We start from the raw sequence: 57,671 nt of genomic DNA on the forward strand, positions 1-57,671 counted from the left end.
CTCGGGTAGGATGCCGCGCATGATTGACCATATCTCTGTCGGCGTTCGTGAACTGGAGAAGAGCAAGGCGTTTTACGCGGCCGCTCTCGCGCCCCTCGGTTATGCGGTGATGATGGAGTTCCCCGGCGTGGTCGGGCTCGGAGAGAAGGGCAAACCCGATTTCTGGCTCGGCGCGGGCGAGGTGGGCTACCGCCAGCACGTCGCGTTCCTCGCCGCGGATCGCAAGACGGTCGACGCGTTTTACGAGGCCGCGATCCGCGCCGGAGGCAAGGACAACGGCCCGCCCGGGCTCCGCCCCATGTACCACCCGAATTATTACGGGGCCTTCGTGCTGGATCCGGACGGGAACAACATCGAGGCCGTCTGTCACACGCCGTGAAAGGCGTCGGACGGCGCTGAGGTGCTCGACGCGTCGCCGTCCTCGTGGAGGGGGGCGCGCGTGGAGCCGCGCTCGGGCGCGCCGCTTCAGGACACGAGGTTAGCGCTCGCGTTCGCTGCAGCAGCGCTTGTACTTCTTCCCGCTCCCGCAAGGGCACGGCGCGCTGCGGGTGGGGCCGGCCTGCCTGGTCTTGGCCGCCTCCGTGAGGATGGCCTTCTGGGTGCTGCGGTCGTCGCGGAGGAGAGCGAGCACCTGGCGCGGGTCGTAGGGGGTGCGGATGGCGGCGATGTAATCGGCGGGCAGGTAGAGATCGTCGGGCGTCGCGTGCGAGAGCCACTGGAGCGCAAGGGTCATCGTCGGGAACACCTCGCGATGGTTCACGAAGTCCGTCGCGTCGAGCAGCAGGGTGCGATACGCGATCTCCGGCGGCACCTCCTCGATTTCCTTGAAATGGTAGGCCGACGTCGGGGGGAGGCGCTTCGAGAAGGCGACCGCGAGCTCCGCGCCGGCCCTGCCGTGCTGATGGAGGGCGCCCGTCGGGCCGTGGGTGTCCTCGGTGTCGAGGACTTGCAGCATGAGCTCGCGGACGGCCACGACGAAGTCCGGTGTCGTCGGCGAGAGGCCGTTCGGCGAGAGCGCCTTCTTGATCTCCGCCCGCAAGCGCGCGTGACGGCAACCCATCACGGTGAGCGTGAACGCGGCGTCGATGAGCTCGTGGAGGGTCACGGCCGCTTCGCATTCCCTCTTGTAGACCGAGAGCAGATCCTTGCCGATGCGCGCCGCGCCCCAGATGCCGCGGAGCGCGTTGCCGACGAGCATCTGCGAGACGCTGAACCACGAGTAGTTGATCGTCGCGACGGGGGCCCGCGCGACCTCCGGCAGGTGCTCAAAGGGCGTCTTGCCGTCCATCGCGGCGAGCACCGACAGGTGCCCGATCGTCCAGGACCGACACCAGAACAGGTGCAAGAGCTCGTCGAACCTCCGATGCAACTTCCCGCTCTTCGGCATCTCGCGGAGGAGGCGCTGGCGCATGTTCTGGACCTCCTGGAACTCCTCGATGAGCCAGCGCAAGAGGTGGATCGCCAGGAACGGTTGCAGCGCGGCGATGGCCTGGAACTGCTCGCGGGGGAGCCAAGGTCCTCGCTCGTAGAGGGCGCGCATGAACTCGCCCGCGTTGCCCTGCACGGAGAGGGCTCGCTCGCTGCGCTCGCGCCACATCGCGACCCGGCTCGTGATCGCGTCGAGCCGCTCGCGGGTGACGACGTGGAGGTTCTTGGCGCTCATCCCCTCGCCGAGGCACGTGACGAACTTGCCGTCGCGCGTGACGACGAGGAAGGGCCCGTTCTCGGGATCCGCGAGCGACACGGCCACACGTTCCATGCCCTCCGGGACACGCGCGGTGTCCAGGATGTGCCGGAGGAGACCATCGTCGCGATACAGCGAGAGGGCGATATCGAGGTGCGGCACCGAGAGCCGGTCGAGCCGGGAGAGGAAGTGATGCGCGTGTCCGGTGAGCGTCATGCGCAGCTCGCGGTCAACCTCGTGACGTGATCAGGGCCCCTCGCGCACGTAGGGCTCGAGGGCGCGGATGATCGCGGCGGTGACGGTGTCGACGTCGCCGTTGCCATCCACGTGCACGAGCCGATCGCCGCCGATGATCTTGTCGGCCTCGAAGTAGGCGCGGGCGAGGCGGGCCTGCAGCTCCGGCTCCTCGAAGAGCTCGCTCGCGCCGCCGCGGGCGCGCCTGCGTTGCGCGGCGACCTCCGGATCGACGTCCACGACGACCGTGATGTCCGGCTTGAGGGCGTGGCGGTTGCAGTGGCGGATCCAGGCGATCATGTCGGCGCGCGCGCCCTCGTCCTCGATCCCGATCGACTGGTAGATGATGCTCGAAAGCTCGTAACGATCCGAGATGACCACGTACCCGTCGCGCAGGTGCGGCGCGACCTCGGTCTCGATGTGATCGAGCCGGTCGGCCGCGAAGAGCAGCGCCATCGTGGAGTCGCGGTGCCTCGACGGCAGGTTCACGCGCTGGGTGAGCACGAGCCGGAGGAGCGAGCCCATCGGCCCGCCGCTCGGCTCGCGCGTCACGTGCGCGAGCCTTCGCCGGCCGCGCAAAAACGAGCCGTAGCGCGCGGCTTGGGTCGTCGTCCCCGCGCCGTCGATGCCCTCGAAGACGACGAACAGGCCGTCGTTTCCGTCCTCGCCTTCACGCATGGCGTTCCTCGTCTCCTTCCTTCGATCCGTCGGGCCTGAGTGGGCTCGGATCCTCGCCGAGCACCAGGTTGTCGATGAGCCGCGCGCCGCCGATGCGGGCCGCGACTGCGAGCAGCACGCGATCCGGCGTGTGCTCCTCGGGGCCGAGCACGGCGAGCGTCTCCGCGTCGGCCACGTCCACGTAGTCGATCGCGCTCGCGACGGGCGTGATGTGCCCGCGCGCGAGCGCGGTGAGCATGCCGGCGCGACGCTCCCCCGCGGCGAACGCGCGCGCCGCGGCCGACAATCCCCGCGGGATGGCGAGCGCCTGCGCGCGGGCCTCGGCCGACAGGTACGCGTTGCGCGACGACATCGCGAGCCCGTCCGGCTCGCGCACGGTCCGCACGCCGAGGACCTCGACGGGCAGGAAGAGGTCGCGCGCAAAACGCTCGATCACTTTGAGCTGCTGGTAGTCCTTGCGGCCGAAGAGCGCGATCGAAGGTCCTACGAGCGCAAACAATTTCGTGACGACCGTGGCCACGCCTTCGAAGTGTCCGGGCCGGTGCACGCCGCAGAGGCCCGCGGCCGTGGCGCCGACGTGCACGCGTGTCTCGTCGCCGGGCGGGTACATGTCGGCGGGCGCGGGCGCGAAGATGCCGTGCGCCCCGGCCTCCGCGCACTTCTTCGCGTCGCCTTCGAGGTCCCGCGGGTAGCGGGAGAAGTCCTCGTTCGGGCCGAACTGCGTGGGGTTCACGAAGATCGAGACGACGACGAAATCGGCGCGCTTGCGGGCCTCTTCGATGAGCGTCTGGTGGCCGCGGTGCAGGGCGCCCATCGTGGGGACGAGGCCGACGCGCGCGCCGCGCTGCCGCGCCTCGTCACACGCACGCCGGAACTCCAGAGGAGCGCGCCAGATCTCCATGGCGCGCCACGCTAGCAGAAAGCGCTGGCCACAAGGAGGCAGGCGACCTCCACGGCCCTCGCTTCTCATCGGCTCGATCAACTGACCCCCAGCGATCGGGTAGGCTAGACTGAGATCATCGTGACGTTCGAGACACCTTCCACGCCCGATGCCGCTGCTCGCCATTCGTCCCTGCTCCCGGCCGCGGGCGACTCGGATCCGACGCAGTATTTGAACCGCGAGCTCTCGTGGCTCGAGTTCAACGCCCGTGTCCTCTCCGAGGCTGCCTCGATGGAGGTGCCGCTCTTCGAACGGCTGAAGTTCCTCGGCATCTTCTTCTCGAACCTCGACGAGTTCTTCATGGTGCGCGTCGCGGGCCTGCAGGCCCAGACGCACCGCACGATCACCGAGGTCCCGCCCGACGGCATGAAGCCGCAGGAGCAACTCCTCGCGATCAGCGCGCGGGCGCACGCGCTCTTCGACAGCGCCTACCGCCTCTGGAACACGGAGATGCTGCCGGCGCTGCACCGGGTCGGCGTGCGGATCGTGCGGCCCGAGGAGCTCGACGCGGCCGAGCTCGCGGTGCTCGACGAGCGCTTCCGCACGGACATCTTCCCGATCCTCACGCCGCTCGCGATCGATCCCGGCCACCCGTTCCCGCACCTGCGCAACAAGAGCATCAACCTCGGCATCATGTTCAGCCGCGAGCACGAGGGCGAGGAGCCCGGCTTCGGCGTGATCCAGGTGCCGCCGATGTTGAGCCGCCTCATGCGCGTGCGCGTCGACGGCTGCGGCCGCGCGTTCGTCCTCCTGGAGGACGTGATCGCGCGCCACGTGAAGGAGTTCTTCCCGGTCTCGCGCCTCCGCGGCACGTACCCGTTCCGCGTCACGCGCAACTGGGATCTCGAGATCGACGAGGAGGAGGGCGAGGATCTCCTGGAGACGATCCAGGCCGAGCTGCGGCGCCGTGATCGTGGCAACGCGGTGCGCGTGGAGATCGGCGTCGGGGGCGGCGTGGGCGCGAGCGTGCAGCGCCTCTGCCGCGCGCTCGGCATCGATCCGAACCTCGACGTCTACCGCGTCTCGGGCCCGCTCAGCATCGTCGATCTCGTCTCCGTGGTGGGCGAGGACGATCGGCGGGATCTGCGCGACGAGAGCTTCACGCCGCAGGTGCCGGTCGCGCTGCGCGACGTGGAGGATCCCTTCGCGGTGATCCGCGAGCGGGACGTCCCGCTCCACCACCCGTACGACTCGTTTGATCCGGTGGTCGAGTTCGTCTCGCGCGCGGCCGACGATCCGAACGTGCTCGCGATCAAGCAGACGCTCTACCGCACCGGCGGCGACTCGCCGATCGTGAAGGCGCTCGCGCGGGCCGCGGAGAACGGCAAGCAGGTGACGGCGATCGTCGAGCTCAAGGCGCGCTTCGACGAGGCCTCGAACATCCAGTGGGCGCGGACCTTGGAGCAGAGCGGCGCGCAGGTGATCTACGGCCTGCTCGGGCTGAAGACGCACGTGAAGGCGCTGCTCGTGGTGCGTCGGGAGAAGGACAAACTCCGGCGGTACGTGCACCTCTCGACGGGCAACTACAACCCGCACACGGCGCGCCTCTACACCGACTTCGGCTTCTTCACGGCGAACCGCGAGATCGGCGAGGACGTCACCTCGCTCTTCAACCTGCTCACGGGCTACAGCGCGCCGCCGAAGTGGAACCGGCTCGTGGTGGCGCCGCTCGGGCTGCACGAGGCGATCCTCGGGCTCATCGCGCGCGAGACGGAGCACGCGCGCGCGGGCCGGAAGGCCGAGATCGTGGCGCAGATGAACGCGCTCGTGGACGTCGACGTGATCGACGCCCTCTACACGGCGAGCCAGCACGGCGTCGACATCCGGCTCTTCGTCCGCGGCATCTGTTGCCTCCGGCCCGGGATCCCGGGGCTCTCGGAGCGGATCCAGGTGCGCGCGCTCATCGACCGGTTCCTCGAGCACAAGCGCGTCTTCCGTTTCGCGAACGGCGGCGCCGAGGAGTTTTACTTCTCCAGCGCGGACTGGATGCCGCGGAACTTTCACCGCCGCGTCGAGCTGCTCGTGCCGCTGCTCGATCCGGCCGCGCGCACCCGCGCCGAGGACATGCTCGCGACGCTCGCGGCCGACACGGCGAAGACGTGGGCCCTCAACGCCGACGGCAGTTACACGCGCGTCGCGACGCCCACGGGCGCGGCCACGGTGCGCTCGCAGCAGCGGTTCATGGAGCTTGCGCGCGAGCGGCCGAAGCCGGCCGACGTGCTCGCGCGGGGCGGCCGGTTCCACATCTTCCAGGTGGGCCACGGCGAAGGCGGCGACGAGCTACGCCGCAAGAACGGCAAGAAGAAGAAGCACCACCCGCAGTAGCGGCAGGGTTGGGGTGGGGGAGGTCAGGGGTTGACGGAGACCTTGTGCACGAGGTCCCCGTCGACGAACGAGCTCCACGGCCCCGTCGCGCGGCCGATCCACGCGTACTGGCCGTCGAGGTGCGGCTGCCTCGCGTGGGTCACGAAGATCTGGCTCGACCCGGTGTCGCGGCCCGCGAGCGCGACGCCGACCGTGAGCGGATCAAACGCGATCGGTGAGGTCTCGCAGCGCAGCGGCGCCTTGCCCGCCGGCCCGCCGTAGCCGTCGCCGAAGGGCGCGCCGAGCTGCGTGACGAAGCCCGGCACCACGCGGTGCACGACCATCCCGTCGTAGTACCCGGCGCGCGCGAGGTCGACGACACGCGTGACGGCCACGGGCGCGACATCGGCGTCGAGCACGAGGGACGCTTCGCCGACGTCGGTCTCCAGCGTGAGCGTCACCTTGCCCGTGGCGCGCGCGTCGAGCTCCGGCGGCTTTGGCCCTCCGCCCGGCGGCGCCTGGCACGACGGCGTCTCCGGCTTGCCCGAGACGAGCCCGATCGCCTTCGCCGCGCGCTTGCGCAGCTCCGGCCACGACGAACGGCAGAGCTCTTCGAGCCGCGGCAACGTCTCCTTCAAGCCGAGCGCGCCTGCGGCCTCGATCATCGAACTGACGTGCTCCGGATCGTTCTCCACGTCGGCGCGCCCGAGCGCCGCCACGAGGGCCTTCACGATCGCGGGCGAAGGCGCGCGCAGGGACGACTCCTCCGCGGCCTGCTCCTCCTCGTCCTTCTTCTTCTTGGGCTTCTTCTTGCGCTTCTCGGGCTCGGCCGCGAGGTTCGGCTTCTGCGCGATCACCCCGGCCGCCGTCGACACGAGCCCCGGCTCCGGGGCGGCGAGCGCGGCTTCGAGCAGCGGCTCGGCCTCCTCGGCGAGCTCTTCGTGCTTCGGGAGGAGCTCGATCGCGGCCTCACGCGCGCGCAGATCCCCGCCCTTCGCGTGCGTGAGGAACACGGTGCGCCGTGAACCCTCGATCGGCGCGCGATCCAGCACCTTCACCATCGCCCGCGCGCCGATCGATCCCGGCTGCCCCGGCGCCTTCGCCCCCGCGTCCGCGCCTTCGCCCGCCGCGAGCGCGGCCGTCACGTCACACCGCGTGAGCAGCGGATCCCGCACGTCGGCGCTCGCGAGCGCTGTCGCCGCGCTGCACCGGATCCAGGACAGGCGCCGCAGCACGGTCACCGGCGCCGAGGGCGGCGGCTCCATCGTGGCCAGATCCTTCAGCCACTTCTTCGCCTTGTTCGTTGGTTCGAGCGCGTCGAGCGTGGCCAGAAGGACGCCGATCTCCTCGCCGAGCGCGGTCAGCGCGACGGCGCCGCCCGGCGGCACGAGCGCGGGCAACGTGGACGCGAGCATCGTTTGTCCCGCCGCGCCGAGCCGACGGAGCGCGCGCGCGGCCTCCGCGCGTTCGGCTGCCGTGAAGAGCGTCGCCCCGGCGAGCACGCGTCCGAGATCCGCCGCGGCCTCCGGGCCTGCACGGCCGAGCGCGCGGACGGCGAAGATCCTGTACGGACCGGGCTCCGCGAGGCGCGCGCCGGCGACCTCCCGCAGGCGCGTCGTCACCGTGTTCGGCACGTTTTCGAGCCGGCCGATGGGGAACAGACCCTCGGGCGCGGGCGGCGACGACGCGCTGCCGGCCGCGAGGTTGAGCAGCGCCGCGAGCGTCTCCTCGCGCAGCCGCTCCTTCCCCATGGCGAGATCCCCCAGCGCGAACGCCGCGGCCGAGGCTTGGGTCTCCGTGCCCGAGAGCCACGCGACCAGCGTCGGCTCGCTCTGCTCCGCCCCGCAGCGGCCGATGGCCCGCGCGATCGTCACGCGTGGATCCAACGTCGCGCTCGCGCGTCCCTCGACGGGCGGGGATCCCTTCGCGGGCGCGGCGCCCATCGCGTCGCCGATCGAGAGCGACCGCGCCACGAGCGCCGCGACCGTCGCCTTGTCGCCCGACGTGCACGACGAACCGAGCCCGTACGCCGCCCACGTGACGACCTCCGGATCCTCATCGGCGAGCGCGCGCAAGAGCCCCGGCTGCGCGCCTTCGCCGCCGATCCGCGCGAGCGCGCGGGCCGCAGCGCGCCGCACGAGGACATCACGGCTCTGCTGATCCGAGCTCGTGATCTCGGCGGCCGCGCGCCGATGCTCCGCGACGAGCAGCGCTTCTTGCCGCTGCTTCGCCTCGTCCACGACGACCGCCGCGTCGCTCCCCGCGTCGGATCCTGCGTCGCTCGACGTCGTGGGCTCTCCGCGGTTGCACGCGCCGAGCGCGGCGACGACGCCGATCACGAGGCCTGCGCGGCTTCGCCTCGCCCCCTGCACCTTCATCGCGTGTTCTCCTCGGCGCTCGGCGCGCCGGAGCCACGGGGATCGGGCCTCGGCACGGCGCGAACGAGCGCGTGCGCGCGCCGGAGCGCGCGTTGATCGAGCCACGTGCAGGCGAGCTCGTGCCCGCGCCGGTACATGCGCCGCAGGGCCCCGACGCGCACGCCCTCGGACGGCAGCGGCCACGCGTCGACGCCCACGCCGCGGAAGTCCCGGATCGCGCGCTCCACGTGCCAGACGCACGTCACGACGAGCACGCGCCGCGCGCCGCGCCGACGCAGGATCTCGGCCGAGAACACAGCGTTTTCGTGCGTCGTGAGCGACCAGAGCTCCGTCGTCACCGCCTGCTCCGGCACCCCCGCACGGACCAGCGCGCGGCGCAAGGCTTCCGCTTCGATCTGCGCGCCCCAGCGACGCCCGCCGCTCGTCACGATGTGGGGCGCGACACCCGCGAGATACGCTTCTGCGGCCTTCGTAGCGCGACGTGAAGCCGCGGTCGTGAGCCGACCCGACGGCAGCACGCGGCATCCGAGGACCACGATGGCATCTGCGCGCTCCGGCATCGGGCCGACGATAGCCGAACCGACGCCGCTCGCCAGAAAGTCACGTAAGGGCCACCTCTCGCTTGACGTTGCGCCCGGAAGGCATTTATCACGGGGAATCGGACCAAGGGCGGGGGCCGGAAGGGCGATCAGGATGCGACTCAAGATGTGGGGTGTCCGCGGAAGCATCCCCACCCCCGGACCCGACACGGTCGAGTTCGGCGGCAACACGAGCTGCTACGAAGTGCGGGCCGGCGAGACGCTGATCATCCTGGACGGGGGTACGGGTCTGCGCCTCCTCGGGCAGAGCCTTCTTCGGGAGATGCCGATCGAGGCGTGGATGTTCTTCAGCCACGTCCACTGGGATCACATCCAGGGCTTCCCGTTCTTCACGCCTGCCTTCGTCCGCAAAAACACGATCCACCTCTTCGGCGGCCTCAACGTCTCGCGCACGCTCGAGGAGACGCTCGCGGGCCAGATGGACTACCCGAGCTTCCCCGTCCACCTCTCGGAGATGGGCGCGAACATGACCTTCCGCGACCTCTACGAGGGCGAGGTCGTGACGATCGGGCGCAAGCAAGACGTGCGCGTCTCGAACGCGCGCGGCAACCACCCGAACGGCGTCTACGCGTACCGCATCGACCACGAGGGCAAGTCGCTCGTCTACGTCACGGACTCGGAGCACTACGCGATCGTGGATCCGAAGCTCCGCAAGCTCGCGCAGGGCGCGGACGTCCTGATCTTCGACGCGATGTACACGCCGGAGGAGTACGCGGGCGAGGTCGGCGGCGGACCCAAGACGGGTTGGGGTCACGCGACGTTCGTCGCAGGCTGCGAGCTCGCGACGGCCGCGGGCGTCAAGCAGCTCATCCTGCACCACCACGACCCGAGCCAGACCGACGCGATGGTTCGCGAGAAGGAACGCCGCGCGCGCGAGCTCTTCCCGAACACGATCGCCGCCAAAGAAGGCATGGTCATCGAGATCTGAGGGCCCGCGGGCGCCGGTACCCGCGGCGTCCGGAGGCGCTCCTCGCCCTGCACGACCTCGACAGGCGATATCGACCCTCGCCCTCGTCTGTCCCGCGCTGCGACACGCCACGTCCACGCCCGAGGGCATCGGGCACGCAGCGGGACGAGGGGCGTCGGCGCGTCAGGGCAGGTGTCCCGCCGCCGGACACGTGGCCATGCATGTTCCGGGGGGAAGGTCGAGCCGACGAACACGGGCCGGCGACGGCGGCTGGTCCTCGTTGGGCTGCCGAACATGGACCGTCGGCCGTGGATGGGTGTTGTCGCGGAGGCGAACGGCCAGCGCCTTGGTCTGACGTCAGGAGGGCGGGCATCGTCCCTCGGGGGGGCGCCTGTCGGAGGCACCTGCGCCGCGGCCGAACAAGCGCCGTCGACGATCGACCGCGCGTGTTCGGCTGCGCGACGCTTCGAGGCTAGTGCAAGAGCTCCGTGAGCCGCGCGCGGACGCGCTTCTTCGCGCGCTCCTCGATCTGCCGCACGCGCTCCTTGCTCACGCCGAAGTCGGCGCCGAGCTCTTCGAGCGTCGCGGGGTCCTCGCTGAGCCAGCGGGCCTTCGCGATCTTCTGCTCGCGCGGCGAGAGCTCCGTGACGATCTGCCGCAGCGCCGTGGCGACCTGCCGCTGCTGCTCGCCTTCGCTGGCTTGATCCTCGGGCGAGGGGAGCGGCGAGGCGAGCCGATCGAGCGGCGCGTCGCCTTCGGGGTTCTTCTTGTCCAGGCTCACGTCGCGCGACATGAGCAGCGGCAGGAGCGCCATCACGCGCTCCCGCGGCAGCCCGCTCTGCTCCGCGAGGACGTCCGGATCCCGCTCGTGCGTGCGGCGGTAGAGACGCAGGACGCGCCGCTCGCTCTTCGACGAGCCGAGCCGCACGATCCGGTAGCCACGCGCCACGTGCTCGCGGATCTCGGCGCGGATCCAGTACGCGGCGTACGTCACGAGCCGACAGCCGCGGGACGGGTCGAAGCGCTCGGCCGCCTTCAAGAGGCCGATGTTGCCTTCCTGGACGAGGTCCTCGATGGGGATGCCCCAGCGCCGGTACTCGAGGGCGATGGTCATCACGAAGGGCAGGCAGGCCTCCACGATGCGGCGGCCCGCGTCGCGGTCCCCGTTCCGGAAGCGCTCGGCGAGGTCACGCTCCGACTCGGGCGTCAAAGGCTCGCGCTTGTCGAGCTCGCGCTGGCGCGGAGCGTGGGCGAAGGCGGCAGGACTTCGGCTCACGGCCATGAGGACTCCTCGCGCCCCCGGGGCGTTCCCGCCGCCTCCTCGACGGCGGGATGGGGAAGGCGCGCGGCTCGCCAATGCAGGGCCGATGCCGTGCGGGAATCAGGCTCTTTCGTGAAATCAGGCGATCTCGTTTCGCGCAAACGTCACGGACCGCCCTGGGGGCGCGAAACGGTTGCGTGAATCGCGGGGGGCGCCCCGGGGTCCTGGGCGCCACGCGCTCGCCTCGTTCTTCGAGATGTTCACACGCCGTTTTTACTCCCGCGCCTCGGGCGTGGTACATCCTCTCCAGACACACGTGGGCAGGCGTCTCGCAACCAGAGCGTGGTACTTCGCGGCCGCCACCGCCATCTTCGCGATCGCAGCGCAGCGGCCGGCCGAGCCTCCAAAGACCGCGGCGCGTGGCATCGCGCTCTGGTCGCTCCGCACGCTCGACGTCGCGGACGAAGAGGACCTCGGCGCGGAGTGCGGCGCGCCTTCGGAGGGCGGCCTCGTCCTTCCGACAGGCGCGCCGGCGGCGCTCTCCTGCGAGGCGGCGCGTACCATCATCGCGCAGGTCCGCACGAACCTCGCGGCGCCGGTCGCCGACCTCGAAGCCGCAAAGTTTGCCGATGGGGTCCTCGACTGGCTCGACCCCCACGGGCTCTGGTCCCTCGCGCCCGACGCGCCCGTCGCGCCGCTCGTCCGTCGCGAAGGCGAGCGGCTCCTGCTGGAGCTCGAATCCGCGCCGTGGCGCCCGTGTGCCGCGGCGGACGTCATCGGCGCGTCGCTCGCGACCTGGATGAAGACGCTGCGCGCATCCTTCGACGAGGGCCTGCGCGAGGGCCGCCCCGAGGGCAGCGCGCCGCATCGCTCGCCCGCCGAGGTCTGGCGCACGGTGACCGCGGCGCCCTTCGAGGATGGGCCGATCACGCGCAACGGTCGTGAGCTCGCGCGGGAGCTCGGGCGCGAGGTCGGCGGGGCGCGGGCCGCGTACGGCGCCGCGCTCGATCCTTTCGTCACGGCGGCGGGCCAGCGGCTCTTCCCGGATCTCACGGCCGAGGCGTGGGGCCGGGTCGTCCTCGCGGCCGCGGTGCGCGCGTACGTGCCCCAGCTCGACGCGCATGGCGCGTGGGCGCCGCTCGACGAGGAGATCTCGATCTACGACCTCGACCTGGAGACGAACCCGCCGCTGCGCCTCTGGTCGGAGATGACGCGGACAGCGCTCGGCATCCGGATCGATCGGGGCGCGCTCGCGCCGCTCCTCGACGGGGACGTCGTGCTCTCCGTGCGGGGCGTGCCGCTCACGGGCATGAGCGTCGAGCAGGCCGAGCAAACCGCGCTCATCGAAGGGGCGCCGCATGGCCCGCCGGCGTCCGTGACGATCCTCCGCCCGCACGTCGGAGAGCCCCTGGAGCTCGTCGTCACGCCTCTGCCCGTGCCCGCGCGCGAAGGCCCCGCGCCTCCGGCCGAACCCCCGACGCTGCCGTTCGACGCCGTTCGGTACGCGGAGGGGCGCGTCGCCATCGTCACGATCGCGGACGTCCCCGACGACCTCGGCGATCGGGTCGGGGCGGCGCTCGCGCGGGTCCGCGCGGAGCACGACATGCGCGCCGTGCTCCTCGACCTGCGCGCGAACGGCGGGGGCTCGACGGACGGCGCGATGGCGGCGCTCGGCCATTTCCTCCCCGGCGCGGCGCTCTTTCCGATGCGCCGGCGGGATGGCGGCGTCGAGGTCGAGCGCGCGCCCGAGGTGTCTGCGGAGGAATCGTATTCGGGTCCGCTCGCGGTGCTCGTGGACGGCGACACGGCGAGCGCGGCGGAGATGATCGCGGGGGCGATCGGCAGTTATCGACGCGGCGTGGTCATTGGAGACCGCACGTATGGCAAAGGATGCGCGCAGGAATACCTCGACGACGAGGCGCGCGCGGGTGTCCTTCGTGTGACGACATTGCTCTTTTCTTTGCCGGATGGCGCGCCGGTCCAGAAGGTCGGCATATCGCCGCAGATCACGTTGTCGCTCCCGGCGACGACGGAGCGGGAGGCGCGGGTCGCGCAGGCGCTCGAACCTTGGCGTGGCCCTGACGTGCGGGATCCTGGGCTCGTGCGCGAGGTCCCGTGGGCGCTGCATGGCGGGCGTGTCGGTCCTTGCCGGGACGAGACGGTGTGCCGCGCGCTGCGGGCGCTCGGGACCTCCGTCGCCGCCGCGCGCTGATCGTTTTGGCGCAGCCTGGGCCAACGTCGCGACACCGCGGCCTGTCTTTGCATTCGCGGTGGGCCTCGAACGAACGTGATACGCTGTGGCATTACGCTTGCTGAAGGGCGTGTCTGGAGGCCGTGATGCGATTGGCTTTGTTTGGTTGGTTGGGCGTTGCTTCGCTGTCCGTTTTCCTGCTCGGCGGTTGCGCCATATCGTTCGTCGATTCGAACAGTGGCTCGGGCGGCGGGGGCGGCGGGGGCGCGGGCGGCTCGGGTGGTATGGGCGGGGGCGGCGGCTGCGGCGCTGGATCCTGTGGGCAGGGGGGCAGCGGCGGATCGGCGTCCAGCGGCGGTGGGATGGGCGGCGGCGGCGGGGCCAGCAGCGGCACGCCGTGTGGAGGGTTCGCCGGGACGGTGTGTGGCCTCGACGAGTGGTGCGACTACCCCAATGATCGGTGTGGCGATACCGACCTCACAGGCATTTGCAAACCACGCCCGCCCGCGTGTCCGGACGTGTATTTCCCGACCTGCGCGTGCAACGGCACGGTGTATGGCAATCCCTGCGACGCTGCCCAGGCGGGCCTCGACGTCTCGGACCTCGGCAATTGCGAGCCGCCGTCGGCCGAGCACTTCTCTTGCGGCCATGGCTTCTGCAACAAGGCCGCGGAGTATTGCCAGCGGACCACGTCGGACATCGGAGGCGAGCCCGACGCCTACCACTGCGAGCCGATCCCCGTTGCGTGCGGCGACACGCCGAAGTGTGAGTGCTTGAGCGACCCGTGCGTGCAGTTCTCCTGCGAGATCGAGTCGAGCGGCGGCGTTCTCGTCACCTGCCCGGGCGGCTGAACGCCCAGCAGGCTGTTGATAAACTTGCTGCGCGCCCTGGATCGTCGGTCGTCGTCCTCGGAATACGCTTGTATTCCTGCGTCCTCCTCCCTAGCTCCAGGGCGCTCGCGGCGTTTCTCAACAGCCTGCTAGGGGCCCCGGACGCTCAACGCTTCTTGGGGAAGAGCTTGCCGAGCAGCCCCCGGCCTGCGGGGTTCGAGCCGGGCCCGTCGTCCTCCGGCGGGTGCCTCATTTCGTAGAGACGCACCTCGCGCGTTGCCTCGATGTTCTTCGGGCTGACCACCGTGACGCGCTTGAAGTCCCGGTAGGCCAGGTGGATACGCCCGGCGAGCTTGAGCAGCCTGGCGCGGTAAAGCAGGGCCTTCTCGTAATCGGGCTCGACCTTGAGCACGCCGTCGAGCTGCGTGATGCAGTCGTCGTACACATTGTTCGTCTTGCCCTCCTCGGGCACCGGCGGGAGCGGCCTGCGGCTCGCCACCACCCACGCGAGGAGCGCCGTATAGGCAGGCTGCTCCGGATCGGCGGAGACGGCGCGCCGGACGCAGGCCTCGCAGGCGGCGAGGTCGTTCTTGCGCAGGAAGACCTCGGCCTTCTCGAATTCGAGCGCCGCATTCACCACGCGCTCGACCTTGGCCTGCTCGTCGACCGTGCCGGCGTCGAGCGAGGCGAGGTACTGGGCGCGCACCGTGTCGTCCTTCAGCGCCTCGTAGGCCGCGTTGATGGCCGCGAAGAGGCGCGCCACCCGAGGCTTGAGGTCGTGCAGGTCCTTGGGGAGCTTGTCCGGGTGGTAGAGGAGCGCGAGCTTGAAGTAGGCGTTCCGGACGTCGATCGACGTCGTCTCGCGCGGGACGCCGAGCATCTGGAAGTGGTCCTCGTTCGGCGCGGCGGCGAGCTTGGCCTCGACCTCGGCGCGGCGCTTCTCGTTGTTCGGGGGCGCGGCCTGCGGCGGGACCTGGGGCATGGGCCCGGTCATGTCGGGCGCACGTTGCACGGCCTGGAGGGGCCCGGTGCCCTCGCGCCGGACGGCCTGGAGGGGCCCGGTGCCCTCGCGCCGGACGGCCTGGAGCGGCGCGGTCGAGGTGTCCCCCGCGCGCGCGACCGCGTCCCGCGGCCGCATCCCGGTCTGGTCCATGAGCAGGCCCGTCGTGCCCGTCGTCGGCCGCCACCCTTGGGGGTCGGAGACCATCGCGGCGCGCGCGGCGGCGACACGCTCGAGCCCGACGGGCGGGCGCGTGGAGCCGCCGAAATCGAGGTGCCGCGTGATCGTCATTCCGTACACGACGCCGCGCACGATGCGCGGGGGCACGCCGCTCGTCCTGGCGAGGTCGGCGAGCGTCGTGCGTTGCTTGCGCAGCCGCTCGACGAGCGCGCGCTCCTCGGGGGTCAGGCGGAACCGCTCCGGCGCAGCCCCGGTCGCGATCCCCATCGGGACGTCTTCGATCCTGCCGAGCGTCGCCTCGGCCTGCGGCGCCCCGACGAACGCGCGGGCGCCGGCCATGATCACCGCGAGCGGCTCGACGCGCGGCACCTCGGCGCCCCGCTCCGCGAGCAGGTCTTGCCCCGCGTAAAACGCGTACCGTGTCTCGGGCTCGAGCTCGCACAGCTTGATCATCGCCCGCTCGAGCGGCATCCGTTCGGCGTAGCGGGTGCCCGCGACGTCCATCACGCGCGTCGGCGTCCCGTCGTCGAACGACACCGCGGCGCGCGCGCCCGTCTTCGTGGTCAGCACGAGCGTCCCCGAGAGGACCTTGTCGAGCAGGTACACGTAGAGGTGCAGGAGCGGCGTCTGCACCAGGTGGGCTTCCGCCGTCGGTACGAGCCCCGGAGGGACGACGAAGGGCATTCCGGTCGTGGGGGCAGGGGGCGAAGCAGCCATGAGCGGCGACTCGGCCGAAGCGTGCCAGGGTGCGCACGAGGGCGCAACGGGGCACTCCGGTGACCATGTGGATTTCGCGGGCGTCTGGAAACCGACGGCGCGGCCGCAAAGGGCTTCGTCAGGGCCCGCGGGCGACGAGCGAGCGGCAGCGTGCATCGTCTGCGTAGACACGTACGCCGCGGTTCGAGGGCACGAGCGCGTTCAAGCGGATCGTCGCGGCGGGATCACCGGTGAAGACGTCGATCTGACGCCCCACGACCTTCATGCCGCGATCCTCGGCGACGAAGCATCCGTCGTGTCGCCCGCCTTCGGGCAGGCTCACGCCCTTGAACTCGGGGATGAAGAGCACGGTCCCGAGCGGGATCACCGACGAGTCCACGGCCACCGAGCGCAGCGGCGTGATGGCCTTGCCGAGGGCGCCGCGGCCCGTGGGGAAACGCGCGGGGTCGAGCCGTTCGAAGCAGATCTTCTGGCTTGTGCGCGGGCAGACCGAGGCGCAATCGCAGTCGCGTTTGGCGAAGCTCACGGTCTCGCCGGTCGAGAGGCGGCCGCTGCCCTGCACGCAGACGCGGTCGTGGAAGTCTTGCGTGACGTTCGTGAGCGGCTTGCAGCTCGCGTCGTAGATCGTCGTGTTCTTCGGGCCCGCGTCTTCCTTCGGGAAGTCGTAGTACGTGTTGCGGAAGCGCTCGCCGTTGCGGAACGACGCTGCCGGCCCCGTGGCCGAGCCTTGCGCCGTGATGGTCACGACCTCCTCGGCGCTCGACGCGGGCGAGGGCGCGGGCGCGGGCGTGGTGTCGGGCGGCGCGAGCGTCGTTCGAACGGGCGCGCTCTCCTGACCGAGAAACCCAGCCCGCGCGCTGCGTGTCTCCGACCAACCCCGGTGCTCGGCGTCTCGCGCGGGCTCGCCTTCCCCTTGCACCCAGGCTTGCCCGGCTGCGGTCGCGCATGCGGCGCCCGAGAGGCAGGCGACGAGCGCCATGGTCAAAGGTCGCATGGGACGAGGATACCCTCGCCCGCCCGCCGATGGCCAAGAGGATGCCTGCTCGTCAGGCGTCTCGGTTGGGCTGCTTCGGGGTCTTCAGCGCGTAGACGCCGCGGGCCGTGGCCACGAGCTCGGACGCGGCGCTCGGGTGGTAGAGGCGGACATCGGCCCAGCCGAGCTTCGCGCCGACCCGCACCGTGGTGGCGTCGCCGACCAGCATCTCGCGGCGCCCGGGCCGGAGGTAATCGACGCGCAGATCCACGGTGGAGACACGGCTGAGCGACGGATTTTCGATCTCGGTCCAGACGCAGAGCCCGCCCGCCGTGTCGGCGAGCGTGCTGATCAAGCCCCCGTGCAGCGCTTGCCGGATGGGGTCCCCGATGAGCTCCTCGCGCCACGGGATCGACAGCGTCACGTGGCCGCGCGCGAGGTGCTCTACCTTGACCCCGAGCCACTTGTTGAAGGGGATGAGCTCCTCGGCGAGCTGCCGAAAGATGGTCAGATCCAACATTTTTTCGGCGCGCACGATGCCGGAAAAGCTCGCGTTCTGCCAGGTCGCCGCGCGGGCGTGGCCCGCCGGGTTCGCTCGCCTCGTCACGAAGCGCGTGCTAGGAGCGGCCCCGAAAAATGGCCCGCAAGGATCTCCGCAACATCGCCATCGTGGCCCACGTCGACCACGGTAAGACAACGCTCGTCGATCACATGCTCCGCCAGGCGGGCGCTTTCCGCGACAACGAGGTGGTTGCCGAGCGCGTGATGGACTCGAACGACCTCGAGCGCGAGCGAGGAATCACCATCCTTGCGAAGAACACGAGCGTCCGCTGGAAGGGCGTCAAGATCAACATCGTCGACACCCCGGGACACTCCGACTTCGGCGGCGAGGTCGAGCGCACCCTCATGATGGCCGACGGCGCGCTGCTGCTCGTCGACGCGGCCGAGGGGCCGCTGCCGCAGACGCGCTTCGTGCTCTCGAAGTGCCTGGAGCGCGGCTTCCCGCTCATCGTCGTCATCAACAAGATCGACCGCCAGGACGCGCGGCCGCACGAGGTCCTCTCCGAGGTCTTTGATCTCTTCTGTGATCTCGGCGCGAGCGACGCGCAGACCGATTTCCCCATGGTCTACGCGATCGGCAAGCTCGGCCAGTGCAAGCGCGAGCTCGAGGACGAGCTGACGAACCTCGTGCCGCTCTTCGAGACGGTGCTCGCGCGTGTCCCCGCGCCCGAGGGCGACCCCGAGGAGCCGCTCCAGGTCATCGTCTGCAACACGACGCACGACGACTACGTCGGCAGGCTCGCGGTCGGGCGCATCGTGCGCGGCAGCATCCGGCAGACCGCTGACGTCGTGGTCCTCGGCGAGAACGGCAAGGTCACGAAGGGCTCGGTGAAGGCGCTCTTCACGTTCGAGGGCCTGAAGCGCGTCAACGCGGACAGCGCGCAGGTGGGCGAGGTCGTGGCCATCGCGGGTCTCGACGTGAACATCGGCGACACGATCGCCGACCCCCAGCGCCCCGAGGCCCTCGAGCGGATCGTCGTCGAGGAGCCGACGATCAAGATGAAGATCGGCGTCAACACCTCGCCGTTCGCGGGCAAGAGCAAGCAGTCGAAGTTCTTGACGAGCCGCCAGCTCAAGGATCGGCTGGAGCGCGAGGCGCGGAAGAACCTGGCGATCCGCGTCGAGCCGACCGACTCGCCCGACACGTTCCTCGTGCTCGGCCGCGGCGAGCTCCAGCTCGCGATCCTCGTCGAGACGATGCGGCGCGAGGGCTACGAGATGCAGCTCTCGAACCCCGAGGTCGTGACGCGCGAGATCGACGGTCAGGCCATGGAGCCCGTCGAGCTCGTCGTGATCGACGTCCCGGAGACGTACGTCGGCATCGTGACCGAGCGTCTCTCGACGCGGCGCGGGCGCATGGTGAAGATGACGAACCCCGGGTTTGGCCGGGCGCGCCTGGAGTTCCAGGTCCCCTCGCGCGGGCTCATCGGCTTCCGCGGCGAGTTCCTCACGTCGACGCGCGGCACGGGCTTGCTCAACACCATGTTCGACGGCTGGACGCCGTGGGGCGGGCCCATGATGCGCAGGCCCACGGGCGCCATCGTGGCGGATCGCATGGGCGTCGCGACGCCCTACGCGCTCCACCACCTGCAGCCGCGCGGCACGTTTTTCCTCGTGCCCGGCGTCGAGGTGTACGAGGGCATGATCTGCGGCGAGCACAACCGCCCGAACGATACGGACTGCAACGTCATCAAGGAGAAGAAGCTCTCCAACATCCGCAACCACGGCAAGGACGAGAACGTCCTGCTCGCGAGCCCGAGGCTGCTCACGATCGAGACCGCGATGGAGTGGATCGACGCCGACGAACTCGTCGAGGTCACGCCGGAGGCGGTGCGGGTGCGGAAGAAGGTGCTCGCGGTGAACCTGCGTGATCGGCGTGAAGACGCGATCGAGCAGGCGCAAGCCGTCGAGTAAATCGATCGACCAGGCGGGGCGCCGCGGGTAGACTCCGCGGCCCCTGATGAAGTTCTTTCACGCGGCGGACATCCACCTCGACAGTCCGCTGCGCGGGCTGGATCGATACGAGGGGGCGCCCGCGGACAGACTCCGCGGCGCGACGCGGCGGGCGCTCGAAGCGCTCGTCGAGGCGTGCATCGCCGAGGCCGTCGATTTCCTCCTCATCGCCGGCGACCTCTACGACGGCGACTGGACCGACTACAACACGGGACTCTTCTTCGTGCGGCAGATGGCGCGGCTCCGCGAGGCCGGCATCCGCGTGTTCATCGTCCGCGGCAACCACGACGCGAAGAGCAAGATCCTCCGTTTGCCCGAGGGCGTGACAGAGCTGTCGACGTCCCGCGCGGAGACCGTGCCCCTCGACGACATCGGCGTCGCCGTGCACGGCCGCGGCTACGCGCGCGCCGAGACGACCGAGGACCTCGCCCAGACCTATCCCGTGCCGCGCTCGGACTACTTCAACATCGGGCTGCTCCACACCGCCGCCGAGGGCCGCGAGGGGCACGCGCCGTATGCGCCGTGCCGCGTCGAGACCCTCGTCCAGAAGGGCTACGACTACTGGGCCCTCGGGCACGTGCACGCGCGCGAGGTCTTGCACGAGAAGCAGCCCTGGATTGTTTTTCCCGGCAATTTGCAGGGCCGCCACGCGCGCGAGACCGGGCCCAAGGGCGCGAGCCTGGTCACGGTCGAGGACGGGCGCGTGAAATCGGTCGAGCACCGCGTCCTCGACGTCGCGCGCTGGGCCGTCTGCCAGGTCGACGCCTCGGCCGCGCGCTCGCCCGACGACGTCCTCGAGTTGTGCCGCGCCGCGCTTTCGAACGAGGTCGAGGCCGCCGACGGCCGCGTCGTCTGCGCCCGCATCGTCCTCACCGGCGCGAGCCGCGCGCACGCCGCGCTCGTGCGGGACGTCGGCCACTGGCGCGGGGAGATCCGCGGCCTCGCGAACGACCTCGGCGAGGCGTGGATCGAGAAGGTCGAGCTGCGCACGCGCACGCCGGCCGACCTCGACGCGCTCGCGCAGAACGACAACCCCATCGGCGGGCTCCTGAAGAGGCTGCGTTTCCTCCGCGACGACGACGACGCGCTCGACAAGCTCGGCAAGGAGCTCACGGACATCGTCGGCAAGCTCCCGCAGGAGTTCTTCCAGGGCGACGCGGCCGCGAAGATCACCGATCTCTCGGTCCTGCGGCGCATCGTCGACGAGCTGCCGGACTACCTCCTGCCGCAGCTCTCCGGAGAGGGAGACGAGGCTTGAAGATCCTCTCGCTCGAGCTTCTGCGCTGGGGTCCGTTCTCGGATCTCGCGCTCGACTTTTCGTCCCCTGCACGCGCGTTCCACCTCGTCGTCGGCTCGAACGAGGCGGGCAAGAGCACGACGCTGCGCGCCGTCGGCGGCCTGCTCTTCGGCATCCCCGAGCGCACGAGCGACGACCACCGGCACAAGATGTCCGAGCTGCGCATCAGCGGCCGCATCGGCTACGAGGACGGCTCCGAGCTCGCGATCGTCCGGCGCAAGGGCCGCAAGGAGACGCTGCTCGATCCCGCGGGACAACCTCTCGACGAGGCGCTCTTGCGAAAGCTCCTCGGCAGCATCGAGCGGGCGCAGTTCGAGACGATGTTCGGGCTCTCGCACGACGGCCTCGTGAAGGGCGGGCGCGAGCTCGTCGAGGGGCAGGGGGATCTCGGCGAGAGCCTCTTCGGCGCGGGGCTCGGCCAGACCGTCGCCTCGCTTCTGCGCAAGCTCGGGGGGCGCGCGGATGAGATCTACCTGCCGCGCGGCAAGAAGAGGAAGCTCAACGACGCGATCGACAAGTTCAAGGAGGCGAAGAAACGCGCGCAGGAGCTCTCGCAGTCGGCGCGCGACTTCGAGGACATCAACAAGCAGCTCGGCGATCGCCGCGCCGAGACCTCGCGCATCGCGGCCGAGCTCGTCGATCTCGGTCGCCGCATGCGCCGCCTCCAGCGCGTGAAGCAGGCGCTCCGCCCCCTCGCCGAGCGTGCCGAGGTGCTCGCGGCGCTCGACGTCCGGCGCGACGTCGTGGTCCTGCCCGAGACGGCGGCCGAGGATCGCCGCCGCACGCAGGCCATCATCCACGAGGCCGGCCCCCGGGAGGAAAAGCTCCGCGAGGACGTGCGCGAGCTCGAAGGGAAGCTCGCCGTGCTCGCGGTCCCCACGGCGCTCCTGCAAAAGGGCGCGCTCGTGCGGCAGGTGCAGGGCGAGCTCGGGAGCCACAAGAAGGCGAGCATCGACGCGACCCGGCTGCGCGGCGAGCTGCGGCAGGTCGAGGACGAAGCCCGCGGGCTCTGCGCTCGGCTCGGTCGTCGGGACATCTCCGTTGAAGAGGCCGAGGCGTGGCGGCTCTCCGCCGTCGCGAGCACGCGCGTGCGCTCGCTCGTCAAGCAGAAGGTCGAGCTCGACGCAGCCGCGAAGAGCGCGGAGAGCGCGTTCGGCGCGGCCGAGGAGCGGCTCGACGACGAGAAGCGGCGTGGCGCGGCCTTGCCTCCGCCCGCGGACGTGGAGGCGCTCGCGCATGGGCTCGACGTCGCGCGGCGCGAAGGGGATCTCGACAAGCGCATCCAGGAGCGCGCGCGGGCCGCCGAGAGCCTCGGGCAGCGCGTGCAGGCGGGTCGCGCTGCGCTCTCGCTCTTCGACGTTCCGTTCGACAAGATCGGCAACCTGCCCATGCCGGCGCGCGAGACGATCGAGCGCTTCGAACGCGGGCTCGGCGTGAAGGACGAGGAGCTGCGATCGCTCGGGCAGACCCTCGCGGACCGCAAGCGCAAGCTCTCCGCGCTCGAGCGGGAGCTCGAACAGATCCGCCGCGGCGGCGCGGTGCCCACGGAGGCGGACTGGGCCTCGGCGCGGAGCGGTCGGGACGCGGCCTGGATCGAGCTTCGCCGCGCGCTGCTTCCGGCGGAGCACGCGCACGGAGCCGACGACATCGCGGCCTTCCGCAGCGCACCTCCGCGCCCGGGCGTCGAGGCGGTGTTCGCCTACGAGGCGAGCGTGCGGCACGCGGACGATCTCGCGGCCAGCCTGTTCCGCGAGGCGGACCGGGTGGCGAAGGTCTCGCAGCGATCCTTGGAGCAGCAAGGGCTCCTCCGAGAGATCGCCGAGCTCGACGCGGAGCGCCAATCGCTCGAAGCCGCGCGGGACGAGCTCGGGCGGCAGTGGCAAGAGCAGTGGAAGGCGAGCTCTCTCGTGCCGCTCTCTCCCGCGGAGATGAAGGGGTTTCTCGGGCAGTACGAGCGGCTCGTCGAGGATCGGCGGCGGTGGGCGGAGGCCGAGGCGTTGCTCGCCGCGGATCGCGCGCTCGCGGCGGATCACGAGGAGACGCTCGGCGCGCTCCTCCGGCCGCTCGGGCTCGCCGTGAAGGGCTTGCCTGCGCTCATGGAGCGGGCGCGCGCCGTCTGCGAACGGGAAGCGAAGGCGCAGAAGGATCGCGAGGCGCACGAGCGTGATCTCGGGCGCGCGAAGGATCAGGTCGCGCAGTGCAAGGCCCTCTTGGAGCGGCGGCGCGCGGAGCATGCCGCGTGGTCGGCGCAGTGGGCCGAGGCGATGGCGGGCGTGGACCTGCCGGAGGCGACGGGCACGGTCGAGGCGGAGGAGGTGCTCGCGCTCCGGAGCGACCTCGAAAAACGCTGCGCCGACGCGCGGGACCGGCGGCGCCGCATCGAGGGCATCGAGCGGGACGCGCGGCTCTTCGCGGATCGCGTCGTCGAGATCACCCGCGCCGCCGCGACCGACCTCGTGGACGCGCCGATCGAGCACGCTGCGAACCTCGTCGTCGAGCGCTTCCTCGCGGCCGAGAAGGACGAGATTGCGCGGCAAAAGGACGCGCAGAAGCTCGACGAGAAGCGGCGCGAGCTCGAAGACGTGATCCTCCGCCGCAAGGCCGCGGAGAACGAGCTCACCGCCCTTCAGTCGGCCGCGCGCGCGGAGAGCCTCGCGGAGCTCGGGGAGGCCGAGGATCGCTCGAAGGAGGTCCGCGCGCTCAAGGCGCGCCTCGCCCCGATCGAGCGCCAGCTCCTCGACCTCGGCGAGGGGCTCGGCATCGAGGCCCTCGTCGCGGAGTGCCAGGGGCTCTCGGGGGACGACGTCGCGACGGAGCTCTCCTCGCTGGACGAGCAGATCCAGGCGAAGAACGACGCCAAGGCCAAGGTCGAGCAGGAGATCGGCAAGCTCGAAGAGCGCCGCGGGCGTGTCGACGGCGGGGACGGCGCCGCGCAGGCCGCGGCCGAGGCGGAGGGCCACCTCGCGTCGATGGGCGTGCTCGTCGAGGAGTATGCGCGGGCGCGGCTCGCGTTTCGTCTGCTCGAAGACGAGATCAAGCATTACCGCGAGCGGCACCAGGGGCCCATCGTGCGGCGGGCTTCGGAGCTCTTCCAGCGGCTCACCCTGGGCTCGTTCCTGGAAATTCGCGGCGACGACGAGGGCGACGAGAGCCGCCCCGTCTTGAAATGCGTCCGCACCTCGGGCGAACGTGTCGGCGTCGAGGGCCTCAGCGACGGCACGCGTGATCAGCTCTTCTTCGCGCTCCGCATGGCGAGCCTGGAGCGCCATTTCGAGCACAACGAACCCATTCCGTTCGTCCTCGACGACATCCTCGTCAATTTCGACGACGCGCGCTCCCGCGCCGCGCTCTCCATCCTCGGCGACCTCTCGCAGAAGACGCAGGTCCTCTTTTTCACGCACCACGCGCGTGTCGCCGATCTCGCCCGCGAGGCGGTCCCGCCGTCCCGGCTTTGCTTGCACGACCTCGACACGCTCGGCGGGCGCGCTCGGTTGCGACCTGCGAGCTAGAACCTCCCCGCGTTCGAATCGCGGTACCATGAACCTCGTCATGGTGACGACCGCGCGGCGCCTCTCCGGGGCCTTCCCGTTTCTCGTGTCCCCCTTCGTTCTCGGCTGCGGCGCCGATCCCGATCCCGCGCCCGCGCCCGACGTTCCTGCCATTTCCTGGGAGGACTGCGGGGGCGGCTTCGAATGCGCCACGTTCTCCGTGCCCGTCAATCACGATGCGCCGGACGGAAGGACCTTTTCCCTTCCCCTCGTGCGCCGCCCGGCGGCGGTTCCGTCCTCGCGTATCGGCTCCTTGCTCGTCAATCCCGGCGGCCCCGGCGGATCCGGCGTCGGCTGGGCGCGCGCGGCGCAGATCGCCTTGCCCGAGCCCCTCAAAGATCGGTTCGATCTCGTCGGCTTTGATCCGCGTGGCCAGGCCGGGAGCACGCCCACGATCGATTGCGTCGACGACCTCGGCCCCCTCATCGGGCTCGATCCGACCCCCGACGACGACGCGGAGCGCGCCGCTTTGCTCGCCGGCGCGGATGCGTTCGCGGCCGCTTGCAAGGCGCGGAGCGGCGATCTGTTGTCCTTCGTCGGGACGAACCACATCGCCCGCGACATGGATCTCCTCCGCGAGGCCCTCGGCGACGAGAAGCTCACCTACATCGGTTTTTCGTATGGAACGTTTCTCGGGACGGTCTATGCCGAGGCCTTTCCCGAGCGCGTGCGCGCGCTCGTGCTCGACGGCGCGATCGATCCGACGGTCACCGGGGACGCGTTCATCAAGGGGCAGGCCCTCGGCTTCGAGGGCGAGCTCGAAGCGTTCCTCGCCGATTGCGCGGCCAAGACCTCGTGCGCGTTTCATTCGGGCGGCGATCCCTGGGCCGCGTACGACGCCGTGAAGGCCGCGGTCGAGGCCTCTCCGCTGCCTGCGCCGCCGGGCGGCACGCGCACGCTCGGGCCCGGCGAGCTCCTCTACGGCGTGTCGCAGCCGCTCTACAACAAATCGCAATGGAAATTCCTCGCCCAGGCGCTCGCGCTCGCGGCCGCGGGGGACGGCTCGGGCCTGCTCGAATTCTCCGACGCGTACGTCGCCCGGAGCGCGGACGGGACGTATGGCACGTCGTTCGAGGTCTATTACGGGGTCACCTCGGTCGACCTCGCATTCCCCGCCGATCCCCAGGTCTATCAAGCCCTGACGACCGAGCTCCAGGTGAAGGCGCCGCGCATCGGCATCTATTTGCCCGCCACGGCGCTGCCCTCCGCGCGCTGGGCGTTTTCGCCCTGGCGCTCGAATGCGCCGATCTCCGCGGACGGCGCGCCGCCGATCCTCGTCGTGGGCTCCACCGGGGATCCGGCGACGCCGTATCCTTGGGCGGTTTCGCTCGCCGCGCAGCTCTCCTCCGGGGTCCTGCTCACGCGCGAAGGACCGGGGCACGTCTCGTTTCTTCGGGGAAATACCTGCATCGACCAGGCGACCACCGATTACCTCGTCGATCTGAAGGTCCCGCCCCAAGGCACGACGTGCAAATGATCAGGGCGCGCCTTCGCAGACTTCATCGACGAGCAGGACGTCGTCGATCGCGTATCCGCCCCAGCCCTCCGCGTCGCCGCTCTCGTAGGACCACACGAGTGACGTGTTCGAGCCTGTGACCGTGTTGAGCCGGAACTCCACCTCGGCCCAGCCCGGGGTCGGTTGCGCGCTCGTGGGCCCAGGTCGCACCAGGGTAGACAGCGTCGTTCGCGTGGATCCTTGTTGCACCGCGAGCATCACGGTCGGAGGGGCACCGCGCGTCCCTTCCGGGGTGAAGTCGACCCATTCGTGGAACACGAGCCGCAAATCGAGCGCGCCCGTCGTATCCATGATCGGGGATTCGAGCTCGCCCGAGGTCCCAGGCGGGACACACGCCCCGAGCCCGACCCCCACGACCTTCCCGTCGTCCGTGTCCGTGACGTCGTCGTCCGGGCCCTTGCATACCCCGTCGCCCGGCGCCGCCTGCACGAATCCGCTGTTCGTCCCGGAGACCCACCGCTCCCCCGTCGCTCCCTCGTTCAGCACGCCCGCCGAAAAGGTTTGTCGCAGGTAGACCCGGCCCACGGTCCCGTTGCAGTTCTGATCCACCTCGTCGCAGAGCTCCACGGCGTTCGGGTGGATCGTGGGCGCGTCGTCGTCGCAATCGTTTCCTTCCGCGACCCATACGCCTCCCGCCACGACCGGGGGCTCCGCGCAGCTCCCGGCCGTATCGACGAGGCGCTCCTCCTTGCCAATCCCGTCGCCGTCGTGGTCCAGGAAATAACGCGCGAAGCAGAGCACGTCCGCCCCTTCGCATTTCGTGCGCCCCTGGCAGGACTCCGTGTCGGAGATCGGGATCGTGCAGTCGAGGACGGGAAAATCCTCGTCGGTCTTCCCGTCGCAGTCTTGATCGATTCCGTCGCACTGGTCATCGGACGTGGCGCGCGTGTTCACGTCCGCGCTGTCGTCGTTGCAATCGAGCGTGTTCGTCACGTAGCCGGCCGGGGGCTCCCCGCACCAGGTGCGCGGCTCGTTCTTGTTCCCCTCGCCGTCCTTGTCCGCGTCCAAGTACACCGTCGTCAGCGTGGTGCATTGCTGCGTGTAATCTTCCCCGAGCGAGATGAACGTCTCGCAGCCGAAGAGCCCCACGGCCGCGCCGAACGAGACGAGCTTGATCCACCTCAAAACACGCCTCGCACGGCCATGAAGCCGCCGCGGACGTCGAGCTCCACGCGCGCCCCGCGCGCGGCCGCGGGCTTCGTGCTCGGCGCGAAGAGCAGCACCGAGACGCCCGCCGCCGCGGCGATCGCCGCCGCGCCGAAGCCCAGGTTCGACGCCGACGCAAACGTCTTCGTCTGCTCGTACGCCCCAAAACCCGCGGGCGTGCACCGCTGCTGCACGCACTCCGTTTCGAGCATCCCACGCCGATCGAGCGTGAGCCCGCCCATCACCACGCCCGTCACCAGCGCGAGCGCCCCGATCGAAAAGAGCCCGCTCGCGGCCACGAGGCTCCACGTCGGCCTCGCAGGCTCGATCGGCGCGGGCTCGATCGTCCGCTCCACGCCCTTCGCGAAGAGGCCGAGGCGCAGGACAATCGACACGCTCCGCCCCTCGGGCAGCTCCACCTCGCGCGTCGTGCGCGCGCCGCTCCGCGCGAGCGCCTCGACCTCGTGTTTGCCTGGATCGAGCTCGCGCGGCTCGTCCATCGGCCAGAGCTCGCCGTCCACGAACAACGTCACCTCCGTAGGCGGCGGGCCGCGCACGTCGACGGCGAGCGTCGGGATGCGCAGGCGCACCGGGCCGATCTCCGCGGCCGCCGCCTGCCGCGCGCGCAGCAGCGACTCCGACGGCGCCCCCGGCAGCGGCTCGACCAGCGTCCGCTCGTACAGCGCGCGTGCTTCGAGCAGCTTGCCGCGTTTGTCTTGGCAACGCGCCATGTAAAGCACGAGCTGCGGCGTGTGGAATTGCTCGTCGGCGTCGCGGAAGAGCGGATACGCCTCGACGTACTGGCCCGCGCGGAAGAGCTGCATCGCGCGGCGGCCTTTTTCGAGGGCGACAGCGCGTTTTTCCTCGCGCACCTCTTCCTCGGTGGGCTCCGGGGGCGGCGTGGTCGTCGGCTCGGCCGCCGGCGGTTCGTCCGCGCGGGACGAGGAGGGGAAGACGAGCGCCGCCGAGAGCACGGCTCCGGCGAGGGAGACCCGGCGGTCTCGATTCATCGCGGGGAGGGCGGCGTGGCCGGCTTCGACAGGCCGAGCAGCTCGTCGTCCTCGATCGTCGTCGGGGCCGGCGCCTGCTCGGGTTTGCCGTCCGCGCCCGTCTTCGGGGTCGCGGGTTTGGCAGGGACGACCGGTTTGTCGTTCCGGACCGGCGCTTCGGTGGGCGTTCGTTTCTGCGCATCCACCTCGGCGAGCGCCTCGGGCGTCACTTTCGGGACGGCCTCGGGCGTGGGCGTGGGCGGCGGCGCGGGCGCCTCGGGCTCGGTCACGGGCGGCGGCAGGGGCAACGTCGGGCTGCCCGGGCCGTCCACGCGCGCCTCCTCGGCCGTCACGGTCGGGCCGAGGAACACCCACCCGAGCGCGCAGAGCGCGAGCGCGCCGATCCCCGCGGCAGCGAACCTCCGTTGCTTGTCTTTTTTCGTGGGGCTCTCGTCGTCCTGCGTCCGGCCCGAGGGCGAGAGCGTGAGCGTGCCCGAACCCTCGGGCGCGGCCATCGTCTCGGCGAGCGCGACGGCGGTGGTCTTCGCGGCGCCGCGCGGCGACGGGTTCGACATTTCGGCGGTCGCGTCGAGCGCGGCGCTCGTGTCAGGCTTCGTGACCGCGGCGCCCTTCCCCTCGGAGGCGGGCTTCGTGGTGAGCGCTTCGAGGGCTTCGAAGAGCTCACGCGAGCTCTGGAAGCGTTGCGCCGGATCCCGGGCGAGGGCGCGGTCGAAGAAGCGATCGACCTCGGGGCCGAGCTCGGGCGCGAGCGTCGAGGGCTTCGCGATCGGATCGGTGCAGATCGCCACGAGCACCGCGCCGACCTCGTCCTCGATGAACGGCGTCCTGCCCGTGAGCATCTGGTAGAGGATCACGCCGAGCGACCAGAGATCGCTGCGGTGGTCGACCTCCTTGGATTTGCGGATCTGCTCGGGGCTCATGTAGAGCGGCGAGCCGACGAGGTTGCCCGATCGCGTGACGTCGCCCGACTGCGGCGTGCCCGGCGACACGGCCTTCGCGATGCCGAAGTCGAGCAGCTTGATGGTCTCGTCATCGTCTTGACGGGCGAGGAACACGTTGCCGGGCTTGAGGTCGCGGTGGACGAGGCCGAGCTCGTGCGCGCGGCGGAGGGCCTTGCAGATCGGCTGCGTGATGCGGATGGCCTCGGCGAGGTCGAGCTTGCCGCGTTTGTCCAGGCGCGCGGCGAGGTCTTCGCCGCGGAGCAGCTCCATCACGATGTAGGGCGTTTCTCCCTCGACACCGTAGTCGTGCACCTCGACGACGTGCGCGCTCTGGATTTGCGCGGCGGCGCGCGCTTCCCGTTCGAAGCGCGCGCGCGCCGTCTCGGAGGCGGCGAGGGCCGGCTCCATGAACTTCACGGCGACGGCCCGATCGAGCTTGAGGTGGTGGGCGATCCACACCGCGCCCATGCCGCCCCGTGCGAGCGGGCGCTCGAGGCGGATTTTGCCGGCGATGAGCTGTCCCTCAGCGATGACGGTCACGATGGACCCAGGATACCACGAGATTGGTTCGTGGATCGCGAGCGTCGTGAGGGGGGAAGGGAAAATGGAGGGAGGGGCGAGAGGCGCGACTCAGTTGCTGTCGTTCGAGGGTTTCGGCGGCGGGAGCTCGCCATCCTCGCGCAGCTTTTCGACGGTCCGGCCCTGGACCTTTTCGCCGATCCATGCGCCTGCGACGGCCATGAGGATGCCGATGACGAACGTGGTCAGAAGGCCGACCAGGGCGCCGCCGAGGGGATAGCTGTACTGCAGGTGCCAGAGGACGGTGTGCATGGCGTTCGGCAGGATCGCCATGAACGTCGCGAGGGCGGGCTCTTTGACCGTCTCCCCGGGGCTGAAGATGCCGATGAGGATGCCGCCGACGAAGTACGAGACGAACGCCACGATGCCGGCGAGGACGAGGCCGCCCTTCTCAGGGCCAAAGCTCGCGACGATCGAGGTCTCGACCCCGCCGAGCAGCAGGAGGCGCATCACGAAGTAGAGCGAGATGATGACGCCGCCGCCGATGATGACCCATTTGTACGACAGCTCTTTGCGTTTGCTCATACAATTTCCGACGCGTGGATGGATGAGTGCGTCGCGGCGCATCATGAGGCCACGGGGCAGGGGGTGTCAACGTCGGGGTGCGCCCGGGGGGCCCGGCGGGGGGACGCTCGCGAACCCTTTCGGGCTCGCGAGCGCTGTATTGGGCGGGACAGATTAATTGCCGGTCGTCAGCAGGTTGTGCGTGTCGAGGTCGGCCTCGTGCACGCCGTAACGACCCGCCGCGATCAGCACCTCGTCGTCGTCGATGACCGGCGCGACGCTGTAGTACCAGTTCTGACCCGGGAAGAATGCCGTGGACGTCGGCGTCGCCGGATTGTCCAGGTCTGCCATGAGAACGCCGCTGTTCAGCGAGAAGAAGGCGCGGCGCTCGGCCACGCTGATCAAGCTCGCGCCCGACGGACGCTTCACGTTCGACAGGACCTCGAACGTATTGTTGTTGCCGCTCTTCGGCTTGAGGATGCTGAACCGGTCATTGTTGCTCGTGTAGTAGCTGTAGGGCTCCCACACGAGGTTGTGCGACACGACCGGCCTGCCGCCTTTGTCGATGAACAGCGCGTTCACGGTCCGGTCCGCGAAATGGTGCTTGTTCTCGAGCTCGGCCTTGTTGCCCTGGAGTTTCAGCTTCGAGACGGCGGTATCGATGATGCCCTGCTGGCCCCAGACGGGGTCGCGCGTGAAGATCGTCGAGCCGTCCTTCGAGAGGAGCGTGCCGGGCACGTTGATCGCGGCCCCGACCTTCGGCTGCGCGGGCTTCTTCAGGTCGATCTCCTTCAAGAAGTACTGTGCGTAGGTGCGCGCGTCGCCGGGCGCGGACGCTGCTTTCTTGACGGTGACGTAGATGTCGTCGTCGTGCCCGCTCGCCGCGACGAACTCCTCGTTCTGCCCGGGCGTCAGGTCGATCGGCGCGAGGAGCGTCGGGTGGTTGGGGTTCGAGAGATTCACGAGCTTGAGCTGCGCCTTCGTGCGGAAGAGCGCCGCCTCGTACTCGGTCCCGTAGCAATACGAGTAGCCCTGCTGTGCTGCCTCTATCTGTGACCAGTCGGCCGGGACGCAGGTCGTCTCCGCGTTCGCGTGATCGGTGCACTGCGCGAAGCCACCGCTGCAGTACTCGGTCTGGCCGTTGATCGTCCGGCAGTCGCGCGAGCCTGTGAAGTACGTGCAGCCCTCCTGGCCCCTGCAGGACGTCGACCAGTAGTACGTGTACGCATAGCAATATTCCATCGAAACCGGGTCGCTCTGGACGGTGCTTGTCGCGACGAACCCGAGCGACTTCTTCCCGACGACGTTGCTGCTGCCGTAGTAGTCGCCGTAAGAGTAGTAGCTGGACGGCAGCTCCGTCGTGACGAGCTGACCCGCCTTGGCCGGCTTCTTCGGGTTCGAGAGGTCCCAGACCTCGATGGTCGTCTCGAAGGTCGGCCAGGTGGCCCACTTGCCATGGACGGCGACGAGCAGATCGTCCACCTGGTAGTAACTCGCGTTCGCCGGGACCTCGATCGTCGCCACGGGCGTGCCGGTGTCGACGGGCTCGTTGTTCCGGATGATGTCGACCTTCGCCTTCGCGTCCGGAGAGTACCAGTACCAGTAATCTTCGTTGTCCGGGCCGCGCAGGCGCGCGCGGTAATTGTCGTAGACCCAGACCTTCGTGTAATCCGGCGCCACGCCGAGCTCGCCGACCTTCTCGGGCGCGTCGAGGTTCGATTGATCCCAGATACGGAGCTGCGTCTCGGAGAGGTTCGCCCCGTTCGTCGCGTCGAGCTTGAACGTGCGGCGGACCGAATTGGGATGGTCCATGAGGCCGCGGCGCGTGATCGTCGACTCCGAGAACGTGAAGATCTGGACGGCGGACTCGTACGACCAGGTGTTGTCCACGTACTTGTAGCCGGCGAAGGGCAGGAGCACGAGGCCCGTCTCGGTCTCGCCCGTCGGCGCCGTCACGTTCACCGCGTTGTGGAGCACGCTGAACGCGCGGTGATCCCAGTTCGCCTCGGACCAGTTCCAGCCGTTGTCCTCGCCTTGCACCTCTTTGCGCGCGAGCAGCGGGTTCGGGTTTTCGAGGTCCGTGATGTCGTAGAGGCTGACGGCGAGCTTGCGGCCGTTCTGATCGTCGACGCCGATGCCGACGAGGCGCGTGTTGTTGAACGCGGGCCGGAAGAAGTCGTTCCAGCCAGAGACGATGAACTCGCTCTTCTCCACGGCGTGGCCGTTCGCGTCGATCGAGAAGGCGTGGAACGGATCGTAATTCCGATACGTCACGGCGAACGCCCGATCGTCGAGGAAGACCGCGGCGAAGAGGTTCATGTCCGCGCCGAAGGGCACGGAGTCGATCGGCGTGACGTTGTCGAGGTTCGTCGCGTCGAACGTCTGGAGGTAGCTATGCTCGCCCCAGCCCCATTGCGGGCCCGAGAAGATCCGGAGCTGGTCGTTCCGGTAGTCCATGTGGAATTGCGACCGGACGTAGCCGTTGACCGTCACCTCGTCGCGCTTGACCATCGTGCCGCCGTTGTCGGAGATGTCGATGACCGCGACGTCGCTCTGGTGCGACGACCACCAGTCCTTCTCGCGCGCCACGAGGAGAACCTCGTTCTCCGCGTGGATGGCTGAGACATAGCCGCCGAGGGGCAGCTCGCTCTTCTCCGTCATGGCCGTCTGGCCGACGTCGAAGCTCTTCACGGTGCTGCCGAGGATCCACTCCCAGTAGCCCTGGTCGTTGATGAACCAGTTGTAGTAGCTCGAGGCGACGAAGAGCGCGTCCTGCGTCGCGCCGTTCGCGAAGCGGCTCGTCTGGATGTAGCCCGGCACGGCGTACTGCGAGCGCACCACGGGCTTCGACGGATTCGAGATGTCGACGAGCATGACGGTGCTGCCCGAAGTGCTGTCGACCTCGAGGCTGTTCGGCCTGCCCTTGTAGCCGTACCAGTCGTTCATCAAGATGATCGCGCGTGTGCCGTCGACGTACATCTCGACCGGCGAGCCGCCCACCTGGAGCTGGCCGACGATCTTGGGCTCGGTCACGTCACTGACGTCGATCACCTGCAGACCGCGATACCAGTTGAGGTTCAGGAGGGTGCCATTGTTCATGACACGGAAGATGTCGCCCTCCTCGAGCTCCTGCTCCTCTTCTTCCTCCTCCTCTTCTTCCTCCTCCTCTTCTTCCTCCTCTTCGCCCCAGGTGAACTGGTAGTTCGGCCGATCGGCCGAGAGGAACGAGGTCGGTCCCTTTGCGGCCTCCTTGCTCTCGGCCGTATTCTCTTCCCCGTCACCCGTATTCGTGGCGCATCCCTGCCCAGCCACGAACAAGAGCGCGGTCAAGAGACCCGTCGTTCGTGCCGTGGGACCACGATTCAAAAAGCTGCGCATCGATTCGCTCCCTTCGTCCTTCACACAAGATGAAGGAATAAAAGTCTACCTACCTAACCGATGCATCCGGGGGGTGTCAAGGCGCCCACGTGTCATGCTTGCAAGCGCCGATGTGCATACATGTCGCACAGGGATGCCGTGCGCTGCGTCAATGGCAAAATACCGCCGGTTCGTACGAGCACGATACACCGATGCGTCCGGCGGCGGCTCCGTCCCCGGGGGACGTGGGAGCGCCTGCGACGAATTCGTGCTGCCTTGCGCAGGTCCGTGATCCTTGGTAAGGGTCGGAGTTCCCTTCAGGACCATTCCATGCGGCAAAAAAGCCCCATTTCGATCGCCTGGTTTTCGGCGCTTGCCTCCGCGGCGGCACTGTCATGGTTCGGCCTAGCGGGCTGCCAGCGCGACGGCGCGAAGGGGAGCGAGGCGTCGCCGGCCCCGAGCGGCGCGGCGAGCGCGGCGCCGGCGCCCGACAAGAAGAAGGCGCGCGCCCGTGGGCCGGACCTGCACGACGATCGCTTCGACGCGAAGATCGCCGAGAACCTGCCGAAGGTGCCGGACCCGAAGATCACGGGCCCCGACAACCCGGGCGCGCCCCTCGACAACCAGGTCTTTCGGGATCGCGTGCTCGGCTTCGCGAGAAAGATCGTGGCGATCGAAAAGGAAGGGGAGAGCGTCGCGTGTGACATCCCCGTGACGTCCTCGAAACAATTCCGCGCGGTCGTGTGGGGGTATCGCGAAGGCGTGCAGGTGGCGCGCGGGGAATCCTCGGATGCGTCGCTCTGCGTGGCGCTCAAGGAAGCCACGCGGCGCGCCGTGGCGGCGGGCGGCGGGACGAAAGACGCGCTCGGCACGACGCGGCTCGCCATCGAGCTGCCGGATCACGGCATGTCGATCCTCGAACACGGGGACAAGGGGCTCGAGCTCGATCACGGCCTCGTCCCGCTCCGATCGTTCGACAAAGCGCTGCTCACGAAGCGCATCGACGAGGGGCAGGCGTATCTCCTGCGCGTGCTCGATGCCGAGCACAAGGGGGCGCACAAGTACTATTACGCCCCCGCCGACACCTTCGAGCCCGAGCTCCACACCATTTACACGGCCTCGACGGGCTTCACGCTGCTCAAGCTCCACGCGATGAAGAAGGACAAGGGCCTGCTCGACCAGACGAAGAAAGCGGCCGAATTCCTCCTTTCGATGCAGAGCCGCGACGAGCGCGACCACACCGCGGGAGGGTTCTTCTACACGCTCGACCTCAAGCGCGGCAAACCCGAGCGAAAGCTGGTCGTCGGCACGGCATCGAAGACGGTCTTCACGTTGCTCGAGCTGCACGCGCTGACGAAGGAAACGAAGTACATGGATGCCGCGCGCAAAGCCGGGGATTGGCTCATTTCGATGCAGCTCCCCACGGGCGCGGTGCGCGCGTCGTTGAGCCAGCACGAGGGCGGGCCCTGGTCCGTGCAGGCGAAGGAGTCGACGCTTTATACCGGGCAGGTCCTCTCGGCGCTCTCGCGCTTGCACCGCGCGACGAAGGACACGAAGTACCTCGACGCCGCCGCGACGACGGCGATGTTCCTCGCGCAGAAGGTCGAAAAGAACGGCTGCTACGTCGGCGACGAGTACCGCAAGCCGAACCCGATCTCGAGCTCTTGGCTCGTCCTCTCGCTGCTCGATTTCGCGAAGTCCACCGGCGACAAACGCATCGAGGACCTGGTCTTCCGTTGCTCGCGTGATCTGCTCGGGCGGCAGTGGAAGCGGCCCGAGGACGCCTACCGGCACGGGCGCTGGAAGGGCTCGCTTTCGAGCAGCGGCACGGGCTGGCTCGCCGAGGTCATGAGCGAGGTGTTCATGTTCTGCCGGGACAAAGGCAAGGAGAACTGCGACGGCTACAAGGACGCCGTGGTCGCCGCCGTCCGGCAGATCATGCAATACACCTACGGCGCCGAGAACGATTTCGTGGTGAAGAACCCGAAGGCCGCCGCGGGCGGCGTGTTCTGGAGCGTGCGGGAACGGTACGTCCGGACAGACTCGGTTTGTCACGCGATGAACGCGTACATCAACATCTTGCCGTTCCTCGCGGACGGCGCGCTGCTCGAGCTGCCCGAGATGCCGCTCTCGCAGCGGCTCGCCTTCGACGCCGATGCCGACGACAAGAACGCCGAAGCCGAGGATCGGGCCGGCGGCGGCGAGGGCGAGGCCGAGGACGAGGCGCCGATGTCCCGCGCCGAGGACCCGAACGAAGAGGGCGTGAGGAAAGGCCCGCGCCGGGGGCCGCTGAACGGAAAGCCGGAGGAAGGGCCGAGGCCACGTTTGCCCAAGGGGCTCCGGCCCCCGGGCCCCCGGGGCCCCAGGCCGCCGGGGCCGCCGCCGGAAATGCAGCAATAATCAGAAAATTTCGGGGCAATACGGGTGGCGCGGGGCGACGAACATCCGATCGGCGCGTTCGAGCGCGCCTTCGGTCCTGGCCTCGACGCCGCCGACCTCCGCGAGGCGGGAGAACGAAAATCCTCCGAGGTACGCCGAGCCGAGCGCTGCGGCCGAGACCCGCAAATCACAAGGCTCCTCGGTCCGCGCCGCGCGTGAGGTGCCCGCGTCGAGCCGATATCGACCCGTGTTCCACGGGCAGAAGGGATCGTCGACCTCGATCACGATCGTGCCCTCCGCGCCATACCTGCGCGCCGCGAGCGCCGCGGGTACGTCCACGAGGCGGACCCATACCGAGTCGTACGTGCGGTAATGCATCCGCCGCGGCTCGGCGAGCAAGAGGAAGAGCGGGTGATCCGGGGGCAAACACGTGGCGTTGATCCGCGTCGCGAGGTCGATGTCGCAGAGGTACCGCCACACGGCGCGCGTGCCCGCGGGCGTCGCGCCCATCGCCTCCTGCACCGTCACGACCGTGGTCGGGATCTGCGGCTCCACGTGTTCGAGGCGGACGCGATAAAGCGCATACCCCTCGTCGCGGCCGTCGATCTGGAACACCACGCGCTGCAGCGGCCCCGAGCCGGCCCGCATCGACTCCGCGTCGAGCAGCCTCCGCGTGCTCCACCACATGGGCGAGCGCGAGGGCATGCACGGCGCGGCGCGGCGCGCGCGCTCGTAGATCGGCGGGATCCGCTCGTGCGCCTCTTCCTCGGTCACGAAGCGCGCCGCGAAAGGAACGGGCGAGCCCACGAATGCGGAGCGATCACGCTCGATCGACACGTCGCCCGCGAAGGCCGCGAGTCCATACCCGAAACGGCCGTAGATCGACGCCTCGGTCGCCCATAACGCCGCGAGGGGCTGCCCGCGCTCCCGCGCGTCCGCGAACTGCCGCTCGATGAGCTTGCGCAGGATGCCTTGCCTCCGGTGCGTCGGGATCACCGCGACCATCGTCAGGCCCGAGGTCGGGACCGTACCGCCGCCCGGCGTGGTGAAGTCGAAGGCGAACGCCCCGGCGCTGCCGACGATCGTGCTCCCGTCATAGGCCCCGATCCGCGTGACGAGCTCCGTCAGTTTTCGGGATCGTTCCGTGCGCTCCGGGGAGGGCGCGAGACCAAAAGCAGTCCGGATGGGGTGGGCAAACTCGTCCGCATGCTCGGGGCCGAGGAGGCGAATCTCGATGGACATGGCGCGACGAACCCTATCACCGTCCGCCCGCGACCGCGCGCCCGGTCTGTGCTCCGCGCGGCGCACGGGCGCGCGGCGGAGGCGTGTCGGCGCGCTTCTCGGTGGACGATCGGTGACGTCCCCGATGGCACGGCCCTCGCAGACATCGATTGGACCACCGAATCCCGGGGGAAATGATGGCCGAACGGTTCACCTTGCCCGTCCTCCCACTGCGCGACACCGTGCTGTTTCCCGGTCTCGCGACGCCGATCACCGCAGGAAGGCTGAAGACCCTGCGAGCGGTCGAGATAGCGCTGCGCGCCGACGGGGAGGACAAGCGCGTCTTCGCCGTCGCCCAGCGTGACACCTCCGAGGAGCCGACGGAGAGCAGTCTGTTCGCGGTCGGCGTGATCGGGCGGATCGCCCAGGTCCAGCGGCTGGGGACGGGGCTCTCGCTCGTCTTGCAGTGCGAGCGCCGTGCCACGGCGCTGCGTTATGTCACCGAGGACGGGATCCTGCGCGCCGCTTGTGTGGAGCTCGCGGATCTGCCTCGGCGCCCGGGCGAGGAGGCGGTCGTGCTCGCGCTCGCCCGTGAGGTGCGCGAGCGAGCGATCGAGTACGGCAAGCGCCGCGGGGCGCCGAAAGAGGCGCTCGAGCAGTTCCTCGGCGGCGTGGAGGACCCGAGCGCGCTCGCGAATCACGTCGCGTTTTACCTCGACCTCCCGGTGGCCGAGAAACAAGGGCTCCTGGAGACGCTCCGGACCGTCGAGCGGCTGCGCGCGCTCACCGTGCACTTGCACCGGCAGATCGGGATCGCCGAGACGCAGGAGAAGATCCGGACGACGGTGCAAGAGGAGCTCGGCGAGCGGCAGCGCGAGCTTTACCTGCGCGAGCAGCTCAAGGCGATCCAGAAAGAGCTCGGCGAGGAGGACGAGGCGGGCATCGCGGATCGGCTGGAGAAGAAGATCGACGCGGCGGACCTGCCGATCGAGGTGCGCGAGGAGGTGCGCCGCGAGCTCGGGCGGCTGCGGCGGATGAGCCGCGAGACCTCGCCCGAGGCGCAGGTCGTGACGAGCTGGCTCGAATGGGTCGGCGATTTGCCATGGAGCCGGCGGACGGACGACCACGTCGATCTCGAAATGGCGCGGCGGATCCTCGACGAGGACCATTACGGCCTCGGCGACGTGAAGGACCGGGTGCTCGAGCTGCTCAGCGTGATCAAATTGCGCCTGAAGGGACAGATCTCGGCGCCCGAGCGGGCGCAGCGGGCCGCGCGTGGGCCGATCCTGCTCTTCCTTGGGCCGCCCGGCACGGGAAAGACGAGCATCGCGGAGAGCATTGCGCGGGCGATGGGGCGCAAATACATCCGCGTCTCGCTTGGCGGCGCACGCGACGAGGCCGACATCCGCGGGCACCGGCGCACGTACGTCGGCGCGATGCCAGGCCGCATCCTCCAGGGCATGCGGCGCGTGGGCTCGAAAAACCCCGTCTTCACGCTGGACGAGATCGACAAACTCGGCGTCTCGTACCAGGGCGATCCGGCGGCGGCGCTCCTTGAGGTGCTCGATCCGGCGCAAAACGTGACGTTCGTCGACCATTACCTGGGTTTGCCCTTCGATCTCTCGGAGGTGCTCTTCGTGTGCACCGCGAACCTGCGCGAGGGCATCCCCGCGCCGCTGCTCGATCGCATGGAGACGATCACGTTCCCCGGATACACGGAGATTGAAAAGCTCGAGATCGCTCGTCGATACCTCTTGCCGCGGCAGCAGCGCGAGTGCGCGCTCGAAGAGGAGCAGCTCGTGGTGTCGGACGTGGCGCTGCTCGACATCATCACGAGCTACACGCACGAGGCGGGCGTGCGGCAGCTCGAACGGGCCATCGGCTCCCTGGCGCGGAAAGCGGCCCATCGGATTGCGACGGGCGCGGCGCAGCGGGTGCGGGTCGACACGGTGGCGGACGTCCGCGCGCTCCTCCGGCGCCCGCGGATGCGGCCCACGACCGCGCTCGATCGAGACGAGCTCGGCGTCGCCACGGGCATGTATTACACGCAGGAGGGGGGCGACATCATGCACGTCGAGGCGAGCATCGTGCCCGGCAAGGGCGAGCTCGTGCTGACGGGGCAGCTCGGCGACGTCATGAAAGAGAGCGGGCGCGCGGCGCTCACGTATGCGCGCGAGCACGGCGCGGCGCTCGGCGTGCCGCGCGAGCGGCTGGAGGGGCGGGACATCCACGTCCACGTGCCCGCCGGCGCGATTCCAAAGGACGGGCCGAGCGCGGGCGTGACGATGGCGACGGCGATCGTGTCGGCGCTCTCGGGCAAACGGGTCCGGCGGGACGTCGCGATGACCGGGGAAATCACGCTGCGCGGGCGGGTCTTGCCGATCGGCGGCGTGAAGGAAAAGGTGCTCGGCGCGCACCGGGCGGGCATTCCCGAGATCATCCTGCCGCGGGACAACGAGGCCGAACTCGAAGATCTCCCGGAGGAGGTGCTGCGGTCGCTGCATTTCCACTTCGTCGAGACGCTCGACGAGGTGCTCGCGATTGCGCTGCGCGCGGCGCCTGCGGCGGCCTGGCCAGTGGAGGTGGAGACGCCGCGGGCGGCGTGATTCTCACTCGTGCTCGTTCGACACGAAGACCTGCGTGGAGAAGCGGAACTGACCCGTGGGGGCTTCGCGCGTGCCGGTGAGGGTCAAGATGCTCGTGGACGCGTCGCCGTCGAGGTCGCCCACGGCGGCGATCTCGACGCCCGTGGTGCCGGGGTCGGGCCCGCCGAGGGGCGGTCCGAGATAGGCCTGACCCACGGAATACCGATACTGGTAATACGTGGGGTCATCGAGGCCGAAGCGGACGCAGCGCCAGCAACACTGGTCGAAGTCCTTGCCGTTCAAGTTCTCGGGCTGGTATTTTCGGGCCGCGGGGACGCTCTGCGGCGTGACGCAGAGCATGGTGCCGCCGCATTCGGGGCACCAGGTCGTGAGGCTCGACTCCGAGAGGCCGCCGAGGGGGAGGACCTCGCTCTTCACCGAGCGTTCGGTGAGCATCGCAATGGCACGTGCAATGGCGCCGATGGTCTGCTTGGCCTCGCCGACCTTCGCCGCGGCGAGATAACGCCGCACGCCGAAGATGGCGAGGGATGCCAGGACGCCGACGATGGCGACCACGATCATCAGCTCGACCAGGGTGAAGCCTCGCCCTTCCCTCCGCCGCTTCATGTTCTTCGCTCCCCTGGGGAGCGCGCGACAAGCACGTGACGTGCCATGCACGCATCGCCCTGGATCCTGGGCTTTGATGCCAAAATGCGGAGCGGAGGGCCGGCGTATGCCGGGATGCGTCAAGGTTTCGGTGACGAAAATCGTCACTCCGTGGTCGCGGGGGTGCCCTTTTCCGTCAGGGGGAAAGGGTCATTTCGGATCGGTCGCGATGCACTCGCCTTCGCCGCGGAAATGCCCCACGGTGCGGGACAGGTCCGTGACGAACGCGCCGAGGTCGTTCACGTCGACCGCGCCCGTGCCATAGGCGCCGTCGGCGGGATCGATGTCCACGAGTTTTTTTGCGGTGAGCTCGGCGAGCGTGATTTCGCCGTCGTTGTCCGTGTCGGCCGAGGCGAGGGCGTTGAAGCGCAGCTTCGCGTTCGGCGATTGCAGATCGTCGTAGAACAGGTGATCGCCGTGGATCGTGATCTCGACGTTGTCGGTGCCGCCGTTCGTGACGAGGACCCCGTGCGTCTCGCGGCCGTCCTTCTCGCCCTTGCATTCGGCGTACATCGTGGGCACGCCGAAGCCCCAGCGGAACGTCTTTTTCATGGCGCCCTGCGTGGCCTCGCCCTCGGCCCAGATGGCGTATTTGCCTTGCTTCATCGCGTCGAGGTCGGCCGCGGTCGCGCCGTCGCCGAGCTCGGTATCGCCCGCCGCGGGGCGAATCTCGAAGCTCACCTTCGTCCAGGGCTTGGGCTCGAGATTCGCGAACGTGGCGAGCGGCTTGACCCCCGGGGCTACGTGATCGACGAGCTTCGTGGTGGTGACCTCGAGGCCAGGAGCGTTGGAATCGTCGGCGATGCGCATGCCGCCGAGGACGACGAGAAACTTCGAGAATTTGATCGCCCAGCCGTCTTCGAATGCGGACGCGGGGATCTCCTCCTCGATGTACCCCTCGCCCCAGGTCGTGAACACCACGTCCCCCGTGCCCGCGGTCTCGTCGGCGCCGCAGCCGGCGAGGAGCGCGGCGGCGAGGCAAAGGTGCGTGATGCCAAACAGAGTCTTCATGTGTTTTCTCCTCAAGGTGTCGAATAGTCGAAGGTCACAGCGGCCCCTTTTTTGAAGCCGCGCGTGATCGCACGGAAGGCCACGCCGTCCCGCGGCAGGACCACGGGCGAACCGTCCGTGCTCTCCGGAACCGCGTCGAATTCGGCCTGATCGAGCCATACGCTCGGCGCGACGTGGATCGTGATGGTCCCGTCGTTTTGCACGTCGGGCGCGCCTTCGAAGGCGCACCCTTCGAGGCGCGGCTCGCCATAGGCGTCGAGGACGTCGGCAGCGTCGGCCTCGACACGGAAGATTCGCGTCAGCGTGTCCTTTTGCGCCTCGCCTTCGAGCACGACGACGTGCCCCGCGAGCGTGTCCTTCGCGTCGCCCACGGGCGCGGGCTCGTAGGAGAAGCGCCCGGAGCGATAGAGGCCCGTCACGCCGTCGCCGGGCGGGAGGTCCGCGGGGCCTTGCGCGAGGTCGACCGAGGACGAGACGAGCACCTGGCCCATCGCGTCGCCGGCCTGGTAGTGGCCGGGGTGCGCGTGGGCCAGGCCGAGGCCGAGGAATCGCGCGAAGCGGTCGCGTGGGGGCAGAGGCGCGGCGGAGGCCGAGAAGATCGGCGCGCCATTGAAGTAATAGAGAGGACCGACGGAGACGGCGGCGAGCGAGAGGCGGATCGACCAGCCGTAGGCATTGACGAACGGCGCGTCGATCCCGTCGTCGGCGACGATACGCGTCTGCAAAGCGACGCGCTTGCCGCTCGTGGTCTCGGCGGGTCCGCAGGCGGAGGCGAGGGCGCCCGCGGCGAGGGAGAGGCCGACCAGGAAAACACCGGCGGCGGAGGAGAGGCCCATACGAACCATCGAGCGCTTCATCTGTTGCTCGCTGCTAGATGTGGAGGGACAAGGTGCCCATCAAGGTGAGCGGCGCGCCCACCGTCACGTGGTTGAGCGGCACGAGCGAGAGCGCCGCGCCGCGGGTGAAGCTCGATGCGTAGGTGAACTGGCCGTCGTACCATTTCGCGTCGAGCAGGTTGTAAACGTCGATTTCGATCTCGACCTCGCGGAGCCTGGCGCCGAGCGTGGCGTCGGCGAGGAAGATGTCCCGGCCAAACTCCGCGAAGCGCAGGGGCCGGGCGCCGAGGTACGCGAGGCCGACGCCGATCTTGCCCACGAGATCACGGCCGAAGAGGCGGGCGAGGCGAGGCGTGAGCGCGACGTCGGTGCGCGCGACGAGCTGGGGCGTGTAGGGGACGAGCGAGCCGATATCGGGGCCCGCTGTGAAGGATGCGCGGGTGTACGTGACGCTGCCGCTCTCGACGATCCACGCGCGCGGGCGGAGGACGAAATCGAGCGCAAAGCCCGTGCGTTGCGTTGCGGAGACGCGTTCGTAGGCGGTCGCCTTTTCGTCGAAGACGAGATCGTCGGAGAGGCGGGTGTGAAAGACAGCGAGGTTTGCCCGCGTGCGGTCGCCGTCGGCATAACGAAGGCCGGCCTCGAAGGAGCGCACGGTCGTGAAGGGCGTGCGTTCGCCGTCGCCGAGGGTCCGGGCCTGCGGAGAACGAAAACCGTCGCCATAACTCGCGACCGCGTGCAGGCCCGGGAGCAAGGTGACGTCGACCGTCGCTTTTCCTCCCACGCGTGCGCCCATGGCGGCGCGTGCTGCGCCCGCGCCTTCGCCCGCGGCGAGGTCCGTGACGCCATAAAAGAGCCCGTCGACGCGCACGCCGCCGCGGATCACCACGCGGCGGAGCGGCCGGAGCGAGGCGTCGACGTAGCCGGCGACGTCGGCCGCGCGGACGCGGGCGTCGACGAGGGTGTCCATCACGCGATCCGTGATGACCGAGAGCCGGCGCTGGGATTGCTCGATCAGGTCGCCGCGGGCCTGGACGCCGATTTCGAGGGCGTCCTCCGGGGAGAAGATCGGCGTCTTGCGGTGGTAATGGGTGGACACGCCGAACGTCGTCGCCTCGTTGATCTGCTGCTGCGAATCGCCGTCGATCGGGTCGAGGAGGAATCCCGTGTAGTTGGCGCGGAGCCGGAGGCCACGCAGGGTGATGTAGGGCGTGAAGGAGAAGCGCGCTTTGCCGTCTTCGTCGTCGTGGTCGAGGGAAAGCACGACCTGGAGACGCGTCGAATCGCCGCCCTGGCGCGCGTCGTAGGTCGCGAATCGATCGACGAGGCCACGCTCGACGTCGTCCAGGCGGAGGACGCCCGCCGAGGAGAAGCGCGCTGCATAGGCCGAGGCCATGACGCGGGCCGAGAGGGTCGCGCCGAGGGGAATGACGTGCTGGGCGATCGCCGAGGCGCGGCGCGCGGCGCGGGAGGGGCCGAATCCGTCGGTGCTTTGCGCCTCGAAGGCCCCGAACGTCGCTTCGGTCGTGCCCGCGGGCCGATAGGCGAGGAAGAGGCGTCGCTCGCCGTAGGTGCCGAGGCCGAGGGACGCGGAAAAACCTGTCTCGGCCAGACCGAGATCCATTTCGATGGTCCCCGCGATCGCGAAATCGCCTTGCCTCGGGTCGTAGGGCCCGGCCTTGGCGCGGACGCTCTTCACGACCTCGGGCATCACGAAATGCAGGTCGGCATATCCCTGGCCGTGGACGTTCGAGACCTCGTTCACGGGCGCGCCTGCGACGCGGAGCTCGATGTCCTGCCCGTGCGCCGCGTCGAAGCCGCGCAAAAAAATCTGATGCGCCTTGCCCTGCCCGCCGTGCTGCGTGGTGAAGACGCCGGGCACGACGCGCAGAAGATCACTCGCCGTGCGGTGCGGGGCCGCCGTGAGGACGTCGCGCTTCTGGACGATTTCGGAGGCGCTGCGCGGCGGCCCCTCGCCACGGACGGTCACGGCAATCGGAGGCGGAGCAGGCGGCGGCGGAGGGTGCGGATGTGGATGCGGGGGTGGATCCAGGAGGCCGGGCGCCGGTTGGTTCGCCGGTTTGTCCGGGGGAACCTCCGCCTTGCCCTCGAATCGTGCGATCATCCGGATCCGCGCCTTCACGGCCGTGCCGCTCTGGCGCGCGGGCTCGAATGTCCACTGCGCCGCGGCGCGGATCGCCTCGGCGTCGAAGGCCGGCGAGACGCTCGCCTCGATCTCGATCGCCACGGCGCGGCCGTCGGGGCCGACCGTGATCAAAAGCGGGACGATGACGTCGTGCGCCTCGGCGCGCCCATCGGGCCACGCGGGCGCAGGCTGGCGCTTCGGCACCGGCGGCGTGACCTCGTCGTGCGCGCGCGCGGGCAAAACGACGAGCGATGCCAGGAGGAAGAGGGTCGAAGGGAGAAAGAGGCGCGGGCGCAAGCGAAATCCCGTCCAGAGCTGGTAGCACGAATGTTACGCGTCGTGCCATCCATTTCGCGGCTTCGCGGGACGGCGGTTCGATGGGCCGGCAGACGTACGTCCGACCCGGCGCGGCGGCTCCATGACGCGGGCCGGCAGACGCCGCTTGACCAACGGCTTACCAACTGGTAGGGAACTCCTGACCGGATGGTTCTCGCCCGTTCTTCCGACCCCGACGTGCCGCGCGCCATCGTCGCCGCGGCGACGCGCCTCTTCGCGGCGCAGGGCTTCGACGCGACCAGCGTGCAGGCCGTGGCCGACGAGGTTTCGCTGACGAAACAGGCGGTGCTGCATCATTTCCCGTCGAAGGAGCACCTGCGCCAGGCGGTCCTCGACGCGATCCTCGCCCACTGGAACGATACGCTGCCGCGGCTCTTGCTCGCGGCGGCGGCGAGCGAGGATCGATTCGAGGCGGTGTTCGGCGAGCTCTCGGCGTTTTTCGCCGCGGATCCGGATCGCGCGCGGGTCGTGCTGCGCGAGGCGCTCGATCGGCCCGCCGAGATGCGGAAGCTCTTGCGAGGGCCGGTGCGTCCGTGGCTCGAAGCGGTCGCGGGGTACATTCGCTCGGGGCAGGCCGCGGGAAAACACCACGCCGACGTCGATCCGGAGACGTACGTGGTGCACGTGATGCTTTTCGTCATCTCCGCGGTCGCGACCGCGTCCGTGATGCAAGGGGCGCTCGACGACGAGGCGCGCGCCCGCAGCGACAAGGAGCTCGCCCGGATCGCGCGCGCGAGCTTGTTCACCCCCGCCCGGCCGCGCGGCGGGGCCCCTCCGAAAAGGTGAATCCATGGCCAATTTCTTCACCGACAACGACGACCTGCGGTTCCATTTCGAGGAAGGCGTCGACTGGGCTCCGCTCGTCGAGGTGACCGAGCTCGGTTATCGAACCGAGGACGGCTTCAAGACACCCCAGGAGGCCGTGGCCTTCTATCGCGAAGTGGCCGAATCCACGGGCGCGCTCGCGGCCGAGCAGATCGCCACGCGCGCCGCCGCGATCGACCGCGAGGACACGCACCTCGAAGGCGGCGAGGCGATCGCGGGTCCGGCGATGAACCAGATCTTCGACGCGATCAAGGCGGCGGAGCTGCACAGGCTTTGCCTGCCGCGCGAGCTCGGCGGACTGAATGCGCCGCTGCTTCTGTATTACCTCTCCGGAGAGATGATCGCGCGCGCCGATGTCTCGGTGATGACGCATCACTCGTTCCACGGCGGGATGGCGATGGCCATGCTCGTGTATTCGATCCACGAGGGATCGACGGTGCTCGACCCGTCCCGCGGGCGGATCGATTCCACGCGTTTCGCCGAGGCGATCGAGGAGATCGCCCGCGGGGACGCCTGGGGCTGCATGGATATCACGGAGCCGAACGCAGGCAGCGACATGGCGGCGCTGCGCACGCGCGCGGAGCTCGGGCCCGATGGGCGCTGGTATCTTTCGGGCCAGAAGATTTTCATCACGTCGGGCCACGGAAAGTACCATTTCGTCATCGCGCGGACCGAGGCGGCGAAGGACCTGGACGATCCGTTCACCGGGCTCGGCGGGCTCTCGATGTTCCTCGTCAAAGCGTACGACGATTTGCCGGACGGGACGCGCAAGCGGTACGTGACGATCGATCGGGTCGAGGAAAAACTCGGCCATCACGGCTCGGTGACGGCGGCGCTTTCGTTCGACAACGTGCCTGGTGAGCTCATCGGCAAGCGCGGCGAGGGCTTCAAGTACATGCTCGTGCTGATGAACAACGCGCGCCTCGGCGTGGGGTTCGAGAGCATCGGCCTCGCGGAGGGCGCGTATCGTTTGGCGAAGGCGTATGCCGAGGAGCGGCGTTCGATGGGCAAGCCCATCGCGCGGCACGAGATGATCGCCGATTCCCTCGACGAGATGCGCACGGACATCCAGGGGCTCCGGGCGCTCGCGGTGGAAGCCGCATACAGCGAGGAGATGGCGCAGAAGCTCGTGCTCTTCGAGCGCTTCTCGGCGGGGCTCGGCCCGGCCGAGCGGGCGCGTGTCTCGCGTGATCTGCCGAAGTGGCGCGCGCGCTCGCGCAGGCTCACGCCGCTGCTCAAATACCTGGCCGCGGAGAAGGCCGTGGAGATCGCCCGGCGCGCGATCCAGATCCACGGGGGCGTCGGCTACACGAAGGATTACGGCGCGGAGAAGCTCCTGCGCGACGCGCTCGTGATGCCCATTTACGAGGGGACGAGCCAGATCCAGGCGCTCATGGCCATGAAGGACACGCTGATCGGCGCCATCAAGCGGCCGCGTGATTTCCTCGCGCGGATCGCGGACGCGCGGCTCGGCGCATTGACCGGGAAAGACGAGCTCGATCGGCGCCTCGCGCGGGTGCAGGGGTATTCGCTCTCGGCCCAGCAGCACCTGCTCGCGCGCACGGCGGCGGGCAAGCTGCGGACGCTCTCGGTCGTGCCGTTCGCGGGCTGGCGTGACGCGCTCACGAAGGGCTGGGATCCGAAGCGTGATTTCTCGCTCGCGATGTTGCACGCCGAGCGGCTGATCCGGCTGCTCGCGGACGAGGCGATCGCGGAGATCCTCGTCGCGCAGGCGAAACGACATCCGGGGCGGCGGGAGCTCGCCGAGCGGTACCTCGATCGGGCCGAGCTCCGGGCGCGCGCGCTCCACGAGGAAATCACCACGACGGGCGGGCGTATCCTCGCGATGCTCGCGCCCGAAGCCGAAAAGCAGGCCGTCGCCGCGGAGTGAGACCCATGGGTGTATCGACGAAACACGTGCTCTCGCAGCTCCCGGTGCTGCGAGGAATGGGGCAGGCGGTGCTCGCGTCGGTGATGCGCCGGCCGGCGAGCGGGATCGATCCGGAGCGGGGCGGGTGGCTCGAAGCGGAGCTCCCGCCGCGACCCGCGGACCTCGTGCGGGATTACGTGCGCCACGTGGGCGGCGATCCGGCGTGGTATCGCGGGCGGCTGCCGGCGCACATGTTCCCGCAATGGGGTTTTCCCCTCGCGGCGCGGGCGCTCGCGGTGCTGCCGTATCCGCTGAGCCGCGTGGTGAACGCGGGTTGTCGGATCGAGCAACGCGCGATGTTGCCCGCGAACGAGCCGCTCCGCGTGCGCGCCCGGATCGATCGCGTGGACGACGATGGCCACCGGGCGCTCGTCACGCAGGTCATCGAGACGGGCACGGAGAGCGCCGGCATGGCGCTCGTGGCCGAGATGCGCACGTTCATTCCGCTCGAGAAGCGCGAAGGCAAGGAGAAGAAGGCGCGGCCGACGGTGCCGGCCGAGGCGCGGGAGATCGCGTTTTCCCGCATCCCGGAGAGCGCGGGCCTCGATTTCGCCAAGCTCACCGGGGATTTCAATCCGATCCACTGGATCGCGCCGTACGCGCGCGCGGCGGGCTTCCGGTCGTGCATCCTGCACGGGTTCTCGACGCTGGCGCGGGCGATGGAGGCCTTGAACCGGGCGCGGCTCGCGGGGGATCCGAGCCGGCTTTCGACGATCGACGTGCGATTCACGCGCCCGCTCGTCCTGCCCGCGCGGGCCGGCGTGTACGTGGATTCGTCCTCCGGGATCTGGGTGGGGGACGCGAATGGCGGCGGCAGTTACCTCGAAGGTCGTTTCGAAGTGGAGATCAGGCCATGAGCGACGTGCTACTTCAGATCGGAAAGAACGCCCAGGCGCGGAAGGTCGTGCATGCGCTCGGGTTGCCCATTCCGCTGCCCGTGCCGCTGCGGCGCGCGCGCGGACCGTGGCGGGAGAGGCCCCTCGCGGACTTGTGCATGGTCGTGGGCGCGCCTCCGGGCGCGGAGCTTTTGCCCGAGATCGCCGAGACGCTCGCGTCGGCGGGCGCGAATGCGTATGGGACGGGCTCGGATGCGATCGCGGCCGCGTTCGCCGCGCCGGGAGAAGCCTACGGCAGGCCCGCGCGCGCGCTCGCGGCGCTCGGGGACAACGAGCGTGTCGCGGGCGTGGTCTTCGACGCGACGGGGCTCCGGGACGTCGCGGGGCTTCGCGCGCTCTACGAGACGTTTCACCCGCTCGTCCCTCGCCTCGCGAAATCGGGCCGCGTGCTCGTGATCGGGAGGCCGAGCGGGAAGGGGGCCGCGGCGTCGGCCGCGCAAGCCGCGCTCGAAGGGTTCGTCCGGAGCGTGGCGAAGGAGATCGGCCGCGGGGGCGCGACGGCGAACCTCGTGCGCGTGGAGAAGGGCGCCGAGGCGCGCCTCGGGCCGGTGCTCCGATTCTTGCTTTCGTCGCGGTCGGCGTTCGTCACGGCGCAGCCGTTCGTCGTCGATGCGCGGACGAAGGCCCCGGGCGACAAACCTCCGTTCGTGCGGCCGCTCGAAAAGAAGGTCGCGGTCGTGACGGGCGCGGCGCGCGGCATCGGCGCGGCGACGGCGCGGCGGCTCGCCGAGGAAGGGGCGCACGTCGTCTGTCTCGACAGGCCCGGCGACGACGGGCCGACGAGCCAGCTCGCGCGCTCGATTCATGGCACGGCGCTGCTCGTGGATCTCGGGGCGGACGATGCGCCGGCGAAGATCGCGGACGTGGTGCGGGCGCTCGGCGGGCTCGATGTCGTCGTGCACAACGCGGGGATCACGCGGGACAAGACGATCGGGCGCATGAGCGAGAAGCAATGGGACGAGGTGCTCGCCGTGAACCTCGGCGCGGTCGTCCGGACCCACGAGGCGCTCGAACCGTTGCTGCGGGAAGGCGGGCGTGTCGTGTGCCTGTCGTCGATCGCAGGGATCGCGGGTAACGTCGGGCAATCGGCCTATGCGGCCTCGAAGGCGGGGATCCTCGGGCTCGTCGCGGGGCTCGCGCCGAGCTTGGCCGAGCGGGGGATCACGGTGAATGCGGTCGCGCCGGGGTTCATCGAGACGCGGCTGACGGCGGCGATCCCGGTGGCCGTGCGTGAAGCAGGGCGGCGCCTCGCCGCGCTCGGGCAAGGTGGTTTGCCCGAGGACGTGGCCGAGGTCATCACGTTCCTCGCGAGCCCGGGGGCCGCGGGGATCACGGGGCGGACGGTGCGGGTCTGCGGAGGCGCGCTCATCGGCGCGTGAGGGAACATGGGGTTGACCGGAAAAACGGGGCGGCGGGCGGTGGTCGTGGACGGGCTGCGGACGCCGTTCGTCAAGGCATTCACGGATTTCACGAAGCTCGATACGATCGCGCTCGGCGTGGCCGCGGCGCGGGGGCTCTTGGCGAAGGCGAACCTCGGGCGGCGTGACGTCGAGTCCATTGTATGGGGCGGGGTCATCCTGCCGGGGACGGCGCCGAACGTGGGGCGCGAGATCGCCCTGGACCTCGGGCTCGATCCGGCGTGCGAGGCGATGACCGTGACGCGGGCGTGCGCGTCGGGGCTGCAAGCGGTGACGCTCGCGGCCGCGGCGATCGAGCGCGGCGAGGCGGATATCGTGATCGCGGGCGGGAGCGATTCGACGAGCAACGCGGAGATCAAGCTGCCGCAAAAGGTGGTGCACGCGCTCGCGCCGGTGGCGCTGGGGAAGGCGGATCCCAAGGCGATCCTCGGGGCCGTGGGGAAACTCGCGCCGTTCACGGACATCCTGCCGACGCGGCCGAAGATCGCCGAGCGGACGACGGGCGAGGTGATGGGCGAGGCGGCCGAGAAGATGGCGCGGCGAAACGAGATTTCCCGCGCGTCGCAGGACGCATTCGCGGCGCGCTCGCACCACCGCGCGGCGGCGGCGATGGCGTCGGGGCGCTTCGACGAGGAGGTGACGCCCGTCGAGACGAGCGAAGGCAAATGGGTGCACGCCGATGGGCTCGTGCGCGCGGATACGAGCGAGGAAAAACTCGCGAAGCTCCGGCCGGTGTTCGCGAAGGACGGCACGGTGACGGCGGGCAACGCGAGCCCGTTGACGGACGGCGCGGCGGCGGTGCTCTTGATGAGCGAGGAGAAGGCGCGGGCGCTCGGGTATCGGCCGCGGGCGGCGTTTTCTTCGTGGGCGTACGTGGGCGTCGATCCGGCGGATCAATTGCTCATGGGGCCGGCGCTCGCCATTCCGAAGGTGCTCGACCGGGCCGGGCGTTCGCTCGCGCAGATCGACCTCGTGGACCTCCACGAGGCGTTCGCGGCGCAGGTGCTCTGCGTCTTGAAGATGCTCGGCAGCGCGGCGTTCGCGCGGGAGCGGCTCGGGAAAGCGGCGGCCGTGGGCGAGGTGGATCCGGCGCGGCTCAACGTGCACGGCGGCTCGATCGCGCTTGGTCACCCGTTCGGCGCGACGGGCGCGCGCATGGTGACGACGATGGCGAACGAGCTCATTCGTTCGGACAAAGAGACGGCGCTCTTGGGGATCTGCGCGGCGGGCGGGCTCGGAGCGGCGGCGCTGCTCGAGCGGATCGATTGACAGAGCGCCGAATCGTTCGGCGCTCTGCGAGGTCGCGAAGCGAGCTCGTCTCGGGGGGTGAATCGGCCGGGCTTTGCCTGGCCGAGAGGGGGACGCGAGGCGTCCCCCTCGGGACTAGGGGCCGCAATTCGCGTTTTTGGTGAACCAGTCCGCGAGTTTGCCCTCGGACTCGACCTTGTCGAGCTTTTCGAGGACGGGCACGGGGCGGAAGCTGCCGTTGTCCCGGAGCTCCCGATACACGCCGATGGCCGTCCGCAGGCCCACGACCTGGGCGGTCATCGGATCGGAGCGCGGGTTCTCGATCTGGTGCGCCGCGACGCCGACGATCGTGAAGGCGAGGAGGATCGTCGCCGCGCCGGAGCGGCTCTTCGGGTTCGGGCCGTCGATGTAATCGCGGAACCACGGGCAAAGCGTCACCTCGACGTCGGGGCTCGCGGAGGCCCACTCGACCGCGTTGCCGAGGTGCTCGCGGCTCGCCTCCGAGAGCGGCGCCTGGGCCATCTTCTTGAAGATGGTGGCGATCGCCAAAAGGCGCGCGCGCGGAAGCGGCTCGCCCGGCGGGCCAAAGGGGTTTTCCGCCTCCCGCGACTGGTCGAGCCGCTGTTCGGCGGCTTCACAGCCGTACATGTCGACGAAGATCTCGACCTCGCCCTCCGGGCACGCGACGACGTACCGATCGATGATGTGCCCCGTGTGGTTCGCGCCGACGTTGCCCGAGCGCGCCCGCTGCCCTTTTCGTGGATCGGCGCCGAGCGGCTGCGAGCCGTCCTCGCACGTGTACTCCGAGACGAACGCGTAGCTATCGACCGGCCCGCAGCGGGGGACCGGGTGCTCCTTGTCGCGGCCGAGGTTCGGATCCGACGAGGCCCTCTTTGCTTTCGTCGTCGGCGCGTCCACGCCCGCGGCCGTCTGCGGACCCGTCGTCTGCGCGCCTCCGCCGCAGGCGATCGTGAACAGGGAGAGGCCGATTCCAGCGATGGGGAAGAGGAGTCGTCGGAGCACGGGGGACCTCGCGTTCGGGGGGAAGCACCATGCTACAGCGAGGCAGCGCACCCGTGTCACATTTTTCCGGGCGCCTGTTCGCCGAGGTCCGCGCGCGTCAGGGTTTGTCCTTGGCGTCGGGGGAGGGCAGGCTCTTGCCCCAGGCGAGCTGGAAGGCCGCGACGACGACACAAAGCACGAGGCAGAGAAGCCAGAAGACCGGCAGGCCCGTCTTCGGCAGGAGGCGCGTGCTGATCGTGGGGGCGCCCATTGCGCCGAAGCTGAAGCAGAGGGAAAACGCGCCCTGGTATCGGCCGCGGAGGTGCGGCGGGGAGAGGTCGGCGACGATGCTCGCGTTGACGGGCGCGAAGAGGATCTCGCCGAAGGTCCACACGGCGACGGTGGCCATGTACGCCGGCAGCGTGGAGGCGAGCGCCATGGCCCCGAAGCCGAGGCCTGTCAGCGTGGAGGCCGTCGCGAGGAGGACGCCGCGCGGGACGCCCTTCACCCAGCGCGTGACGAGGGGCTGGACGAGCACGATGAGCAAGCAATTCGTGGCGATCGTGATGCCATAATGCTCGGTCGTGAGCCCCTTTTGGCGCATGTCCTCCGGCATGGCCGAGAGGTGCTGGAAAAAGACGAGCGTGAGCGCGAGGTTGCACGCGAGGAACGGGATGTATTTTCCGTCGAGGAAAGGCGTGAGCACGCTGCCGCGCTTGTCGTTCCGCGCCTCGGCCGGGCGGCTCTCGGGCACGGAGCGCCAGATGAGGGCGGCGAGGACGAGCGTCGTCACCGCATCGCCGACGAAGAGCGCGAGGAAGTTGCGCTTCGCCATGAAGCCGCCGAGGAGCCCGGCGAACGCATATCCGAGATTGGTCGCCCAGTATTGCAGGGAAAACGCCTTCACGCGGTGCTCGGGCGGCACGACGTCGGCGACGAGGGCCTGGCTCGCGGGGCGGAACATGTCCGCGAAGAAGCCGAGGAGGACCGTGGCCGCGGCGAGCTGCCAGATTTCACGCGCGAAGCCGAGCCCGAGCATGAAGACGGAGCTCATGACGAGCGCGAGGAGCATCGTGGCGCGGCGGCCGAGGCGATCGGAGAGCGCGCCGCCGAGCATCGTGCCCGCGAGGGAGCCGGCGCCGAAGAGCGAGGCGATGAGGCCCGCGGTGGGCAGGTCGAGGCCACGCTGCTGCGTGAGGTACACGAAAAGGAGCGGGACGACGAAGCTGCCCGCCCGGTTGACGAGCATGCCGGCCCAGAGCGTCCAGAAGGCCCGGGGGAGGCCCTCGGTGATCCCGGCGAGGCGTACGGCGAGCGCGCTCATGCCCTAGCTCGCCTTCTGCCCGAGGTTTGCGTGGATCACGGCGCCATGCAGGACCGGCGTGCGCGCGCAGAAGGCGACGACGTCGGCGATTTCCTCGGGGTCGATGAGGCGCCCGAACGTGGAGCGCTCCCGGACGACGTCGAGGCGCGCCGCGTCGTGGCCGAGGTGCGCGCGGAGCATTTCGGTGTCGGTGAATCCAGGACAAACCGCGACCGTGGTGACGCCGCGGCCCGCGAGGTCCTGGCACGTCGCCCGCATGAGGCCGAGGATCGCATGCTTGGAGGTGACATACGAGGCCTTGCCCGGGACGCCGATGTCCGAGAGGGTCGAGCCGATGTAGACGATCGAGGAGCCCGGCACGAGGCGGGCGTCGAGGAGCCGATTGAGCGCGGCCGGGGCGACGACGTTCAATTCGAGGACGGAGCGGAGCGCGGCGGCCGTCAGGTTCGTCGCCGTGTCCTCGCGGAGGACCGCGGCATTGTGGACGAGGCAAATCGGCTCGACGCCGTCGAGCAGGGGCAAGAGGCGCGGCGGCAGGTCGTTTTCCCAGGCGGGATCGGCGAGATCCACGGAAAGATCCACGACGCCCGGGAGGCCACTCGGGCGCCGCGCGAGGTTCACGCCGCGCGCGCCCGCACGGACGAACCGTTCGAGGACGGCGCGCCCGATCCCCGCGCTGCCGCCGGTGACGACGGCGATGGATGACCCTTTCACGATTTCCGGGACGGTGCCGCGAGAGCGCGCGGCCGTCAAGCGCGGCGCGTCAGAAGCGGCGGATGGGCGCGCCAATGCCGGGGGCGCCGCGGTTGCCCGCGACGTCGTCGTCGCCGCCCTCGCCGCCGTCGCCGGGTTTGCCCGTGGCGAGCGAGACCATGCCGCGGAGCTCGGGCTCGGCGCCGATGTGGGCGATCACGACGGAAGGCCCGCCGAGGCCGCCGCCGCCGGGGCCCCCGTTGCCGCCGATCCCGCCCTCGCCGCCCTCGCAAGCGTCGGGCGCGGAGAGGCCTTTGCCAGCGCCGCCCTTGCCGCCGAGGCCCCCTTTGCCGCCGGGCTGGCCATCGGCGCCTTGGCCGCCGCGTCCGCCCCGATCGGCCGCGACGCGTCCGTCCCAGAGCACGATCGACGATTCGACGCTGGCAATGCCGATGCTCGCGCCGCCGGGCCCCCCGCCTTTGCCACCGCTGCCGCCGCAGCCGCCCGTGCCGCCGCTGCCGCCGCTCGCGCCGGCCCCGGGCATCGCATTGGTGCAAATCGAGGCCGCGCCCCGCGCGCCCCCGGCGCCGCCGCCGCCTTGGCCGGGCAAACCATGGCCGCCGGTGCCGCCGGTGATGCCGAAATACCCTGCCGCGTCGAGGCGGCCGAAGCCCGCGGCGCCCGTGCCCGGAATGCCCCGGGAGCCCTGATTGCCGGGCGTGCCTTTTCCGGCCGCGCAGCTCCAGCCCGCGCCCGCGTCGCCCGCGCCGCCTTGGCCGAAGCTCGCCACGGCGGGCGCGCCGATCTCACCCGCCTTTCCGGGGGTCGATTGCAACGAGACCGGCACGATCGCGCCGCCGTCGCCGCCCTGGCCGCCCACGGTGACGCTGCCGCCTTCGCACATGCGCTCGACGCGCGCGCCGCCCGGGGTCCCGAGGTCGGGCGCGGCGACGCAGGCCGCCTGGCCGTCGTGGCCGTTGGATCCTTCGAGTTCAGGATCGTAGGGCAGGTTCGTGCCGTCCTCGCCGTCCGCGCCTGCGCCGGCGCGCAGGTCGCAGCGCCGGAGCTCGACGTGCGTGTGATCGACGAGCAGGGCGATGGACGAGCCGCCGGGGCGGGTCGCGGCGGCGGCGAAGACGGTGACATCCTCAATGCGGCTCACGCGGGGGCCGGGCGCGAGCACGAGCGGGATCTCGTCGGGCGCGCCATAGAGCCGGGTCTTCTGGGATTTGTCTTTCCAGCGGAAGCCTTCGCGGCAATCGAGGCCGCCGAAGAGGCTCGCGCCGGCGGGCAGGACCAGGCGCTCGGAGAAGTCCTCGGCGCAGGCATAGATCGGCTGTTCGGTGCCGGCGACCGAGGCGGCGTGGGCGAGGGTGCGGAAAGGTTTGTCCTGGGTGCCCGGGCCTTTGTCGTCGCCGAGCGTGGAGACGAAGACGCCGCAGTCGGCGGGCACGGGTCCGTCGTTCCAGGCGGGGACGCAGCGCGGCACCACGTAACGTTCGCCGGTGGCCCTCGTCTCGCAAATGGGTCCGTCCGTGCATTCGGCGTCGGGCGCCGAGGCGCAGCTCGCGGCGAGCGCGAGCAGGGCGAGGGGCAAAAGAGCGAGGCGCGCGGCCCCGCCGAGGTTCGTCGGCATGATCGTTCGTTCCCGCGTTGGGCCTTGGAGGCGAAAAGGACGGCGCTCGCAGCGAGCACGCGTCCGGGGTCCTCGTGGGCCGCCGGGCATCGCTCGCGAGCGCCGATCCATTGGATGACGCGGCGCGCGAGTGGTTGCGGAAATCGTGGAAGGTCCGCCAGGGCAGGAGCGCGTGTCCGGGACGATGTGGCGAGGCGATCTACATCACGCGGGTGGATTCGTCCGCGTGGGCGGCGCTGCCGGAACGTCTTTGGTTGGGGCCGTGCTCCGCCCACGCTATCATGCGGCCGATGCTCTCCTTCGAGCCCAAGCGAAGAACGCGGGTGCTCTTTGGCCTCGCGTTCCTGCCGCTCCTCGCCGGCGCCTTGTTTTTTCTGTGGGCGTCTCTGCGGTTCGCGACGCTCGGCGCGCGGCTCGCGGCGCACGAGGAGCGGAGGACGGACGACGGGCCGGTGGCGCTCCGCGGCGAGCTCGCCTTGCTCAAGTCGTCGTCGACGTCGCCGCTCGGCGCGCCCGCCGCCGGGTGGGTCGGGGCCGTCGGGCGCACGTCCTGGCAGGGCGGCCCCTTCGAGGTTTTGTGCGCGGTGGGCCATTTCGACGACGTGGCGGTGCGGAGGAACGACGGGTTCGCGTTCCGGCTCTCGTTGGCCCGGACGAAGGAGCAGGCGCGGATCGACGAGGAGGAGAGCGCGAAATGGCTCTTCGGCGCCGATCCGCGGGTGGGGATCGCGCTCGGCGGGTTTTCCGCGTCGGCCGACGGGCCGGGCCGGGGGATGAAGGAGGCGACGGGGACCGCGATTCCGTCCGTGATCCGGGAGGCGTGCGGCAAGGAGCTTTTCGCGCTGGGCGATGCGGCCGTGTATCGGGAGCGTGTCCTCGCGGAGGGGATGCCGGTGACGGTGCTCGGTTGCAAGCAAACGAATGATGTGGTGCCCTGCCGGGACGGCCTGGACTTCGTGACGATCCATCCGCTCGATCGCGCCAAGGAGCGCATCGGGAGCGGGGGGAATCCGCTTCTTTTCGTCGGCGGGCTTTTTTCGCTCGTCGTGCTCTCGGCGGCCGGTTTTGGGGTGCTCTCGCTCGCGAGCCGCACGCGGAGGAGCTTCCGATGATCGTCACGTTGCTCGGCGCGGGATTGGTGGTCGCGGGGGGCGCGCTCGTGTTTCGCGCCCGCGAGGGGGCGGCGCTGGTGCTCGAGGTGTGGCGGCGGCCGACGAAGCGGATCGCGGAGATCGAGCCCGGCGTGGTCGAGCTGGCGGGGCGGATTTCGGCGGCGGAGGAGCCGATCGACGGCCTCTCGCAGAAGGGCTGCGTCGCCGTGCGGACCCACATTCGAGGGTTTTCCGGGGAAGGGAAGCGCCGCGAGCGGCTCGGGGAGCGCTCGGTGCTGCGCGCGTCGCGGGCGGCGCTCCGCGACGAGAGCGGCACGTGTGTGGTCGATCTCGGGGACGCGGAGGTGGTCGGGGACGAATGGGTGTCGCACGCCGTGCGCGTGGAGGAGGTCGCGTCCTCGTGGCCGCCGTGGGCGCGGGATCTCGTGCCGCCCGGCGCGACGCACGTGGAGGTGGAGGAGGCGGTGGTGCCGGAGGGCGCCGACGTGATGATCACGGCGGTGACGCGCAAGCAAGAGCGCGTGGAGGGGTTTTACAGGGACGCACGGGCGCGCTGGGAGCTTGGCGGGTCCGAGGAGATGCGGGGCCTCGTGACGGTGGGAGGGCAAGTGCAGCTCTTCCGGCGGACGGGCGGGGCCGTGGCGTTTGCGGTGGTGTGCGGGGTGTTCCTCGTCGTGCAGGGGATTGCGACGATCCTCGCGGGGATCGAGCTTTGAGGCGTTCGAGGGCGTCGTAGCGCACCGGATCTCGCGTGCGCGTGTTGCAAACGCGGATCGCAGCGCGTCGGATACCGCGTGCACGCGTTGCAAACGGGTCTTCGACCGTGCATGGAGCCGCTTGCACGCGTTGCAAACGGGTCTTCGACTGTCATGAAGCCGTTTGCACGCGTTGCAAACGGGTCTTTGACCCTACATGGAGCCGCTTGCACGCGTTGCAGACGGGTCTTCGACTGTGCATGGAGCCGTCTGCACGCGTTGCAGACGGGTCTCCGACGTAGGTCGTGCCGTTTGCACGCGTTGCAGACACCTTTGGGAGCGCGCCGAGCGCCGTTTTCACGGGGAGGGGAGGTCGACGGGGGCGTCGGTCGTGGAGCGTACGTCGGCAGCCTTGTGGGCTTGC

At 69.9% G+C, this 57,671-nt stretch carries 41 protein-coding genes; 18 read left to right on the forward strand and 23 right to left on the reverse strand.

What is annotated here, in order from left to right:
- Window positions 1-19: 19 nt before the first annotated feature.
- Window positions 20-379: a VOC family protein gene (locus QHF89_RS09660; protein WP_136965691.1), complete on the forward strand. Its 360-nt coding sequence runs from the start codon at window positions 20-22 to the stop codon at window positions 377-379.
- Between the two features lie 99 nt (window positions 380-478).
- On the opposite strand, the gene QHF89_RS09665 is transcribed toward QHF89_RS09660, so the two are convergent.
- The 3 genes from QHF89_RS09665 to panC are packed head-to-tail and all read right to left on the reverse strand — an operon-like array spanning window position 479 to window position 3,497.
- On the reverse strand, window positions 479-1,900 hold the full coding sequence (locus QHF89_RS09665) for a YecA family protein (RefSeq protein ID WP_284720299.1): 1,422 nt from the start codon (window positions 1,898-1,900) through the stop codon (window positions 479-481).
- Between the two features lie 30 nt (window positions 1,901-1,930).
- Window positions 1,931-2,596: a dTMP kinase gene (tmk, locus tag QHF89_RS09670; protein ID WP_136965690.1), complete on the reverse strand. Its 666-nt coding sequence runs from the start codon at window positions 2,594-2,596 to the stop codon at window positions 1,931-1,933.
- On the reverse strand, window positions 2,589-3,497 hold the full coding sequence (panC, locus tag QHF89_RS09675) for a pantoate--beta-alanine ligase (RefSeq protein ID WP_284720300.1): 909 nt from the start codon (window positions 3,495-3,497) through the stop codon (window positions 2,589-2,591). The genes tmk and panC overlap by 8 nt, the downstream gene beginning before the upstream one ends.
- Before the next feature lie 120 nt (window positions 3,498-3,617).
- Here panC and ppk1 point away from each other — a divergent pair, with 120 nt between their 5' ends.
- Window positions 3,618-5,861, forward strand: coding sequence for a polyphosphate kinase 1 (ppk1, locus tag QHF89_RS09680; RefSeq protein WP_284720301.1), 2,244 nt, complete (start codon window positions 3,618-3,620; stop codon window positions 5,859-5,861).
- Between the two features lie 23 nt (window positions 5,862-5,884).
- Here the strand turns inward: ppk1 and QHF89_RS09685 are convergent, their stop codons facing one another.
- Both QHF89_RS09685 and QHF89_RS09690 read right to left on the reverse strand, forming a co-directional pair.
- The gene (locus tag QHF89_RS09685) at window positions 5,885-8,218 is read right to left on the reverse strand and encodes a peptidylprolyl isomerase (protein WP_136965687.1); all 2,334 of its coding nucleotides are present in this window, start codon (window positions 8,216-8,218) and stop codon (window positions 5,885-5,887) included.
- The gene (locus QHF89_RS09690; RefSeq protein ID WP_284720302.1) at window positions 8,215-8,778 is read right to left on the reverse strand and encodes a YdcF family protein; all 564 of its coding nucleotides are present in this window, start codon (window positions 8,776-8,778) and stop codon (window positions 8,215-8,217) included. Before QHF89_RS09690 ends, QHF89_RS09685 begins: the two co-directional genes overlap by 4 nt.
- Window positions 8,779-8,911: 133 nt before the next feature.
- On the opposite strand from QHF89_RS09690, the gene QHF89_RS09695 reads away from it, so the two are divergent.
- Window positions 8,912-9,745, forward strand: a complete 834-nt coding sequence (locus QHF89_RS09695; RefSeq protein ID WP_136931501.1) for an MBL fold metallo-hydrolase — start codon at window positions 8,912-8,914, stop codon at window positions 9,743-9,745.
- 451 nt (window positions 9,746-10,196) lie between these two features.
- Here QHF89_RS09695 and QHF89_RS09700 read toward each other — a convergent pair whose 3' ends face one another.
- Window positions 10,197-11,006, reverse strand: a complete 810-nt coding sequence (locus tag QHF89_RS09700; RefSeq protein WP_136931502.1) for a sigma-70 family RNA polymerase sigma factor — start codon at window positions 11,004-11,006, stop codon at window positions 10,197-10,199.
- A gap of 295 nt (window positions 11,007-11,301) precedes the next feature.
- On the opposite strand from QHF89_RS09700, the gene QHF89_RS09705 reads away from it, so the two are divergent.
- Complete coding sequence (locus QHF89_RS09705) at window positions 11,302-13,197, forward strand: S41 family peptidase (RefSeq protein WP_284720303.1); 1,896 nt, start codon at window positions 11,302-11,304, stop codon at window positions 13,195-13,197.
- A gap of 125 nt (window positions 13,198-13,322) precedes the next feature.
- Window positions 13,323-14,027, forward strand: a complete 705-nt coding sequence (locus QHF89_RS09710; protein WP_284720304.1) for a hypothetical protein — start codon at window positions 13,323-13,325, stop codon at window positions 14,025-14,027.
- A 145-nt stretch (window positions 14,028-14,172) separates the two neighbouring features.
- On the opposite strand, the gene QHF89_RS09715 is transcribed toward QHF89_RS09710, so the two are convergent.
- The 3 genes from QHF89_RS09715 to QHF89_RS09725 all read right to left on the reverse strand — a co-directional run bounded on the left by QHF89_RS09715 (window position 14,173) and on the right by QHF89_RS09725 (window position 17,483).
- Entirely contained in the window at window positions 14,173-15,903 is a 1,731-nt protein-coding gene (locus QHF89_RS09715; protein WP_284720305.1) for a DnaJ domain-containing protein, read from the reverse strand.
- Window positions 15,904-16,021: 118 nt separating this feature from the next.
- Entirely contained in the window at window positions 16,022-16,897 is an 876-nt protein-coding gene (locus QHF89_RS09720; RefSeq protein ID WP_136965683.1) for a 3D domain-containing protein, read from the reverse strand.
- Window positions 16,898-16,949: 52 nt separating this feature from the next.
- Window positions 16,950-17,483: a hotdog fold thioesterase gene (locus QHF89_RS09725; protein ID WP_136965682.1), complete on the reverse strand. Its 534-nt coding sequence runs from the start codon at window positions 17,481-17,483 to the stop codon at window positions 16,950-16,952.
- Between the two features lie 29 nt (window positions 17,484-17,512).
- Here QHF89_RS09725 and typA point away from each other — a divergent pair, with 29 nt between their 5' ends.
- The 4 genes from typA to QHF89_RS09745 are packed head-to-tail and all read left to right on the forward strand — an operon-like array spanning window position 17,513 to window position 25,712.
- Window positions 17,513-19,351 carry a translational GTPase TypA gene (gene typA, locus QHF89_RS09730; RefSeq protein ID WP_136965681.1) on the forward strand — a complete coding sequence of 613 codons (1,839 nt, stop codon included), beginning with the start codon at window positions 17,513-17,515 and terminating at the stop codon, window positions 19,349-19,351.
- A 46-nt stretch (window positions 19,352-19,397) separates the two neighbouring features.
- Window positions 19,398-20,648, forward strand: a complete 1,251-nt coding sequence (locus QHF89_RS09735; RefSeq protein ID WP_136965680.1) for a metallophosphoesterase family protein — start codon at window positions 19,398-19,400, stop codon at window positions 20,646-20,648.
- On the forward strand, window positions 20,645-24,196 hold the full coding sequence (locus QHF89_RS09740) for an AAA family ATPase (protein ID WP_136965679.1): 3,552 nt from the start codon (window positions 20,645-20,647) through the stop codon (window positions 24,194-24,196). Before QHF89_RS09735 ends, QHF89_RS09740 begins: the two co-directional genes overlap by 4 nt.
- A gap of 28 nt (window positions 24,197-24,224) precedes the next feature.
- Window positions 24,225-25,712, forward strand: a complete 1,488-nt coding sequence (locus QHF89_RS09745) for an alpha/beta hydrolase (protein WP_136965678.1) — start codon at window positions 24,225-24,227, stop codon at window positions 25,710-25,712.
- Here QHF89_RS09745 and QHF89_RS09750 read toward each other — a convergent pair whose 3' ends face one another.
- The 5 genes from QHF89_RS09750 to QHF89_RS09770 all read right to left on the reverse strand — a co-directional run bounded on the left by QHF89_RS09750 (window position 25,713) and on the right by QHF89_RS09770 (window position 33,309).
- Window positions 25,713-26,876, reverse strand: a complete 1,164-nt coding sequence (locus QHF89_RS09750) for a putative metal-binding motif-containing protein (protein WP_284720306.1) — start codon at window positions 26,874-26,876, stop codon at window positions 25,713-25,715.
- Window positions 26,873-27,907, reverse strand: coding sequence for an outer membrane protein assembly factor BamD (locus QHF89_RS09755; RefSeq protein ID WP_136965677.1), 1,035 nt, complete (start codon window positions 27,905-27,907; stop codon window positions 26,873-26,875). Before QHF89_RS09755 ends, QHF89_RS09750 begins: the two co-directional genes overlap by 4 nt.
- Window positions 27,904-29,388: a serine/threonine-protein kinase gene (locus tag QHF89_RS09760; RefSeq protein ID WP_136965676.1), complete on the reverse strand. Its 1,485-nt coding sequence runs from the start codon at window positions 29,386-29,388 to the stop codon at window positions 27,904-27,906. The genes QHF89_RS09755 and QHF89_RS09760 overlap by 4 nt, the downstream gene beginning before the upstream one ends.
- A 90-nt stretch (window positions 29,389-29,478) precedes the next feature.
- Window positions 29,479-29,952: a hypothetical protein gene (locus QHF89_RS09765; RefSeq protein ID WP_136931515.1), complete on the reverse strand. Its 474-nt coding sequence runs from the start codon at window positions 29,950-29,952 to the stop codon at window positions 29,479-29,481.
- Window positions 29,953-30,105: 153 nt separating this feature from the next.
- Window positions 30,106-33,309, reverse strand: coding sequence for a beta-propeller domain-containing protein (locus QHF89_RS09770; protein ID WP_136965675.1), 3,204 nt, complete (start codon window positions 33,307-33,309; stop codon window positions 30,106-30,108).
- Window positions 33,310-33,618: 309 nt separating this feature from the next.
- Here QHF89_RS09770 and QHF89_RS09775 point away from each other — a divergent pair, with 309 nt between their 5' ends.
- The gene (locus QHF89_RS09775; protein WP_136965674.1) at window positions 33,619-35,688 is read left to right on the forward strand and encodes a glycoside hydrolase family 76 protein; all 2,070 of its coding nucleotides are present in this window, start codon (window positions 33,619-33,621) and stop codon (window positions 35,686-35,688) included.
- On the opposite strand, the gene QHF89_RS09780 is transcribed toward QHF89_RS09775, so the two are convergent.
- Window positions 35,689-36,909 carry a GNAT family N-acetyltransferase gene (locus tag QHF89_RS09780; RefSeq protein ID WP_136965673.1) on the reverse strand — a complete coding sequence of 407 codons (1,221 nt, stop codon included), beginning with the start codon at window positions 36,907-36,909 and terminating at the stop codon, window positions 35,689-35,691.
- A gap of 173 nt (window positions 36,910-37,082) precedes the next feature.
- Between QHF89_RS09780 and lon the strand changes: the two genes are divergently transcribed.
- A complete protein-coding gene (gene lon / locus QHF89_RS09785; RefSeq protein WP_232379728.1) occupies window positions 37,083-39,494 on the forward strand; it encodes an endopeptidase La in 2,412 nt (803 codons plus the stop codon).
- A gap of 3 nt (window positions 39,495-39,497) precedes the next feature.
- Here lon and QHF89_RS09790 read toward each other — a convergent pair whose 3' ends face one another.
- The 4 genes from QHF89_RS09790 to QHF89_RS09805 form a co-directional block, all read right to left on the reverse strand.
- Complete coding sequence (locus QHF89_RS09790; protein WP_136931519.1) at window positions 39,498-40,100, reverse strand: pilin; 603 nt, start codon at window positions 40,098-40,100, stop codon at window positions 39,498-39,500.
- Window positions 40,101-40,289: 189 nt separating this feature from the next.
- Window positions 40,290-41,150, reverse strand: coding sequence for a hypothetical protein (locus QHF89_RS09795; protein ID WP_284720307.1), 861 nt, complete (start codon window positions 41,148-41,150; stop codon window positions 40,290-40,292).
- A gap of 11 nt (window positions 41,151-41,161) precedes the next feature.
- Entirely contained in the window at window positions 41,162-42,007 is an 846-nt protein-coding gene (locus tag QHF89_RS09800) for a hypothetical protein (RefSeq protein WP_136931520.1), read from the reverse strand.
- Between the two features lie 13 nt (window positions 42,008-42,020).
- The gene (locus tag QHF89_RS09805; RefSeq protein ID WP_136965672.1) at window positions 42,021-44,429 is read right to left on the reverse strand and encodes a TonB-dependent receptor domain-containing protein; all 2,409 of its coding nucleotides are present in this window, start codon (window positions 44,427-44,429) and stop codon (window positions 42,021-42,023) included.
- 186 nt (window positions 44,430-44,615) lie between these two features.
- Between QHF89_RS09805 and QHF89_RS09810 the strand changes: the two genes are divergently transcribed.
- From QHF89_RS09810 to QHF89_RS09830, 5 genes are read left to right on the forward strand one after another with little or no spacing between them, the layout of a single operon-like run.
- Window positions 44,616-45,254 (forward strand): TetR/AcrR family transcriptional regulator, encoded by a 639-nt coding sequence (locus QHF89_RS09810; RefSeq protein ID WP_136965671.1) that lies wholly within the window; start codon window positions 44,616-44,618, stop codon window positions 45,252-45,254.
- A 4-nt stretch (window positions 45,255-45,258) separates the two neighbouring features.
- Window positions 45,259-47,184: an acyl-CoA dehydrogenase family protein gene (locus QHF89_RS09815; protein ID WP_136965670.1), complete on the forward strand. Its 1,926-nt coding sequence runs from the start codon at window positions 45,259-45,261 to the stop codon at window positions 47,182-47,184.
- Between the two features lie 5 nt (window positions 47,185-47,189).
- Entirely contained in the window at window positions 47,190-48,080 is an 891-nt protein-coding gene (locus QHF89_RS09820; protein ID WP_136965669.1) for a MaoC/PaaZ C-terminal domain-containing protein, read from the forward strand.
- Window positions 48,077-49,498, forward strand: a complete 1,422-nt coding sequence (locus QHF89_RS09825) for a 3-oxoacyl-ACP reductase (protein ID WP_136965668.1) — start codon at window positions 48,077-48,079, stop codon at window positions 49,496-49,498. The genes QHF89_RS09820 and QHF89_RS09825 overlap by 4 nt, the downstream gene beginning before the upstream one ends.
- 12 nt (window positions 49,499-49,510) lie before the next feature.
- Window positions 49,511-50,806: an acetyl-CoA C-acyltransferase gene (locus QHF89_RS09830; RefSeq protein WP_284720308.1), complete on the forward strand. Its 1,296-nt coding sequence runs from the start codon at window positions 49,511-49,513 to the stop codon at window positions 50,804-50,806.
- 114 nt (window positions 50,807-50,920) lie between these two features.
- Here the strand turns inward: QHF89_RS09830 and QHF89_RS09835 are convergent, their stop codons facing one another.
- From QHF89_RS09835 to QHF89_RS09850, 4 genes are all read right to left on the reverse strand, one after another.
- Window positions 50,921-51,808, reverse strand: coding sequence for a hypothetical protein (locus QHF89_RS09835; RefSeq protein ID WP_136965666.1), 888 nt, complete (start codon window positions 51,806-51,808; stop codon window positions 50,921-50,923).
- Window positions 51,809-51,905: 97 nt separating this feature from the next.
- Complete coding sequence (locus tag QHF89_RS09840) at window positions 51,906-53,111, reverse strand: MDR family MFS transporter (RefSeq protein WP_136965665.1); 1,206 nt, start codon at window positions 53,109-53,111, stop codon at window positions 51,906-51,908.
- Window positions 53,112-53,114: 3 nt separating this feature from the next.
- Complete coding sequence (locus QHF89_RS09845; RefSeq protein ID WP_136965664.1) at window positions 53,115-53,825, reverse strand: SDR family NAD(P)-dependent oxidoreductase; 711 nt, start codon at window positions 53,823-53,825, stop codon at window positions 53,115-53,117.
- A gap of 49 nt (window positions 53,826-53,874) precedes the next feature.
- Entirely contained in the window at window positions 53,875-55,440 is a 1,566-nt protein-coding gene (locus QHF89_RS09850) for a PGRS family protein (protein ID WP_136965663.1), read from the reverse strand.
- A 290-nt stretch (window positions 55,441-55,730) separates the two neighbouring features.
- Between QHF89_RS09850 and QHF89_RS09855 the strand changes: the two genes are divergently transcribed.
- Window positions 55,731-56,552: a hypothetical protein gene (locus tag QHF89_RS09855; protein ID WP_136965662.1), complete on the forward strand. Its 822-nt coding sequence runs from the start codon at window positions 55,731-55,733 to the stop codon at window positions 56,550-56,552.
- Window positions 56,549-57,268, forward strand: a complete 720-nt coding sequence (locus tag QHF89_RS09860) for a hypothetical protein (RefSeq protein WP_136965661.1) — start codon at window positions 56,549-56,551, stop codon at window positions 57,266-57,268. The genes QHF89_RS09855 and QHF89_RS09860 overlap by 4 nt, the downstream gene beginning before the upstream one ends.
- Window positions 57,269-57,671: the final 403 nt, after the last annotated feature.

This window comes from Polyangium sorediatum, from assembly GCF_029946465.1.
In the GTDB taxonomy this organism is placed as follows: Bacteria; Myxococcota_A; Polyangia; order Polyangiales; family Polyangiaceae; genus Polyangium; species Polyangium fumosum.

Bases quoted from the DNA above. Each gene is read 5' to 3' on its own strand.
- QHF89_RS09660 (WP_136965691.1), top strand. From the start codon at position 20: ATGATTGACCATATCTCTGTCGGCGTTCGTGAACTGGAGAAGAGCAAG.
- QHF89_RS09665 (WP_284720299.1), bottom strand. From the start codon at position 1,900: ATGACGCTCACCGGACACGCGCATCACTTCCTCTCCCGGCTCGACCGG.
- tmk (WP_136965690.1), bottom strand. From the start codon at position 2,596: ATGCGTGAAGGCGAGGACGGAAACGACGGCCTGTTCGTCGTCTTCGAG.
- panC (WP_284720300.1), bottom strand. From the start codon at position 3,497: ATGGAGATCTGGCGCGCTCCTCTGGAGTTCCGGCGTGCGTGTGACGAG.
- QHF89_RS09685 (WP_136965687.1), bottom strand. From the start codon at position 8,218: ATGAAGGTGCAGGGGGCGAGGCGAAGCCGCGCAGGCCTCGTGATCGGC.
- QHF89_RS09690 (WP_284720302.1), bottom strand. From the start codon at position 8,778: ATGCCGGAGCGCGCAGATGCCATCGTGGTCCTCGGATGCCGCGTGCTG.
- QHF89_RS09695 (WP_136931501.1), top strand. From the start codon at position 8,912: ATGCGACTCAAGATGTGGGGTGTCCGCGGAAGCATCCCCACCCCCGGA.
- QHF89_RS09700 (WP_136931502.1), bottom strand. From the start codon at position 11,006: ATGGCCGTGAGCCGAAGTCCTGCCGCCTTCGCCCACGCTCCGCGCCAG.
- QHF89_RS09710 (WP_284720304.1), top strand. From the start codon at position 13,323: ATGCGATTGGCTTTGTTTGGTTGGTTGGGCGTTGCTTCGCTGTCCGTT.
- QHF89_RS09715 (WP_284720305.1), bottom strand. From the start codon at position 15,903: ATGGCTGCTTCGCCCCCTGCCCCCACGACCGGAATGCCCTTCGTCGTC.
- QHF89_RS09720 (WP_136965683.1), bottom strand. From the start codon at position 16,897: ATGCGACCTTTGACCATGGCGCTCGTCGCCTGCCTCTCGGGCGCCGCA.
- typA (WP_136965681.1), top strand. From the start codon at position 17,513: ATGGCCCGCAAGGATCTCCGCAACATCGCCATCGTGGCCCACGTCGAC.
- QHF89_RS09735 (WP_136965680.1), top strand. From the start codon at position 19,398: ATGAAGTTCTTTCACGCGGCGGACATCCACCTCGACAGTCCGCTGCGC.
- QHF89_RS09745 (WP_136965678.1), top strand. From the start codon at position 24,225: ATGAACCTCGTCATGGTGACGACCGCGCGGCGCCTCTCCGGGGCCTTC.
- QHF89_RS09755 (WP_136965677.1), bottom strand. From the start codon at position 27,907: ATGAATCGAGACCGCCGGGTCTCCCTCGCCGGAGCCGTGCTCTCGGCG.
- QHF89_RS09765 (WP_136931515.1), bottom strand. From the start codon at position 29,952: ATGAGCAAACGCAAAGAGCTGTCGTACAAATGGGTCATCATCGGCGGC.
- QHF89_RS09770 (WP_136965675.1), bottom strand. From the start codon at position 33,309: ATGCGCAGCTTTTTGAATCGTGGTCCCACGGCACGAACGACGGGTCTC.
- QHF89_RS09775 (WP_136965674.1), top strand. From the start codon at position 33,619: ATGCGGCAAAAAAGCCCCATTTCGATCGCCTGGTTTTCGGCGCTTGCC.
- QHF89_RS09780 (WP_136965673.1), bottom strand. From the start codon at position 36,909: ATGTCCATCGAGATTCGCCTCCTCGGCCCCGAGCATGCGGACGAGTTT.
- lon (WP_232379728.1), top strand. From the start codon at position 37,083: ATGATGGCCGAACGGTTCACCTTGCCCGTCCTCCCACTGCGCGACACC.
- QHF89_RS09790 (WP_136931519.1), bottom strand. From the start codon at position 40,100: ATGAAGCGGCGGAGGGAAGGGCGAGGCTTCACCCTGGTCGAGCTGATG.
- QHF89_RS09795 (WP_284720307.1), bottom strand. From the start codon at position 41,150: ATGAAGACTCTGTTTGGCATCACGCACCTTTGCCTCGCCGCCGCGCTC.
- QHF89_RS09800 (WP_136931520.1), bottom strand. From the start codon at position 42,007: ATGAAGCGCTCGATGGTTCGTATGGGCCTCTCCTCCGCCGCCGGTGTT.
- QHF89_RS09810 (WP_136965671.1), top strand. From the start codon at position 44,616: ATGGTTCTCGCCCGTTCTTCCGACCCCGACGTGCCGCGCGCCATCGTC.
- QHF89_RS09815 (WP_136965670.1), top strand. From the start codon at position 45,259: ATGGCCAATTTCTTCACCGACAACGACGACCTGCGGTTCCATTTCGAG.
- QHF89_RS09820 (WP_136965669.1), top strand. From the start codon at position 47,190: ATGGGTGTATCGACGAAACACGTGCTCTCGCAGCTCCCGGTGCTGCGA.
- QHF89_RS09825 (WP_136965668.1), top strand. From the start codon at position 48,077: ATGAGCGACGTGCTACTTCAGATCGGAAAGAACGCCCAGGCGCGGAAG.
- QHF89_RS09840 (WP_136965665.1), bottom strand. From the start codon at position 53,111: ATGAGCGCGCTCGCCGTACGCCTCGCCGGGATCACCGAGGGCCTCCCC.
- QHF89_RS09850 (WP_136965663.1), bottom strand. From the start codon at position 55,440: ATGCCGACGAACCTCGGCGGGGCCGCGCGCCTCGCTCTTTTGCCCCTC.
- QHF89_RS09855 (WP_136965662.1), top strand. From the start codon at position 55,731: ATGCTCTCCTTCGAGCCCAAGCGAAGAACGCGGGTGCTCTTTGGCCTC.
- QHF89_RS09860 (WP_136965661.1), top strand. From the start codon at position 56,549: ATGATCGTCACGTTGCTCGGCGCGGGATTGGTGGTCGCGGGGGGCGCG.